Annotated in this window: 48 protein-coding genes; 15 read left to right on the top strand and 33 right to left on the bottom strand. The window is 54.0% G+C overall.

The features are described 5' to 3' along the window. Window positions 1–206: 206 nt before the first annotated feature. The 4 genes from hemG to pepQ are packed head-to-tail and all read right to left on the bottom strand — an operon-like array spanning window position 207 to window position 4,193. Entirely contained in the window at window positions 207–743 is a 537-nt protein-coding gene (hemG, locus tag NR177_RS21620; protein WP_256853609.1) for a menaquinone-dependent protoporphyrinogen IX dehydrogenase, read from the bottom strand. Between the two features lie 18 nt (window positions 744–761). Beyond that, on the bottom strand, window positions 762–2,213 hold the full coding sequence (gene trkH, locus NR177_RS21615) for a Trk system potassium transporter TrkH (RefSeq protein WP_063877935.1): 1,452 nt from the start codon (window positions 2,211–2,213) through the stop codon (window positions 762–764). Window positions 2,214–2,244: 31 nt separating this feature from the next. Further along, window positions 2,245–2,862 carry an IMPACT family protein gene (locus tag NR177_RS21610; RefSeq protein ID WP_096012952.1) on the bottom strand — a complete coding sequence of 206 codons (618 nt, stop codon included), beginning with the start codon at window positions 2,860–2,862 and terminating at the stop codon, window positions 2,245–2,247. Beyond that, the gene (pepQ, locus tag NR177_RS21605) at window positions 2,862–4,193 is read right to left on the bottom strand and encodes a Xaa-Pro dipeptidase (protein WP_256853608.1); all 1,332 of its coding nucleotides are present in this window, start codon (window positions 4,191–4,193) and stop codon (window positions 2,862–2,864) included. Before pepQ ends, NR177_RS21610 begins: the two co-directional genes overlap by 1 nt. Window positions 4,194–4,378: 185 nt before the next feature. Between pepQ and fadB the strand changes: the two genes are divergently transcribed. Continuing rightward, a complete protein-coding gene (fadB, locus tag NR177_RS21600) occupies window positions 4,379–6,562 on the top strand; it encodes a fatty acid oxidation complex subunit alpha FadB (protein WP_256853607.1) in 2,184 nt (727 codons plus the stop codon). Window positions 6,563–6,572: 10 nt separating this feature from the next. After that, window positions 6,573–7,736 carry an acetyl-CoA C-acyltransferase FadA gene (gene fadA, locus NR177_RS21595; protein WP_256853606.1) on the top strand — a complete coding sequence of 388 codons (1,164 nt, stop codon included), beginning with the start codon at window positions 6,573–6,575 and terminating at the stop codon, window positions 7,734–7,736. A gap of 67 nt (window positions 7,737–7,803) precedes the next feature. On the opposite strand, the gene fre is transcribed toward fadA, so the two are convergent. Then, on the bottom strand, window positions 7,804–8,505 hold the full coding sequence (fre, locus tag NR177_RS21590) for an NAD(P)H-flavin reductase (RefSeq protein WP_063877930.1): 702 nt from the start codon (window positions 8,503–8,505) through the stop codon (window positions 7,804–7,806). 42 nt (window positions 8,506–8,547) lie between these two features. Next, window positions 8,548–10,032: a 4-hydroxy-3-polyprenylbenzoate decarboxylase gene (gene ubiD / locus NR177_RS21585; RefSeq protein ID WP_096012949.1), complete on the bottom strand. Its 1,485-nt coding sequence runs from the start codon at window positions 10,030–10,032 to the stop codon at window positions 8,548–8,550. Window positions 10,033–10,335: 303 nt separating this feature from the next. Between ubiD and rfaH the strand changes: the two genes are divergently transcribed. After that, window positions 10,336–10,824 (top strand): transcription/translation regulatory transformer protein RfaH, encoded by a 489-nt coding sequence (gene rfaH, locus NR177_RS21580; RefSeq protein ID WP_063877928.1) that lies wholly within the window; start codon window positions 10,336–10,338, stop codon window positions 10,822–10,824. Here the strand turns inward: rfaH and tatD are convergent. The 9 genes from tatD to udp form a co-directional block, all read right to left on the bottom strand. Beyond that, a complete protein-coding gene (gene tatD, locus NR177_RS21575; RefSeq protein WP_063881075.1) occupies window positions 10,821–11,603 on the bottom strand; it encodes a 3'-5' ssDNA/RNA exonuclease TatD in 783 nt (260 codons plus the stop codon). The genes rfaH and tatD overlap by 4 nt on opposite strands. A 98-nt stretch (window positions 11,604–11,701) precedes the next feature. After that, window positions 11,702–12,460, bottom strand: a complete 759-nt coding sequence (gene tatC, locus NR177_RS21570) for a Sec-independent protein translocase subunit TatC (RefSeq protein WP_063877927.1) — start codon at window positions 12,458–12,460, stop codon at window positions 11,702–11,704. Continuing rightward, window positions 12,460–13,185 carry a Sec-independent protein translocase protein TatB gene (tatB, locus tag NR177_RS21565; protein WP_172898164.1) on the bottom strand — a complete coding sequence of 242 codons (726 nt, stop codon included), beginning with the start codon at window positions 13,183–13,185 and terminating at the stop codon, window positions 12,460–12,462. Before tatB ends, tatC begins: the two co-directional genes overlap by 1 nt. Before the next feature lie 3 nt (window positions 13,186–13,188). Beyond that, window positions 13,189–13,443, bottom strand: a complete 255-nt coding sequence (gene tatA, locus NR177_RS21560; protein ID WP_063877925.1) for a twin-arginine translocase TatA/TatE family subunit — start codon at window positions 13,441–13,443, stop codon at window positions 13,189–13,191. A gap of 110 nt (window positions 13,444–13,553) precedes the next feature. Beyond that, window positions 13,554–15,191, bottom strand: a complete 1,638-nt coding sequence (ubiB, locus tag NR177_RS21555; protein ID WP_063877924.1) for a ubiquinone biosynthesis regulatory protein kinase UbiB — start codon at window positions 15,189–15,191, stop codon at window positions 13,554–13,556. After that, window positions 15,188–15,793, bottom strand: coding sequence for an SCP2 domain-containing protein (locus NR177_RS21550; RefSeq protein ID WP_063881074.1), 606 nt, complete (start codon window positions 15,791–15,793; stop codon window positions 15,188–15,190). The genes ubiB and NR177_RS21550 overlap by 4 nt, the downstream gene beginning before the upstream one ends. 11 nt (window positions 15,794–15,804) lie before the next feature. Continuing rightward, complete coding sequence (ubiE, locus tag NR177_RS21545) at window positions 15,805–16,563, bottom strand: bifunctional demethylmenaquinone methyltransferase/2-methoxy-6-polyprenyl-1,4-benzoquinol methylase UbiE (protein ID WP_256853605.1); 759 nt, start codon at window positions 16,561–16,563, stop codon at window positions 15,805–15,807. 76 nt (window positions 16,564–16,639) lie between these two features. Further along, window positions 16,640–18,139 (bottom strand): DNA recombination protein RmuC, encoded by a 1,500-nt coding sequence (gene rmuC, locus NR177_RS21540; protein ID WP_063877922.1) that lies wholly within the window; start codon window positions 18,137–18,139, stop codon window positions 16,640–16,642. 154 nt (window positions 18,140–18,293) lie between these two features. Further along, window positions 18,294–19,055, bottom strand: a complete 762-nt coding sequence (udp, locus tag NR177_RS21535) for a uridine phosphorylase (protein ID WP_063877921.1) — start codon at window positions 19,053–19,055, stop codon at window positions 18,294–18,296. Window positions 19,056–19,358: 303 nt separating this feature from the next. On the opposite strand from udp, the gene NR177_RS21530 reads away from it, so the two are divergent. Next, a complete protein-coding gene (locus tag NR177_RS21530) occupies window positions 19,359–20,195 on the top strand; it encodes a dienelactone hydrolase family protein (protein ID WP_109717887.1) in 837 nt (278 codons plus the stop codon). Window positions 20,196–20,259: 64 nt separating this feature from the next. On the opposite strand, the gene metE is transcribed toward NR177_RS21530, so the two are convergent. After that, window positions 20,260–22,530 (bottom strand): 5-methyltetrahydropteroyltriglutamate--homocysteine S-methyltransferase, encoded by a 2,271-nt coding sequence (gene metE / locus NR177_RS21525; protein WP_256853604.1) that lies wholly within the window; start codon window positions 22,528–22,530, stop codon window positions 20,260–20,262. Between the two features lie 138 nt (window positions 22,531–22,668). Here metE and metR point away from each other — a divergent pair, with 138 nt between their 5' ends. Continuing rightward, window positions 22,669–23,598, top strand: a complete 930-nt coding sequence (metR, locus tag NR177_RS21520) for an HTH-type transcriptional regulator MetR (protein WP_063877918.1) — start codon at window positions 22,669–22,671, stop codon at window positions 23,596–23,598. 72 nt (window positions 23,599–23,670) lie between these two features. Further along, window positions 23,671–24,150, top strand: coding sequence for a DUF1456 family protein (locus NR177_RS21515; protein WP_063877917.1), 480 nt, complete (start codon window positions 23,671–23,673; stop codon window positions 24,148–24,150). A gap of 229 nt (window positions 24,151–24,379) precedes the next feature. Here the strand turns inward: NR177_RS21515 and NR177_RS21510 are convergent, their stop codons facing one another. After that, window positions 24,380–25,240: a carboxylate/amino acid/amine transporter gene (locus tag NR177_RS21510; RefSeq protein ID WP_063877915.1), complete on the bottom strand. Its 861-nt coding sequence runs from the start codon at window positions 25,238–25,240 to the stop codon at window positions 24,380–24,382. A gap of 358 nt (window positions 25,241–25,598) precedes the next feature. Here NR177_RS21510 and glpT point away from each other — a divergent pair, with 358 nt between their 5' ends. Then, window positions 25,599–26,939, top strand: a complete 1,341-nt coding sequence (gene glpT / locus NR177_RS21505) for a glycerol-3-phosphate transporter (RefSeq protein ID WP_096012945.1) — start codon at window positions 25,599–25,601, stop codon at window positions 26,937–26,939. Window positions 26,940–26,979: 40 nt separating this feature from the next. Here the strand turns inward: glpT and yigL are convergent, their stop codons facing one another. Both yigL and pldB read right to left on the bottom strand, forming a co-directional pair. Further along, window positions 26,980–27,780 carry a sugar/pyridoxal phosphate phosphatase YigL gene (yigL, locus tag NR177_RS21500; protein ID WP_063877913.1) on the bottom strand — a complete coding sequence of 267 codons (801 nt, stop codon included), beginning with the start codon at window positions 27,778–27,780 and terminating at the stop codon, window positions 26,980–26,982. Between the two features lie 54 nt (window positions 27,781–27,834). After that, window positions 27,835–28,827, bottom strand: a complete 993-nt coding sequence (gene pldB / locus NR177_RS21495; protein ID WP_063877912.1) for a lysophospholipase L2 — start codon at window positions 28,825–28,827, stop codon at window positions 27,835–27,837. Between the two features lie 114 nt (window positions 28,828–28,941). On the opposite strand from pldB, the gene rhtB reads away from it, so the two are divergent. Then, on the top strand, window positions 28,942–29,565 hold the full coding sequence (rhtB, locus tag NR177_RS21490) for a homoserine/homoserine lactone efflux protein (protein WP_063877911.1): 624 nt from the start codon (window positions 28,942–28,944) through the stop codon (window positions 29,563–29,565). 77 nt (window positions 29,566–29,642) lie between these two features. On the opposite strand, the gene rhtC is transcribed toward rhtB, so the two are convergent. The 3 genes from rhtC to pldA are packed head-to-tail and all read right to left on the bottom strand — an operon-like array spanning window position 29,643 to window position 33,004. Then, on the bottom strand, window positions 29,643–30,266 hold the full coding sequence (rhtC, locus tag NR177_RS21485) for a threonine export protein RhtC (RefSeq protein WP_096012943.1): 624 nt from the start codon (window positions 30,264–30,266) through the stop codon (window positions 29,643–29,645). Window positions 30,267–30,278: 12 nt separating this feature from the next. Then, entirely contained in the window at window positions 30,279–32,105 is a 1,827-nt protein-coding gene (gene recQ, locus NR177_RS21480) for an ATP-dependent DNA helicase RecQ (RefSeq protein WP_063877909.1), read from the bottom strand. A gap of 23 nt (window positions 32,106–32,128) precedes the next feature. Next, window positions 32,129–33,004 (bottom strand): phospholipase A, encoded by an 876-nt coding sequence (gene pldA / locus NR177_RS21475; RefSeq protein WP_109717892.1) that lies wholly within the window; start codon window positions 33,002–33,004, stop codon window positions 32,129–32,131. Window positions 33,005–33,194: 190 nt separating this feature from the next. Between pldA and NR177_RS21470 the strand changes: the two genes are divergently transcribed. Further along, window positions 33,195–33,665, top strand: a complete 471-nt coding sequence (locus NR177_RS21470; RefSeq protein ID WP_256853603.1) for a thioesterase family protein — start codon at window positions 33,195–33,197, stop codon at window positions 33,663–33,665. 58 nt (window positions 33,666–33,723) lie between these two features. Here the strand turns inward: NR177_RS21470 and NR177_RS21465 are convergent, their stop codons facing one another. Further along, on the bottom strand, window positions 33,724–34,197 hold the full coding sequence (locus NR177_RS21465) for a nuclear transport factor 2 family protein (protein ID WP_256853602.1): 474 nt from the start codon (window positions 34,195–34,197) through the stop codon (window positions 33,724–33,726). 233 nt (window positions 34,198–34,430) lie between these two features. Here NR177_RS21465 and NR177_RS21460 point away from each other — a divergent pair, with 233 nt between their 5' ends. Next, a complete protein-coding gene (locus NR177_RS21460) occupies window positions 34,431–34,808 on the top strand; it encodes a helix-turn-helix domain-containing protein (protein WP_096012942.1) in 378 nt (125 codons plus the stop codon). Between the two features lie 120 nt (window positions 34,809–34,928). Beyond that, on the top strand, window positions 34,929–35,828 hold the full coding sequence (gene rarD, locus NR177_RS21455) for an EamA family transporter RarD (protein WP_256853601.1): 900 nt from the start codon (window positions 34,929–34,931) through the stop codon (window positions 35,826–35,828). On the opposite strand, the gene NR177_RS21450 is transcribed toward rarD, so the two are convergent. The 10 genes from NR177_RS21450 to NR177_RS21410 form a co-directional block, all read right to left on the bottom strand. Beyond that, window positions 35,799–36,851, bottom strand: a complete 1,053-nt coding sequence (locus NR177_RS21450; protein WP_063877903.1) for an AbrB family transcriptional regulator — start codon at window positions 36,849–36,851, stop codon at window positions 35,799–35,801. The genes rarD and NR177_RS21450 overlap by 30 nt on opposite strands. A gap of 96 nt (window positions 36,852–36,947) precedes the next feature. Next, window positions 36,948–37,901: a magnesium/cobalt transporter CorA gene (gene corA / locus NR177_RS21445; RefSeq protein ID WP_014606985.1), complete on the bottom strand. Its 954-nt coding sequence runs from the start codon at window positions 37,899–37,901 to the stop codon at window positions 36,948–36,950. A gap of 167 nt (window positions 37,902–38,068) precedes the next feature. Then, window positions 38,069–38,125 (bottom strand): YsgD/CorL family protein, encoded by a 57-nt coding sequence (gene ysgD / locus NR177_RS24060; protein WP_349887138.1) that lies wholly within the window; start codon window positions 38,123–38,125, stop codon window positions 38,069–38,071. A gap of 67 nt (window positions 38,126–38,192) precedes the next feature. Continuing rightward, the gene (gene uvrD / locus NR177_RS21440) at window positions 38,193–40,355 is read right to left on the bottom strand and encodes a DNA helicase II (RefSeq protein ID WP_096012939.1); all 2,163 of its coding nucleotides are present in this window, start codon (window positions 40,353–40,355) and stop codon (window positions 38,193–38,195) included. Window positions 40,356–40,409: 54 nt separating this feature from the next. Next, complete coding sequence (gene yigB / locus NR177_RS21435; RefSeq protein ID WP_256853600.1) at window positions 40,410–41,126, bottom strand: 5-amino-6-(5-phospho-D-ribitylamino)uracil phosphatase YigB; 717 nt, start codon at window positions 41,124–41,126, stop codon at window positions 40,410–40,412. After that, window positions 41,123–42,028, bottom strand: coding sequence for a tyrosine recombinase XerC (gene xerC, locus NR177_RS21430; RefSeq protein WP_256853599.1), 906 nt, complete (start codon window positions 42,026–42,028; stop codon window positions 41,123–41,125). The genes yigB and xerC overlap by 4 nt, the downstream gene beginning before the upstream one ends. Next, window positions 42,025–42,729 (bottom strand): DUF484 domain-containing protein, encoded by a 705-nt coding sequence (locus NR177_RS21425; RefSeq protein ID WP_063877899.1) that lies wholly within the window; start codon window positions 42,727–42,729, stop codon window positions 42,025–42,027. Before NR177_RS21425 ends, xerC begins: the two co-directional genes overlap by 4 nt. Next, the gene (gene dapF, locus NR177_RS21420; RefSeq protein ID WP_063881073.1) at window positions 42,726–43,550 is read right to left on the bottom strand and encodes a diaminopimelate epimerase; all 825 of its coding nucleotides are present in this window, start codon (window positions 43,548–43,550) and stop codon (window positions 42,726–42,728) included. Before dapF ends, NR177_RS21425 begins: the two co-directional genes overlap by 4 nt. Window positions 43,551–43,579: 29 nt before the next feature. After that, window positions 43,580–43,789: a lipoprotein gene (locus tag NR177_RS21415; protein WP_063877898.1), complete on the bottom strand. Its 210-nt coding sequence runs from the start codon at window positions 43,787–43,789 to the stop codon at window positions 43,580–43,582. Window positions 43,790–43,925: 136 nt separating this feature from the next. Next, window positions 43,926–46,484 carry a class I adenylate cyclase gene (locus NR177_RS21410; RefSeq protein ID WP_096012937.1) on the bottom strand — a complete coding sequence of 853 codons (2,559 nt, stop codon included), beginning with the start codon at window positions 46,482–46,484 and terminating at the stop codon, window positions 43,926–43,928. Window positions 46,485–46,795: 311 nt separating this feature from the next. Here NR177_RS21410 and hemC point away from each other — a divergent pair, with 311 nt between their 5' ends. From hemC to hemY, 4 genes are read left to right on the top strand one after another with little or no spacing between them, the layout of a single operon-like run. Continuing rightward, window positions 46,796–47,737, top strand: coding sequence for a hydroxymethylbilane synthase (hemC, locus tag NR177_RS21405; protein ID WP_109717960.1), 942 nt, complete (start codon window positions 46,796–46,798; stop codon window positions 47,735–47,737). Beyond that, window positions 47,734–48,462, top strand: a complete 729-nt coding sequence (hemD, locus tag NR177_RS21400) for a uroporphyrinogen-III synthase (RefSeq protein ID WP_109717896.1) — start codon at window positions 47,734–47,736, stop codon at window positions 48,460–48,462. Before hemC ends, hemD begins: the two co-directional genes overlap by 4 nt. A gap of 24 nt (window positions 48,463–48,486) precedes the next feature. After that, window positions 48,487–49,620, top strand: coding sequence for a uroporphyrinogen-III C-methyltransferase (gene hemX, locus NR177_RS21395; protein ID WP_096012935.1), 1,134 nt, complete (start codon window positions 48,487–48,489; stop codon window positions 49,618–49,620). 2 nt (window positions 49,621–49,622) lie between these two features. Then, window positions 49,623–50,819, top strand: coding sequence for a protoheme IX biogenesis protein HemY (hemY, locus tag NR177_RS21390; protein ID WP_063877894.1), 1,197 nt, complete (start codon window positions 49,623–49,625; stop codon window positions 50,817–50,819). Window positions 50,820–50,938 lie beyond the last annotated feature (119 nt).

Genomic DNA, 50,938 nt, shown 5'->3' with positions numbered 1-50,938 from the left:
GTATATTACGCTTTCCTCCTTCAGAGTCAACTTCTTTTTCAGAAGTTTTTCTCCGGCGGCTCAGTTTCCTGAACCTCCCGACACCGCATTCCGTAAGCCGTTGTGCCGTGTCGATGGAGGCGCATTATAGGGCGTTCGCGCGGCCTGACAAGGGTTAATTGCAAAAATATTACTGTTCGTCTCAAATTTCGCCAGATCGCGTTATTTCAGTACGATTTGCCTGGTAACTGTGCAAAATCCCTGGCAAAACGCTGTACCTGCTGCCAGTCAGTATATTCCACTTCTTTCGTCGCATCAGTTTCCCCCCCGGTCATGCGCATTATTAACTGAATCATGATCCGGTCAAACCAGCGATAGCGGGGATAATAGAGCGCACCAGCGAAAACAGCACAGCAATCAGGCTGCCAGGGCGACTGCGTTAAGAACTTGACGGTATAACCATTCGTTTCGGGCGTACGCTTCTCTGGCTTGCGCGCCGTCAGGTTAACGGAGAAGAAACCGCTTACGCGCTGCTGCAACGCAGCCAGATTATGCTTCACAAATTCACTTACCACTGGCTGGAAATGGCCATAGCGGATTGAAGCACCAATCAACACCCGATCGTACTGTTGCCAGTCAATGGCCTTTGTATCCTGCATATTGATGACATCGCAAGATTGCTGCCCCTTGATCTCATCTGCGATAGCAGAAGCTATTTTTTGCGTTTGACCATCACGGGTCGAAAAGAGAATTAACGCTTTCATCATCTGCATCCTTATTAGTTATTCTCGCCAGAAGGTCGGCGTAAATAACACCAGCAATGTGAATACCTCAAGGCGACCAAACAGCATAGTAGAAATCAAAATCCACTTTGCTACATCGTTCATAGAGGTGAAGTTATCAGCGACCACGCCCAGACCCGGGCCAAGATTGTTTAATGTCGCGGCGACCGCAGCAAACGCAGAGAAATCATCAACGCCGGTGGCAATAATCGCCAGCATGCTAATCAGGAACACCAACGCGTATGCCGAAAAGAATCCCCATACGGCTTCAAGGATACGTTCCGGCAGTGCGCGATTGCCCAGTTTAATGGTGTAGACCGCATTGGGATGGACAAGGCGCTTAAGTTCGCGATTACCCTGTTTGCACAGCAGCAGAATACGAATCACTTTTAAACCGCCGCCCGTAGAACCCGCACAGCCACCAATAAATGCAGAACACAACAGCAACACCGGTAGAAACAGCGGCCAGCGCGCAATGCTGTCTGTGGTGAATCCCGCAGTGGTTGCCATGGATACGACCTGGAAAAAGGCCTGGTTCAGCGTTTGCCAGCCACTGTCATACACATTGTGGAGCCACAAGACGATGGTGCAAATCAGCACCAGCGTCAGTTGCACCCCGATAAACATACGGAACTCAGGATCGCGCCAGTAAGCCCGCAGGCTGCGGTTACTGAGTAATGAGAAGTGTAGGCCGTAGTTACAACCAGAGATCAGCAGGAACACCGCCACAATGGTGTTGATCGTTCCACTCTGGAAATAGCCGATACTGGCATCGTGCGTTGAAAAACCGCCAATGGCGATAGTAGAAAAACTGTGGCCGATTGCATCAAAGGCAGGCATTCCGGCAAACCACAGGGCCAGCGCACAGGCGACTGTCAGTAACACGTAGATGAGCCAGAGCGTCTTGGCCGTTTCCGCAATGCGCGGGCGCATTTTGTTGTCTTTCAACGGGCCAGGCATTTCAGCACGATACAACTGCATGCCACCGACGCCCAGAATCGGCAGGATAGCCACGGCCAGCACAATGATCCCCATGCCGCCAAGCCACTGCAACATCTGGCGATAAAACAAGATGGCCTTGGGCAAGGAGTCCAGCCCCACCAGCGTGGTCGCGCCCGTGGTGGTCAGGCCGGAAAAGGATTCAAAAAAGGCGTCCGTAACGGAAAGATGCGGCTGCTCGGCGAAGATAAACGGCATGGCACCGACGCTGCCCAGCACGGTCCAGAACAGCACAACAATCAGGAAGCCTTCCCGGGGTTTCAACTCCGTTTTCTTCTTACGATTCGGCCACCACAGTAACGAACCGATCACCAACGCCATCATAAAAGTCTGGCTGAAGGCTCGTCCGGCACCGTCACGATAAATCAGCGCAACAAGGCCGGGTAAAATCATCGTTACCGAGAAGAGGATCACCAACAGACCGACAATGCGGGTAATGGCGCGAAAGTGCATTAAGCCGTTCCTTTAATCAAAGAGAAGAACATCATGGTGTAAGCGGAAGAAGCGTTAACGCACCCCGGCTGAAGTCTGACAGATTTTGCTTGAATCCATCAATTTGTCCATAAGGCAGCGCCAGTGTCAGAAAGATACGCTCAAGATACTCACTTTCTGTGATGCTGCCTTCAAAGCGTTGCACCAAACGCTCAATATCACTCAACTGGCCGTAATCACATTGCAGGGTAAACTGCTTTACCGGCACTTTCCGCTGACGCGCCAGTTGTTTTAATCCTTGCTGAACCCCGCCGCCATACGCTTTCACCAGGCCGCCCGTGCCTAACATGATGCCGCCGTAGTAACGCACAACCACTGCGGTAATTTCTCCGATATCGGCACCCATTAACTGCGCCAGCATGGGTTTACCTGCCGTACCGGAAGGCTCACCATCATCGGAAAAGCCCAACTGCTGTGAGTCGTTGGGCGCACCCGCTACCCAGGCCCAGCAATGATGGCGGGCAGTGGGATGATCCTGCTTTACCTGCTGGACAAAAGCACGCGCCGCTTCCACGCCACAGGTGTGAGCCAGCAGCGTAATAAACCGGCTCTTCTTGATCGTCTCTTCACTGACGCTCAGCGCCTGAGCAGGAATATCAAAAGCCTCCATCAGGCAAGGTGCAGGTCGCGCGTCATGTTTTCGACGCGGTTCGCATGGATAATCACGTTGTCCTCAATGCGGATACCGCCATAAGGCTTAAGCGCATCCAGTGCCTGCCAGTTAAAATGCGAACTGAATTTACCTGCACGCAACGGGCCCAGCAGCGAATCAATAATATAGAAGCCGGGTTCAATGGTTAATACCATTCCCGGCTGGATCACCCGGGTACAGCGTAGGTAAGGATATTGCGCAGGTGCAGCAAGGTGCGTACCGCTTTCATCCTGCATAAAGCCGGCGACGTCATGCACCTGCAAACCCAGCGGATGACCTAAACCGTGCGGCATAAAAGGGCCCGTCAGATCGTCGGCGACCAATGCCTCTTCACTTATACCGTGGACCAAATCAAACGTCGTCAGCAATTTCGCAATACGCTGATGCATTTGCAGATGATAATCGGTGTAGCGCACGCCCGCTTTCAGCGTGGCAATCAAAGCCAGCTCTTCCGCGTTCATCGCCTCAACCATTTTGGCATACAGCGTTCCGCTTTGTGCGGCATAACTGCGCGTCAGGTCGGCGGCATAGCCTTGATATTCCGCGCCGGCATCAATCAGGAAACTATAGCGTTTAGCTGGCGGTTGATGATCCAGTTTGGTGTAGTGGAGCACGGCGGCATGTTCATTCAGAGCGATGATATTGCCATAGGGCACATCGGTATCACGATGCCCGGTTGCCGTCAGATAAGCCTGATTGATATCGAACTCACTCAGGCCAGCTGAAAAGGCCTCTTTCGCTGCACGATGCCCGGCCACGGCAATTTTTTGCGCCTGACGCATACAGCTGAGTTCGTAGTCGGTTTTAATACTGCGGTGATAATGCAGGAAATCGATCACCCCTTTTGGATTGATATTCCCCGCGTTGATACTCAGCTGTGCCGCGCGTTCGGGCACCGGGCCAATATAGGCCACGTTTTCACGCTGGGCAGGAAGGAGATCGCCAATGGCATTCGCGTTTGCCAGGCCGACAATCTCAATGTCATCGGTCCAGAAACTGTGCGGGAGAGGTTCAACGTTGTGCCAGTAGTCCACGGGCGAATAAAACCACAATCTCGGTTTGTTCACGCCATCAATCCACAACCAACAGTTTGGTACCTGTGTCACGGGCACCCAGGACTTAAATTGCGGGTTAACCTTAAACGGATAGGTATGATCATCCAGAAACACGGTGAGCAACTCGCCAGAATGGATCAGCATTGCATCCAGTTTATGACGTGCTAATACCTGCTGAGCACGTTGTTGCAAAGTAGTGATATGCGCGTGATACAAGCTTTTCAATGAATCCATTGCCGCCTCTCCAGTATCCAGAAAAGCCGCAGTTTATCACAGCCGAAATGCGGATGCCGGGTTCAGCGCAGCTGTGATCTTGTTAGCAAATAAACAAAGACTTGTTTGCAAAATATTAACATCACTCCCAAACTCACGATCATCTGGTATGACCAGATCACCTTTCGCGGTTTCAGGAGACGTACATGCTCTACCAAGGCGCTAACCTCACTCTTAACCAGTTGGATGATGGCATCGTCGAGCTGGTGTTTGATGCCCCCGGCTCCGTTAATAAGCTGGATACACAAACCGTCGCCAGCCTCGGCGAAGCGATTGCCGTGCTGGAGCAACATGCCGATCTGCGCGGCGTGCTGCTAAGTTCAGCCAAACCCGCCTTTATCGTGGGTGCTGACATTACCGAATTTCTGGCGCTTTTTGATGCGCCAACGGAAAAGCTGAGCCAGTGGCTGACCTTCGCCAACAGCATTTTTAATCGCCTGGAAGATTTGCCGGTTCCCACCATCGCCGCGATCGATGGCTACGCGCTGGGCGGTGGCTGTGAATGCGTTTTAGCAGCCGATTTGCGGGTTGCCACATCAACCGCCCGCTTAGGCTTACCCGAAACCAGGTTGGGCATTATGCCAGGCTTTGGCGGCAGTGTTCGCTTACCTCGCCTGTTAGGCGCTGACAGCGCGCTGGAAATCATTGCGGCAGGTAAAGACATTGACGGTCTAGCCGCACTGAAGCTTGGCCTGGTCGATGCGGTTGTCAGCCCTGATAAACTGCGCGATGCCGCGCTGACAATGCTTAAAGCGGCAGCCAGTGATGGCAGCTGGCGGGCACGTCGCGCCCCTAAATTAGCCCCGTTAAAGCTGAGTCCTGTTGAGGCCGCAATGAGCTTTACGATCGCTAAAGGCATGGTCATGCAAACGGCCGGAAAACATTATCCCGCGCCGATCACTGCCGTTAAGACGATTGAAGCCGCAGCCGCATTAGGCCGTGACGATGCGTTAAAACTCGAAACGGCAGCGTTTGTTCCTCTGGCACAGTCTGATGTGGCCCGCGCGCTCGTGGGCATTTTCCTCAACGATCAGTACATCAAAGGCCTGGCCAAAAAACGCAGCAGTGAAAGCGGCGCGCCCAAACAGGCAGCCGTGCTGGGCGCCGGTATTATGGGTGGCGGCATCAGCTATCAGTCGGCGTGGAAAGGCGTGCCGGTCAAGATGAAGGATATTAATCCGCAGGCGCTTACCCTGGGCATGAATGAAGCCAGTAAGCTTCTGAACAAACAACTGGAACGAGGCAAGATAGACGGGAATAAGCTGGCCGCCGTCATTGCGACCATTCAGCCCACGCTGGATTATTCCGGGTTCGATCAGGCCGATGTTGTGGTTGAAGCCGTGGTGGAAAACCCGCAGATCAAAGCCAGTGTGTTAGCGGAGACTGAGAAACACATGCGTGCCGATGCTATCCTGGCGTCGAATACCTCTACGATTCCCATCAGCCAGCTGGCCCAGGCGCTGCAACGTCCTGAAAACTTTTGTGGGATGCACTTCTTCAATCCGGTCCCTCGTATGCCGCTGGTAGAAGTGGTTCGCGGTGAGAAAACCAGCGAAGCCACCCTGGGGAAAGTTGTGGCATGGGCCAGTAAAATGGGCAAAACCCCCATCGTGGTCAATGACTGTCCGGGCTTCTTCGTTAACCGTGTCCTGTTCCCTTATTTTGCTGCCTTCGGCATGTTGCTACGAGACGGCGCGGATTTCCGTCAGATCGATAAAGTGATGGAAAAGCAGTTTGGCTGGCCGATGGGGCCTTCCTGGCTGCTGGACGTGGTGGGGATTGATACAGCACATCATGCGCAAAGCGTGATGGCGGATGGTTTCCCACAGCGAATGAAAAAGGATTATCGCGATGCTATCGATATTCTGTTTGAAGCAAAACGCTTTGGTCAGAAAAACGGTAAAGGCTTCTGGCGTTGGGAAGAAGACAAAAAAGGGAAGCCCAAAAAAGTGCCTGATGCTGAGGTAGATGCCTTGCTTGAACCTGCCTGTCAGCCAAAGCGGATATTTAGTGACGAAGAGATTATGAACCGCATGATGCTGCCGATGCTGAATGAAGTTGTCCGCTGCCTTGAAGAGAAAATCATTGCCTCCCCTGCCGAGGCGGACATGGCGCTGGTATATGGTCTGGGATTCCCACCATTCCGTGGAGGGGCTTTCCGTTATCTCGATACGCTGGGTAACAGTAACGTCGTGGACCAGGCGAAACGCTATACGGCACTGGGCGGTCTGTATGCGCTACCGGCCCTTTTGTCCGAAAAAGCGCGCCAACATGAAAGCTGGTATCCCGCCGTCAAACCGATTGATGAAGCCGCGTTCAGAAGCGCCTGAGGGAATAAAAATGGAAAATGTAGTCATTATTGACGCGGTGCGTACACCAATGGGTCGTTCCAAAGGCGGCGCTTTCCGCAACGTGCGTGCTGAAGACCTGTCTGCGCATGTTATGCGGGCGCTGCTAAGCCGCCAGCCGGCGGTCAATGCAGCAACGCTGGATGACGTTGTCTGGGGCTGCGTACAGCAAACGCTGGAGCAAGGTTTCAATATTGCCCGCAATGCCGCGCTGTTGGCAGAAATCCCGCATGTCGTCCCGGCTACGACAGTCAATCGCCTGTGTGGATCGTCAATGCAGGCGTTACACGATGCCGCCCGCGCCATTATGGTCGGTGATGCTCATGCCTGTCTGATCGGCGGTGTCGAACACATGGGACATGTCCCCATGAGCCACGGCGTTGATTTTCATCCCGGCTTAGGGCGCACTGTTGCGAAAGCGGCAGGGATGATGGGATTAACCGCAGAGATGCTGGCGCGCATGCACCACATTAGCCGCGAGCAGCAGGATGCATTCGCTTTGCGCTCCCATCAACGTGCCTGGCAGGCGACACAGCGCGGCGATTTCGCAAATGAAATTGTTGCGATACACGGCCACGACGCCGACGGCGTGCTGAAACGCTACGACTTCGACGAAGTGATCCGTGAAGATACCAGCCTGGAAGGGCTTGCGGCACTGCGACCTGCATTTGATCCCGTGACCGGGACGGTCACTGCAGGCACATCCTCAGCCCTGTCGGATGGGGCTGCCGCCATGCTGATTATGAGTGAAAGCCGCGCACGGGAACTGGGCCTGAAACCACGCGCCCGTATTAAAAGTATGGCGGTGGTGGGCTGCGATCCCTCGATCATGGGTTACGGTCCGGTACCTGCCAGCAAGCTGGCTTTGAAGCGCGCGGGGCTGAGCGTGAACGACATTGACATCTTCGAGCTTAACGAAGCCTTTGCCGCGCAGGTTCTGCCCTGCATTAAGGATTTGGGCCTGTCAGACAAACTGGATGAGAAGGTCAACTTAAATGGCGGTGCTATCGCGTTGGGCCACCCGCTGGGCTGCTCAGGCGCACGTATCAGTACGACGTTGCTGAACATTATGGAACGCCGCGATGCGCAGTTTGGCCTGGCATCAATGTGCATTGGCCTGGGTCAGGGCATCGCCACCGTGATTGAACGCGTTTGATACGTTGGGGACGTTATTATGGGATTGACCCGCCTGTCAGGGGCGGGTTTTTTCTTTCTGCATGCGATCAGATAAAGGCAAAGGCATCGCCATACATCTGTGATTCGACTGCGCCACGCTCTGAACAGAAGCGATCGCGGGCAATTTTAGCCATTTCAAAGCGCCCGGCGATATAGATCTCATGCTCACTCAGGGTGGTAAAGTCCTGCATCACTGCCGTTAATACGGTGCCTGAACGCCCCTGCCAGCCAGCTTCAGGCTGTTCCACAACCGGAATCACCTTGAGATTAGGATGCTTGATAGCCAGCGCGTCTAGCTCATCCATATCATACAGGTGTTTCAGTTCACGGCCGCCCCAGTAGATCGCAATATCACGGTCGGGCTTCTGTGAGAGCGCCGTCAACAAAATGGAGCGCGCATAGGAAAAGCCCGTACCACCCGCAATTAAAATCAAGGGTTTGTCACTCTCTTCACGTAACCATGCATCGCCGTGAGGAATATCAACAACGATTTGCCCGTCTTGCTGGATGCGGTCCATCACGGCCATCGCATAGAGGTTGAGCTCCGACGCCCCGATGTGCAGCTCAATGATTTCGGTTTCCATTGGCGTAGAGGCTACAGAAAACGGGCGCTTATCACGCTCATCCATCACTACCATAAGATACTGTCCTGCACGAAAGCTAAAATCCGCCTCCGGAATCAGACGAACGCGATACACCGTGTCGGTAATCGCTTCAACTGAAGTTACTTTACAGCTTAACGTTGTCATGCGTTCCCTCTGTCGGGTCGTCTTTATGGTTATTGCGCGCCATCAACGCTGTGATGGCTGTTCAAAAATACCGAGGTCATCCCAGATAGCGTCGATACGCGCAGTGACTGCCGGATCTTTAACAATCGGCGTGCCCCACTCTCGTTCTGTCTCGCCCGGCCATTTATTTGTCGCATCCAGGCCCATCTTGGAACCCAGTCCTGAAACCGGTGACGCAAAATCAAGATAATCGATTGGCGTGTTTTCCACCAATACGGTATCGCGCGCCGGGTCCATTCGCGTAGTAATTGCCCAGATAACGTCGTTCCAGTCCCGGGCATTAACATCGTCGTCACACACAATAACAAATTTGGTGTACATGAACTGCCTAAGAAATGACCAAACGCCAAACATCACGCGCTTGGCATGACCGGCATACTGTTTTTTAATCGTGACGACCGCCAGACGGTAGGAGCATCCTTCCGGTGGCAAATAGAAGTCGACGATTTCCGGAAACTGTTTAACCAGAATAGGCACCAGCACTTCATTTAACGCCACGCCCAGAACGGCAGGTTCATCTGGCGGACGTCCTGTGTAGGTTGAATGATAAATAGGCTGATGCCGCTGCGTAATATGCGTAACGGTAAAAACCGGGAAGCTGTCGACTTCATTATAGTAACCGGTGTGGTCGCCATAAGGACCTTCTGGGGCCATATCGCCGGGTTCAATATAACCCTCCAGCACGATTTCCGCGCTGGCAGGCACTTCCAGATCGTTGGAAATGCATTTAACCACTTCGGTTTTGTTACCCCGCAGCAGACCCGCAAAGGCATATTCTGACAAGGTGTCCGGGACGGGCGTCACCGCGCCAAGGATGGTCGCCGGATCGGCGCCCAGCGCAACGGAGACCGGAAAACGCTCGCCTGGGTGGGCTTTGGTCCACTCCAGATAATCAAGGGCGCCGCCGCGATGAGAAAGCCAGCGCATGATAAGGCGGTTTTTACCAATAACCTGCTGGCGATAGATGCCCAGGTTCTGCCGCTCTTTGTGCGGCCCGCGGGTTACGGTGAGCCCCCAGGTAATCAGCGGAGCCGCATCGCCGGGCCAGCATTTCATGACGGGAATCCGCGTCAGATCGACGTCATCGCCGCTGAAAACCTCTTCCTGACAGGGTGCATTGCGCAACCTTTTGGTGGGCATATTCAGCACCTGCTTAAACTGCGGAATTTTGCTGAACAGGTCACGGAAGCCTTTCGGCGGCTCAGGCTCTTTTAAGAAGGCCAGCAGTTCACCCACCTCACGCAGTGCACTGACCTCTTCCTGTCCCATTCCCATGGCAACGCGCTTTGGCGTACCGAACAGGTTGCACAGGACGGGCATGTCGTAGCCCTTTGGGTTTTCAAACAACAGTGCCGGGCCGCCTGCTCGTAAGGTGCGGTCCGCAATTTCCGTCATTTCCAGTTCGGGGTCGATCTCGTGCGATATACGCTTCAGTTCACCACGCTGTTCAAGCAGCGCAATAAAGTCTCTTAAATCCTGATATTTCATGCGGCTTCAACTTTCCGGCCAGAGTGAATGGGTCATTATAGGGCTGATTGTGGGGGATGTGTTGAGCTTTATGCACCGCATCCTCTCCCTTACCTGTCACTGACGGCAATCAGGCGGCTTGCGGCAATAATTTTTGCCCCGTTGGTTGCGAATAATTCACAGTTATTCACTTTATGCGGTGGCACTCACCATTCAGAACAATCTTAGTTTATTTTCCATGCAACGCCGCTTTCCAACCCCCCAATGCGCTATAACTCTGGCTGGAGGTTTGCTATTCTTAGCGTCCATTCATTGGGAGCAGTTATGGAATCCTGGTATTTACTCTATTGCAAACGTGGGCAGCTATTGCGTGCGAAAGAGCATCTTGAGCGGCAAGACGTAAATTGCCTGAGTCCGATGATCGCGCTGGAGAAAATCGTGCGTGGTAAGCGAACTACCGTCAGTGAACCGCTGTTTCCAAACTATCTGTTTATTGAGTTTGATCCGGAAGCCATTCATACCACAACCATAAGCAGCACGCGTGGCGTCAGCCATTTTGTCCGCTTTGGTACGACGCCGGCTACCGTGCCTGCCGTGGTTATTGATGCGTTACAAACCGACGTGCCTCAAACGCTGCTCGATCCCGAAACACCGCAAAACGGTGATGAGGTGATCATCACCGAGGGAACGTTTGAAGGCTTGCGGGCGATTTTTTCAGAGCCGGATGGCGAAGCGCGCTCAATCCTGTTGTTGAATCTGCTGAACAAACAGGTCGTACGCAGCGTGGACAACCGGCAGTTCCGCAAAGCTTAGATCAGCCTAAACAGCTTACGCGCATTGTGATCCACCTGTTTTGCCAGCGTCCCGGCATCTTCGCCGCGCCAGATTGCGACCTGCTGCAGGATATGCGGCAAAAAGCAGGGTTCATTCCGTCTTGATGTAGGACGGGGGCGCATATCACGTGGCAGCAGATAGGGCGCATCCGTTTCCAGTAATAATCGATCGGCGGGAATCAGCGGCAACATCTCACGCAGCGCGATACCACGGCGCTCATCGCATACCCAGCCCGTAATGCCCACTGACAGCCCCATTTCCAGGCAGGCCGCTAACTCTTCACGCGTGCCGGTAAAGCAGTGAATGACGGCGGCAGGCAGTTTAGGCAACCAGGGTTCAAGCACGGCGGCAAAACGCGCATGCGCTTCCCGACAGTGAAGAAACACGGGCATATTCAGCTCAGCGGCCAGCGCCAGCTGCGCATCAAACGCATACTCCTGCTGCTGGTGAGCGGCCAGGTTACGATTGAAATCCAGTCCGCATTCACCTATTGCCACCACCTCTTTTTTCTCAGCCAGGCGGCGCAACGTGCTCGCAATTTCTGCTGACCATTCACTGGCATGATGTGGATGCACGCCAGCAGTTGACCAGCAATAATCCTGATGGGCCTCTGCCAGTTTTTGCGCCTGCTGACTTTCAAGCGCGTTGGTGCCGGTAATCAACATGCCGGTGACGCCCGCTTCGCGCGCGCGTGAGATCACCTTTTTCCGATCGGAGGCGAACTGCGTGCTGGTCAGGTTTACACCGATATCAAACATATTTTTTTCACTCTTTATCATTAACACCATAAACAAAAACCGCCTGGCGGCGGTTTTTGACTTGACTCTCCCGCCTGTGCGGGATGCTGGATCTGACATCAGGAGTCGGCGTTATCTTCCTCATCCTCTGCCTGACGGCCTTTTCCCACATAGTAACGTGAGAAGAATACGCCGACTTCAAACAGGCAGTACATCGGAATAGCGAGCAAAGTTTGGGAAAAAACATCTGGCGGTGTGAGCAACATCCCAACAACAAACGCACCAACCAAAATATAGGGGCGTTTCTTTTTTAAATCGTCGGGGTTAGTGATGCCCGTCCAGCAGAGCAGCACAATCGCAACCGGCACTTCAAACGCCACACCAAATGCCATAAACAATGTCATCACGAAATCGAGATAGTTGGTGATGTCTGTTGCGATGGTCACGCCCTGCGGAGCCGTTTTAGCGAAGAAGCCAAAAGCCAGCGGAAAGACGATGAAGTAGGCAAACGCCACGCCAACGTAAAACAGCAGGGTGCTGGAGAACAGTAACGGCATGACCAACTTGCGTTCATGACGATAAAGGGCTGGCGCGACAAAGGCCCAGACCTGATACAGGATAACCGGCACGGCAAGAAACACCGACACGATCATCGTCAGCTTAATCGGGGTAAAAAAGGGTGACGCGACATCAGTCGCGATCATGCTGGCACCCGCAGGCATCTGATTAATCAACGGCGATGCCACCGCGTGGTAGATGTCGTTAGCAAAGTAGATCAGGGCCAGAAAGATGACCAGCACAGCACCAATACAGTTCAACAGACGCTTACGCAGCTCAATCAGATGGCTGATAAGTGGTTGGGTATCTTCAACGGCCATTATCGTTCATCACTTGCAGAAGGAGTAGAAACTGAACTTGCCGACGGCACAGCACTTTCGGGCTTAACCGCAGGTTGTGCATCGACACGCGCTGGCGACTGTGCCGGTGCACTGGCGTGCCCAGATGCAGGATACGACTGAACCGGCGCGGGCTCAGCATGGCTGTCCGTCGGTTGAGAGGCAACAGGTTCAGGTGTCGCCGGTGGTGCCTGTACAGGTGCAGGGTACGACTGGACCGGCGCGGGCTCAGCATGGCTGTCAGTCGGTTGAGAGGCAACAGGTTCAGGTGTCGCCGGTGGTGCCTGTACAGGTGCCTGCGCCTGATGCTCACTGGTCGCGGGGGTAACCGGGTGCAGCGTATCAGCTGTCGATGTATGTTGTGGAGAATGAATGGTATTGGCTTCGTCTTCGTCTCTTTCAATATCAATGCTCTGCTTTACCGAGCGCTTCATTGAGTCAGCCGTTTTACGCAGCTCTTCCATGGATTCTTTAAGCTCGGGCGACAGCGTGCCCCGACCGGCTTCCTCCACCTTTTTCAGGCTGTCCTGCAACTCCTGCAGCTTCAGCTCTTGCGCCAGCTCACTTTGAACGTTGGCGGCCAGCGAGCGAATCGCTCTGATCCAGCCCATGACCGTTTTAACCGCAAGCGGGAGCCGTTGCGGGCCAAGAACGATCAGCCCGATCACGAAAACCAATACCAATTCACCAAAACCAATATCGAACACGGTTTACACCTGCTTGTCGTTCTTGACTTCGTCTTTTTGAGCCGACGTTGGCTGTTTATCCGCCAGCGTTTTGGCATGGAAATCAGCGTCCTGCTCTTTCGGTTGATCCTTTTTATCGTCTTCATCGCCCATGGCTTTCTTAAAACCACGGATAGAAGAACCTAAATCCGAACCCAGATTACGTAATTTGTTGGTACCGAACAGAAGAACCACAATCACGGCAATAATTAACAGCTGCCAAATACTAATACCGCCCATGAGATAGCCTCGATTTTTTTGTTAAACGCTGTGGCGTAATGCCCTACAGAAACCCGTATTTATTCGGGCCCGAATCAGCGACATTACCGTGTTTCTGGCGCAAGTGACAATCAGTTTGTCTTACGCCAGCCAATTAACCAGCTGACAAAGCCCGCCGCCATTAATGCCGCCGGGAACAGGTCCCATTCAGGCCTGCTGAGGAGCACCGCCGTTCCGCTAATCAGCAGTGTCGCACCTACGCCAAACAGGTAACGAGCCTGATGCTGACGTGTACGTTGGACACTTATATCGTTCGCGAGTTTATCCACACTGAGACGTAGCTGCTTATGCTGACGCAAACTGTCGTAAAACAGCTCTGGCAGCTCTGGCAATTTTTCTGCCCAGTAAGGGGCCTTTTCTTTCACGGCACGGATAATCGCCGGAATACCGATCTGATCCTTAATCCAGTCCTCAAGGAACGGTTTTGCCGTTTTCCATAAGTCCAGTTGCGGATAGAGCTGGCGACCAATCCCTTCGACATACAGTAAGGTTTTTTGCAGCAGCACCAACTGGGGCTGCACTTCCATATTAAAGCGACGCGCTGTGTTAAACAGGTTCAGCAGCACGTGACCAAACGAGATTTCCGCTAGCGGTTTCTCAAAAATAGGCTCGCACACGGTACGGATGGCAAACTCGAAATCTTCAACATTGGTGTCGGCTGGCACCCAGCCCGAGTCGACATGCAGCTCCGCGACTTTGCGGTAATCACGGTTGAAGAAGGCAATAAAATTCTCTGCCAGATAGCGCTTATCTTCTTTATTGAGCGATCCGACAATGCCGCAGTCGATACCAATATACTGCGGGTCTTCAGGATGATCGTAGCTGACAAAGATATTGCCGGGGTGCATGTCGGCATGGAAGAAACTGTCGCGGAAAACCTGCGTAAAGAACACCTGAACGCCGCGCTCCGCTAACAGCTTCATGTTAACGCCGTGCTGCTCCAGCGTTGCCACATCAGAGATAGGAATGCCATAAATGCGTTCCATCACCATCATGGTTTCACTGCAATAGTCTGAGTAAACCTCCGGCACATACAGCATGCGGCTGTTTTCAAAGTTCCGTCGCAGTTGAATCGCATTGGCCGCTTCGCGTAACAGGTTTAACTCATCAATCAGGGTTTTCTCGTAATCCCGAACCACCTCAACCGGGCGCAGACGGCGGCCATCGGGCAGCAGACGGGGCACCCAGCGGGCAATGCGGTAAATGAGCTTCATGTCCGCTTTAATGACCGGCAGGATATCCGGACGGATGACCTTGATGACGACTTTTTTACCTGTGGATTTTAGCGTTGCCGTATGAACCTGAGCGATAGAGGCCGAAGCCAGTGGGATAATCTCGAAATCATCAAACCAGGATTCAATCGGTGCGCCCATTGAGGCTTCGATCTGCGCTTTAGCCTTGACCCCATCAAAGGGGGCAACGCGGTCCTGCAGGACCGCAAGTTCATCGGCAATCAGCGGCGGAAACAGGTCACGACGCGTTGACAGCATCTGCCCAAACTTGATCCAGACCGGGCCTAACTGCTCCATGGCCATACGTAAACGTACGCCAAGGAGTTCTTGCTTGTGCTGGTTGGGGATCCAGAAAATACAGCGGCGCCACAGTCGCAGTGGAAGCGTCAGACGCATCTGTGGAATCAGTTCATCAAGGCCGTACGTCAAAAACACCTTAATAATAAAATATAACCGGCGGATCTCTCCAAAACTCATTTCGCCTCCAGCTGTGCCAGACGCGCATCAAGCGCCTCAAGCGAACGTTCCATCGCGCTAACCTCCTCAGAGAACCAGGCAAACTCCAGCGCACCAGGCGCCACCCGCCACTCTTCTGTTAATGCCTGACCAAGGTAGTCCTGACGCCGTTGTGTTTCTGCTTTGAAAAAACGCAATGCACGCTGTGCACCCTGACTCATCCCCTGAGCGGCGATGTCACCGACCCAGGGGGCAAGGTATTCAGCGGGGTCCAGCTCGGCCAGATCCATTAGCGCAGAAAAGTGCTGAACCACCTGCAAGTCACCTTCAACCTGTAACTCACCGCTGCGAATCAGCGTCGTAAGCTGCTGGCGATCGCGTAATTTTGGCAAGGATTTGAGCTGTGTAATGACCGTGCAGTCACTCTTGTCCTGCCAGTCACTGAGCACGTCCAGTTGCTGTTCGCTAAATACCAGCACCAGCGGCCAGGATAGCTCAGTTAAACGTAACGTCAGTACCTTACCGACAAGGCGCTGGCGTGCGCTTTTCAGGCCACGGTCACGATACAGTATGCGGTTTAACGCCGTCTCAATACCGGCGGTGATTACGGGTGTTAAGGTCATCGCCATAATGGTTAAAATTTGAACCCACGATGAAGCGCCACGATGCCACCTGTCATATTGAAATAGGTGGTGTTTTCAAATCCTACGTCATTCATCATCGCTTTCAGGGTTTCCTGATCGGGATGCATACGAATGGATTCAGCAAGGTAACGATAGCTTTTCGCGTCCTGAGCGACCAGTTGCCCGATACGTGGCAGAACGTGGAAAGAATAGGCATCGTAGGCTTTGCTCAGCGGTTCGATAACCGGTTTGGAGAACTCCAGCACCAGCAAACGTCCACCCGGCTTCAGCACGCGGAACATCGACGCCAGCGCCTTCTCTTTTTCAGTCACGTTACGCAGGCCGAAAGAGATAGTGATGCAGTCAAAATAGTTATCAGGGAACGGCAGTGCCTCGGCGTTAGCCTGCACATAGCTGACGTTACCTACCACGCCCAGATTGCGCAGCTTTTCCCGGCCCATCTTCAGCATTGAGCTGTTAATGTCAGCCAAAACGACCTGACCGGTTTCGCCCACCAGGCGCGAGAATTTTGCGGTTAAATCGCCTGTCCCGCCCGCCAGGTCCAGCACACGCTGGCCACGGCGCACGCCGCTGCTGTCAATGGTAAAACGCTTCCAGACTCGATGGACGCCAAACGACATCAAATCGTTCATCAGGTCATATTTTGCCGCTACGGAGTGAAACACGTCCGCGACTTTGTCGGCTTTCTCGCTTTTGGCGACCGTCTGAAAGCCAAAATGGGTGGTTTCCTGCTGTGATTCATCTGCCATCGGTTTTACCTGCTCCACAAACAATACTTACCGAAGTGTATCAGAGTCATGGAGGTCAGGCACGTTGGCGACCTGCTTATTCGCGGAGGTGCCGGACCTGCTCATGATGTTCGTCTGGATGGTTCTCGTCATCTGGCGCGCTGTCGTGCTCATTTTCAGGCATAGCTTGCTCGACCAGGTGCGGGTTAATGGCGCGTTTGACTTCTACGCCCAGATCGCGAAAGCCTTCCGCCTGTGCGATAAGGTTGCCCCGCCCTTCTGCCAGCTTTTTCATTGCCTCGCGATAGCTGTTCTGCGCCTTATCAAGGCTATGACCAATCCCGCTCATATCATCAACAAACAGCCGCATTTTGTCATACAGCCGGGAGGCCCGTTCTGCAATGCGCTGTGCATTACGACTCTGATGCTCATAGCGCCAGAGATTGTTAATCGTCCGCAGGGCCACCAGCAGCGTAGTCGGGCTGACCAGCATGATGTTCTGCTGAAGGGCTTCACTGATTAATTCTGGCTGACGATCGATAGCCAGCAGGAAGGCCGGTTCAACCGGAATAAACATCAACACATAATCCAGCGAGCGTAAACCGGGTAATTGTTGATAATCTTTGCGGCCCAGTAGACGAATGTGCCCACGCAGGGCGCTGACATGTTCCTGAATGGCCTGTTCGCGCTCAACGTCATCATCGGCATTAAAATAACGCTCGTAGGCCACCAGCGTCATTTTGGCGTCGATAACCACATCTTTTCCCTGCGGCAGGCGGACAATCACATCAGGCTGCATACGACTTTGCTGTTCGTTCTGCATGCTGACCTGAATATCATACTCATAGCCTTCACGCAGCCCTGAGGCTTCCAGTACCCGACTCAATACCACTTCGCCCCAGTTGCCCTGGATTTTATTGTCGCCTTTCAGCGCCTTTGTGAGGTTAAGCGCCTCCTGAGCCATCTGGGCATTTAACTGCTGTAACTGACGAATTTCATGGGTCAGCGTGTGCCGCTCACGGGCTTCCGCGCCAAAGCTTTCATTCACCTGGCGACGAAAACCATCAAGCTGTTCCCGGAGCGGCCCTATCAGGCTGTTCAGGCTTTGTCGATTCTGTTCATCGACCCGACGTCCACTGTTTTCAAAAATTCGGTTGGCAAGGTTTTCAAACTGCGCGCTGAGCCGCTGCTCGCTGTTTGTCAGCAGGCGCTGTTTTTCTTCCGCTGCGAAACGGGTTTCTTCCAGGCGAATCGTGACCTCACGCAGTTCCGCTTCCTGGGCGCTGTTCACTTCCAGCTGGTTCCGCAGTTCACGAGTGAGCTGTTCACTCTCGTTGCGCCAGTAATCAAGCTGTTGCAGGCGCTCACTGGCCCCACTTAATGAACCATGAAGCTGCCTCAACTCCTGCTCGCGCTGCTGCACCTGCTGCTGAAGCTGTTCGATTTGCTGTTGCTGACGCTGCTGTGCCTCGTTGAGCAAGCGGCGTTCCGTGGAAAAGCTGGCTAACTGATGGCCGACGCGCATTTGCGCCAGTATCCAGCCCACACCAAGGCCGACAAGCGCCAGGCAGATGCTGATAATGATGTGCTGATCCATATTTTCCCCGCTGGTCAGACTAATGAGGGAAAAGGTAAATTCGCACTGTATGAATGTCCAGATATATTTACTGGCGTTGGAAGCAGTGACGCAACAATCTGTCAGGGATGAGACAGGCAGGCCTGATCACTCGCCTGCCTGTTAAAACAGGGGATTACAGTAAACGGCGCGCGGCTTCCACCACGATTTTCACCGCATCGCTTTCCGTCTGCTTCATCGTCACGGCATCCGGAATTTCTTTCTGCGTACGGTTGACGATCACGCCCGCCACCATTCCCGCTCTCAGCCCCTGGCTGGCACACATGGTTAACAGGGTCGCCGACTCCATCTCGTAATTCAGCACGCCCATCTGCTGCCACTCCTGCATCGATCCCTGGAAACGGTTAACGACGCGACCGGAAAAGGTATCGTAACGTTCCTGACCGGGATAGAAGGTGTCAGAGGAGGCCGTGATACCGATATGCGTTTTGGCACCACAGGCTTCTGCGGCCGCCACCAATGCTGTAGTACAGGTGAAATCCGCCACCGCCGGGAATTCCATGGGGGCGAAATGCAGGCTTGCCCCGTCCAGGCGTACTGACGCCGTCGTGACAAGAACATCCCCCACGTTGATATGCGGCTGAATCGCCCCCGTTGTGCCCACGCGCAGGAAGGTACGCACGCCAAGCTGCGCCAGCTCCTCGACGGCAATTGATGTCGAAGGCCCGCCAATCCCTGTGGAACACACGACAACCGGCTTGCCATCCAGCTTAGCCAGCCAGGTGGTGAACTCACGATGAGAGGCCAGGTGCTGTGCATCTTCCATCAGCCCGGCAATCTTTTTCACGCGCTCAGGATCGCCGGGAACAATGGCCAGCGTCGCCCCCTGCAGGTCAGCTTTGGTCAGGCCAAGATGGAAAACGTCAGACTGTGTCATATCAGACTCCGGGTTAAGGAAAATTTTCACGCCACTTTACGTCACCGGGCGAGGTAAATATGTGACTAAATTCACTTAAGAAAATGAAAGTTACATTTTCTAAGAAAAATAGGGTGATCAATATCACACATCCATCCATCGCCTTGTGTATTGCTACATATGGTGATGTGGAAGCTATCGCGGGAATGTTAAAGAGAAGTGTAATTTTATTGGTTAACCACTCTGTTACTCCCTGTCTGGAACCTGTCACAGGTGGCCAGGCTATAGTTACGTGATTGCGCCTATGCTTGCACGGAGAGAATGATGAAGACCGACGATAATATGACACAAAAATCAGCTGCAGGCGCGTTTGCTCCGGCAGTTCAGCCCACAGCATCAACCACGATTATTACCGACAGCCCCACCATCCATTCGGGGGAAACCTCTATTCCGAGTCAGGGCGAAAACCTGCCGGCTTTTTATGCGAAACCACAGTCAGCAGACGGTCCTTTGCCGGTGGTGCTGGTGGTACAGGAAATTTTTGGCGTTCACGAACACATCCGCGATATCTGTCGTCGGCTGGCGCTGGAAGGCTATCTGGCGGTCGCGCCAGAACTGTACTTCCGTGAAGGCGATCCCAATGACTACCATGACATTCCGACGCTGTTTAAAGAGCTGGTCAGCAAAGTGCCTGACAGTCAGGTGCTGGCGGATCTCGATCACGCAGCGAACTGGGCTGCCCGTAACGGTGGGGATATTCGCCGCATGGGGATTACCGGTTTCTGCTGGGGCGGACGCATCAGCTGGCTTTATGCCGCGCACAACCCGCAGCTGCGCGCCGCCGTGGCCTGGTATGGTCGGCTGGTTGGCGAAAAAACCATGAAGCAGCAAAAGCACCCTATCGATATCGCCGTCGATCTGAACGCACCGGTTCTGGGATTATACGGTGGTCAGGATGACGGCATTCCGCTGGAAAGCGTCGAGCAGATGCGTCAGGCACTGCATGCGGCCAATGCCAACGCTGAGATTATTGTTTATCCCGATGCCGGACATGCTTTCAACGCTGACTATCGTCCGAGCTACCACGCAGAATCGGCAACCGATGGCTGGGCGCGCATGTTAGCCTGGTTTACGCAATACGGCGTTGCACCCACGACGTGATCAAAAAAAGGGGGCGCGCAAGCGCCCCAACATACTGACAACGTATTGACACAACACCAGGAAATCAGGCGGTTTCACCCCGCAGGTTTTTTGCCGCTTTAACCATGTTAGCCAGTGCCTGTCGGGTTTCGCGCCAGCCACGGGTTTTCAGGCCGCAGTCCGGATTCACCCACAGACGTTCTTCTGGAATACTTTGTGCCGCCTTACGTAACAAATTTTCTATCCACTCGACATCGGGTACGTTGGGCGAGTGAATATCGTAAACACCGGGCCCGATTTCGTTTGGATATTCGAACGCGTTAAATGCATCCAGCAAATCCATATCAGAACGCGACGTTTCGATGGTAATCACGTCCGCATCCAGTGCCGCAATGGATGCCATGATGTCGTTAAACTCGCAATAACACATGTGCGTGTGAATCTGTGTGTCGTCTTTGGCGACGGCGGCGTTTAACCGAAACGCCTCTACCGCCCAGCGCAGATAGTCGGCCCAGTCTGACTGATGCAGCGGTAAGCCTTCACGCAGCGCAGGCTCATCAATCTGAATGATGCCAATACCGGCGGTTTCCAGATCGGCAACTTCATCACGCAGCGCCAGCGCAATCTGTTTGGCGATCGTTTCACGTGATACATCCTCACGCGGGAATGACCAACAAAGAATCGTTACCGGACCCGTCAACATGCCTTTTACCGGCTTATCGGTGAGTGACTGAGCATACCTCGCCCACTCGACGGTAATGGCTTCCGGACGGCTGACATCACCAATGATCACCGGCGGTTTAACACAACGTGAACCGTAGCTTTGTACCCAACCATTTTGCGTAAACACGAAGCCATCCAGATTCTCGCCGAAGTATTCCACCATATCGTTGCGTTCGGCCTCGCCATGAACCAGCACGTCCAGCCCCAGACGCTCCTGTTCAACAATCGCCTGCTTGATGTGCCCGGCAATACCGGTACGGTAATGCGCGCTATCTATTGCGCCTTTTTTGAAGTCGAGACGCAGGCCACGAATTTCGGGGGTTTGTGGAAAGGAGCCGATGGTAGTGGTCGGCCACGCGGGCAGATTGAAACGCTGGCGCTGTGCTCTGGCCCGCTCGGGGTAAGCACTGGCGCGCGCGGTATCTTTGGCCTGAACGTTTGCCAGACGCTGCGCAACAGCCGCATTGTGAACGCGGCTTGAGTGAGCGCGCGCCTGAACCGGCGCGCTCCACTCCACCAGGGAGCCGGGATCGTTGTGATTAAGCGCCGTGCTCAGTAGCGACAGCTCACGACATTTTTGCAACGCAAAGGCAAACCAGCTTTTCACTTCATCGTCCAGACGGGTTTCTACGCTGAGATCGATGGGGCTGTGCAGCAGTGAGCATGAGGTACCAATCCACAGGTGCTTGCGTGAGCCCACCAGCGGCTGCAGGCGTTCAAACCAGTGGCTGAGATCGGCACGCCAGACGTTACGACCATTGATGACACCGACAGACAGCAGCCACTCTGCGGGCAGTTGTTGGTTCAACCGCTGAATGTCATCTTTGCCCTGCACCAGATCCACATGCAGGCCTTGCACGGGCAGTGACCTGATGACATCCAGGTTCTGACCGATGCTGTCAAAATAGGTGGTGAGCAGCAGTTTGCTATGCCCCTGTAATGCAGCGTAAGTCGGTTTAAACGCATCACGCCATGCCTGCGGCAGTTCCAGCGCCAGGGCGGGCTCATCAATCTGTACCCACTCTATGTTGCGCTTTTTCAGTTCGGCCAGGATCTGCTGATAAACGGGCAGAATGTCGTTCAGCAGTGACAGACGATCAAACGGCACGCCTTTTACTTTCCCCAGCCAGAGGTAGGTTACCGGGCCTAACAATACGGGCTTGATGTGATGACCCAGCACCAGCGCCTCGTCCACGTCATCCAGCAGTTGAGTCCAGGTTAACGAAAACGACTGCCCTTGAGTAAATTCTGGCACGATGTAGTGATAGTTGGTGTTAAACCATTTGGTCATTTCCGCCGCTGCCGCCGGCTCACCCGTCGGTGCACGACCACGGCCCAGGCGGAACAGCGTATCCAGATCAACGGAGCCATCGTTGTTTTGATGGCGAGCAGGCACATTGCCCAGCATCAGGCTGGTCGTCAGCACGTGATCGTACCAGGCAAAATCACCGACCGGCAACACATCGACGCCGGCCTCTTTCTGTTGTTGCCAGTGGCGGGCGCGCAGTTCGCGACCCACCGCCAGAAGTTCTTCCTGCGTGATGTTGCCAGCCCAATAACTTTCTTGTGCTTTTTTTAGCTCACGACGCAGGCCAATACGTGGAAAACCGAGAGTATGATTCAGGATAGTCATTCACTATTCTCCAGAAATTCTTCGGCTTTAGCGGGTCGCTAAAGATGTTTAGCCGTCCAGATGTTTACACCGCTATATTCTGCGGGTACTGTATGTTCCTCAAGCGCAAATTATTCAGTTTCGATGTGAAGGACTCTCATGATCGAATTCAAACACCTCCGGACGCTTCAGGCTCTGCAGAATACGGGCTCGCTGGCAGCGGCAGCGGCTCAGCTTCATCAGACACAGTCGGCGTTATCACATCAGTTCAGCGATCTGGAACAGCGGCTGGGATTCCGTCTGTTTGTCCGTAAAAGTCAGCCATTACGTTTTACGCCGCAGGGCGAAATTTTATTGCAGTTGGCAGAACAGATACTGCCGCAGATTCAGCAGGCACTTCAGGCCTGCCACGAGCCGCATCAGACAACCCTGCGCGTGGCGATTGAGTGTCACAGCTGTATCCAGTGGCTTACGCCGGCATTAGATAAGTTTCGCCAGAGCTGGCCCCAGGTGGTGATGGATTTTAAATCCGGCGTGACCTTTGATCCGCAGCCTGCCCTGCAGCAGGGGGAACTGGATATTGTATTAACCTCGGATATCCTGCCGCGCTCAGGCTTGTTCTATTCCCCGATGTTCGATTTCGAAGTCCGACTGGTGCTGGCACCGGATCATCCTCTGGCACAGGTTGAACATATTTCCCCTGACGATCTGGCGGATGAAGTCCTGATGATTTATCCGGTACAACGCCAGCGGCTGGATATCTGGCGTCACTTTCTGCAACCTGCTGGCATCAGCCCTGCACTTAAGAACGTCGATAACACCCTGTTAATGATTCAGATGGTATCGGCGCGCATGGGAATTGCGGCACTGCCGCACTGGGTGGTAGAAAGCTTTGAAAAACAGGGACTGGTGATCACCAAAACGCTGGGCGACGGCTTATGGAGCCGCCTTTATGCCGCCGTGCGCGACGGGGAACAGCGTCAGCCGGTACTGGAAGCCTTTATGCGTTTTGCCCGTCAGCATGCCTGCGAGCATCTGCCGTTCGTCAGGGACGCCGCGCATCCTGCTAAGGTTTTATCGCGTGAGTGACAAAGCTGCACGGTAGCAGGCAAAATCCCCTATAATGCGCAGCCTGTCGATTTACCATGAGAAGATCTCACCATGACTAACAACGATATTCTGCGCAGCGTGCGCTATATGCTCGATCTGAACGATGCCAAAATGGTGGCGATTTTTGCGCTGGCTGAATGTGAGGTTGCTCAGGCTGATATCACCAGCTGGCTGAAGAAAGATGAGGATGCGGCATTCCGTCCCTGCCCCGATGTTGTGATGGGATACTTCCTTAACGGTTTAATTTTTCATCGCCGTGGCAAAAGTGAAGACGCGCCCGCGCCGTCCATTGAGCGCAAGATGAACAATAACATTTTCATGAAAAAGCTGCGCATCGCGTTTGATTTAAAAACGACGGATATTCCTGAGGTGCTAAAAAAGGCCAATTTTACGGTTTCTCAGGCAGAGATTGGCGCGATCTTCCGCAAACCGGATCATAAAAATTACCGTGAATGCGGTGACCAGATTTTGCGTAATTTCCTTAAAGGGCTGACGATGATTCATCGGCCCGCCACAGGCAAACCCGCTTAAAACGCAGCTCGATGGTATTGCACCCGGTCGGGAAAGCAGACATCCGTGCCCGTTTGCTTTCCTGCCTGAGGCGCAGAGGCTGTGTCCTGTCGCTCGCTCGCGAAATATGTCATCACGAGTAAGCATAAGCCGTTCAGCCTTTAGCGCATCAGGCATCACTCGCCTGACGAGGCGCCCGGCGCGCCTTCTCATCCCCCACTGATCTTTTTTCCCGCTAAGGTCAGCCCGGCTATTTCGCGCTGTTACCGACTACCCAGCGCTTATGTACCCACAGCGACGCCATAATCACGAGGGCACCTGCGATAAAGCTTGGCCAGTGCGGTTTTTGCTGCCATATCGCAAGGTTAACCAGCAATCCGGCCGGAACGTGCATGTTATTCATAATGCCCAACGTGCCGGCATCGACCTGCGTTGCCCCATAGTTCCACATAAAATAACCCAGTCCCGACGCCGCAACGCCCAACCACACAAGGATTCCCCATTGCAGCGTCGTCGTGGGTAATTTGTTGGGATTGCCCCAGGCTGCCCAGGCAATAATAGCTATCAGCACCGCGCCCAGATAAAACCACGAAAACGCCGTGTGCTGCGGCATCGGCCGGGTTTCCTGCAAACGCTTATAGCCCACCATCCCGGCCGCGAAGCAGATATTGGCTAACTGCACTAACAGCAGACCAAACCAGAAGTTTTCGCTGACTTTGTCGTAGCGAATAATCGCCGCGCCCGCAACGGCCAGCAAGGCACTGAAAATGTATCCGACGCGCAGAGGCCTTCGACTTATCAGGTCGTAGATCAAGGTGACATAGAGCGGCGTCATCACGGTAAACAGCAGGAATTCTGACACGCTCAAATACAAATAGGCTTCAAAACTCAGTAAATACATAATGCCCAGTTGCAGCATCCCGACCAGCATATAGAGCAAGAGCGTTGAAGGCCGGTAGCCACGCCAGCGCAGGAACGGCAGAAAGACAATGGCAGCCAGCGCCAGGCGCATCAATACGGAAAACCAGCTGTCGACCTGCCCGGCAAGGTACTCACCGATCAGGCTAAAAGAAAATGCCCACAGAATGGTAGTAACGATCAATAAAAGCACGGTAACAACCCCGAAATAAACAGAGCGTCAGTGTAAACAAAGTCCTGAATCAGAGCTGATTTATCTGGTTTACATCTGGTTATTTACCAGGCATTCAGGCGTTATCTTTTCTCTCTGCCTGTTTTATCCTTCCCACACCACGCCTGTTGCCGCCAAAAATGTGCGAAAAAGCGCATCTGCCTGGCATTTTCGCGCTTTACTGTAATAAAACTGTAACAAATTTGTCATTCATCACAGTAAACGGCACTGTCTCTGTCTATTCTCTGCGCGAAATGGTGCATCGCGAGCACCATTTTTTTATGTTTCGACCCAACCTGCTGGGGAATCAAAACCATAATGCGCCCGGAGGGCCACCATAATGTTAAGTATTTTTAAACCTGCACCACACCAGCCCCAGGTGGCAGAGGATCGTGTCGATCCCCTCTATCGCCGCCTGCGTTGGCAGATCTTCATCGGTATTTTCTTTGGCTATGCGGCTTACTATCTGGTCAGGAAAAATTTTGCCCTGGCCATGCCTTATCTGGTTGAACAGGGCTTCTCGCGCGGCGATCTGGGGTTTGCGCTTTCGGGCATCTCTATCGCTTACGGCTTTTCCAAGTTCATTATGGGTTCGGTATCGGATCGCTCTAATCCCCGCGTTTTTTTACCTGCCGGATTGATTCTGGCCGCTGTCGTGATGCTGTTCATGGGGTTTGTTCCCTGGGCGACCTCCAGCATTATGGTGATGTTTGTCTTGCTGTTTATCTGTGGCTGGTTCCAGGGAATGGGCTGGCCGCCCTGCGGACGCACCATGGTGCACTGGTGGTCGCAAAAAGAGCGTGGCGGTATTGTGTCGGTGTGGAACTGTGCGCATAACGTCGGCGGGGGAATTCCGCCCCTGCTGTTTTTGCTGGGAATGGCGTGGTTTAACGACTGGAAAGCGGCCCTTTATATGCCCGCCTTCGGCGCGATTGCCATTGCAATCCTGGCCTTTGCGCTGATGCGAGATACACCACAGTCCTGTGGCCTGCCGCCTGTTGAGGCTTATAAAGACGATTATCCGGCGGATTACAACGCGAGCCATGAAGAAGAATTCACCGCAAAACAAATCTTCATGAAGTATGTCCTGCCAAACAAATTACTGTGGTATATCGCCCTGGCAAACGTGTTTGTTTATCTGCTGCGTTACGGCATTCTGGACTGGTCGCCGACGTACCTCAAAGAGGTAAAACACTTCACCCTGGATAAGTCATCGTGGGCTTACTTCTTCTATGAATATGCAGGAATTCCCGGCACGCTGTTGTGCGGCTGGATGTCAGATAAAGTCTTTCGCGGAAACCGTGGAGCGACGGGCGTGTTCTTTATGACGCTGGTCACCATCGCGACGGTGGTTTACTGGCTTAATCCGCCAGGAAATCCCGGTGTAGATATGGCCTGCATGATAATCATTGGCTTTTTGATCTATGGTCCGGTGATGCTGATAGGGCTACATGCGCTGGAACTCGCACCGAAAAAAGCCGCCGGGACGGCAGCCGGTTTTACCGGATTGTTCGGTTATCTGGGCGGTTCGGTCGCAGCCAGCGCCATTGTGGGTTACACGGTGGACTATTTTGGCTGGGATGGCGGCTTCCTGGTGATGATTGTGGGCTGTGTGCTGGCGGTGATTTTGTTACTGCTCACCATGGTCAGCGAGCATAAACACAAACAAAAACTGGCGTAACCGTCAGAAGGCCGGTTCGCCGGCCTTCTGCGCAGGCGCGCTACGATAAATACAACTTTCTTAGCGTTGCCGGCACCGCATCCTCGGCGTTGCTGCCAATCACTTCCAGCTCCGGCAGGGTATCTTTCAGACGCTGGTGCGCGTTAGCCATAATGCAGCCCTTGCCTGCCATACTCAGCATTTCTACGTCGTTCATACCATCACCAAAGGCAATACAGTCTTTCAGCGTAAAGCCTAACTGTTTCGCTACGGATTCAAGTGCATGACCTTTAGAAACACCGCCCGCCATCACCTCCAGACAGGTCGGCAGTGAAAAGCTGACGTTAACGCGATCGCCCCAGCGCGCTTCAATCGCCAGCTCCATAGGAATCAGATGCTCAGGCTCTTCACAGGTGAAAAAGACTTTGCTGATGCCGTCAGTCGGCAATATACCCGGTTCATAAACCTGATAATGGAAATCGGATTCGCGAAAATAGTCTTTCTCTGCCGGGCTGCAACGGCTGACAAACCACTCATCATCGCGATAAACGTGCGTCAGCACTTCCGGATGATGGTACTGCAGCCCAAACAGATCCTGGGCAATATCCATATCCAGATTGTGGCTAAAAATCAGCTCTCCTGCAGGATTGTGCACGCGCGCGCCGTTTGACGTAATCATATACGCCGGAATACCCAGCTTGTCGCGCATTTGCCCAACATCAATATGATGGCGGCCCGTGGCGAAAATAAAGTGAATGCCTTGTGCAACCAGCTGTTGCAAGGTTTCGCGGGCATCAGGCGTGAGGCGATGTTCGGGGGAAAGCAGTGTGCCGTCCAGGTCGGACACAACAATGTGGTACATGAAAACCTCGGGTATCTGTGTCGGTTGGCCGTAGCCGGTAATGTAAACGGAGTACTAATGATGCGACAAAAAGAAATCGACGATCGCATTGAGTGCTTCAGCACGCATGCTGTCTTTTTCAAACAGGATCTCGTGGCGCGCACCTTTAATGATCTGGGGTTTGCGTCCCTCACAGGGATGCCCCGCCGCCGCCATGGCGGTACAAAAAAGATCTTGTGAGCGGTTATCTACCACGCTGTCTTCGCTGGCCTGCAGCAGCAGCAGCGGGGTCGTCATTTTATCCACCTGACTGAAGATGTTACGTCCGGCATGAATGCCTTCCCGAACCCAGTGATAAGTGGGTCCGCCAACACGAATGGCCGGATCGTCCGCATAAAAACGCAGGCTGCGCCGATAACGCTCATGGCTGTGTGTCAGGCGATTAATGCCAAAAGGATGCGCCCGCCAGCGCCCTGTGCCTAACGCATAGCCATCGCGCACGGCAGGCCTTTTTTCCGCCCAGTCGAGTATTTTATGCGCCAGAAAAGAGGGTAACGGCAAAGCAATGCCAAACATCGGCGCGACCAGTGCCGCAGCATGAAACGCACCAGGCTGACGCGCCAGAAACAGGGCCAGAATCGCCCCGCCCATCGAATGGGCTAACGCATAACGCTGCTGATAATGACGGCTTACAATCTCTTTGAGATAAAGCGTTTCGAGATCATCAACATAGTGGGAAAACTCCACGACATGTCCACGATGAGAGTCGTCCAGCAGGCGATCCGATCGTCCCTGTCCCCGATGATCGAGCACGATCACGTCAAATCCGCAGTGGAACAGATCGTAAGCCAGCTCAGGGTATTTAACGTAGCTCTCAATGCGCCCGGGTACGATCAAAATAACGCGCTTATGTTTCGGTGAAATGAACCGGACATAACGTAACGTCAGATTTTCAACGCCGGTAAATTCACACTCTTCACGGCTGTGCCAGAAATCAAGCAATGGGCCGGTAGCAAAGGCGGCAAACGCCTGTTCACGTTGCAGCCAGCTTGCTCTGTGTTGCTTCATCCGCCCTCCTGGTTGCCGAAAAAAAAGAGTCTGAACGGCCGCATGATGCCCGTAGCCCTGCGCATCATTCTGGCGTATTGTGTCACACTTCAGACGCGACAGGGAGTACAACCCATGACCATCGAATGGTGGCTGACCTATCTTCTTACCACCACAATTCTTAGCCTTTCGCCCGGCTCTGGTGCCATTAACACCATGAGCACCGGCATCAGTCACGGTTATCGTGGCGCGGTCGCGTCTATTTCTGGCTTGCAGGTCGGTCTTGCACTGCATATCGCCCTGGTGGGGATCGGTCTTGGGGCGCTCTTTTCCCAGTCGCTGCTGGCGTTTGAGATTTTAAAGTGGGCTGGTGCAGGTTATCTGGTCTGGCTGGGCATCCAACAGTGGCGCACTGCGGGCGCTATTGACCTTAACGCCATGTCGAAAGCCATGCCGCGTCGTCGTCTGTTCAAACGGGCGGTGATGGTGAACCTGACCAATCCGAAAAGCATTGTGTTTCTGGCGGCGCTGTTTCCCCAGTTTATCCTGCCTCACCAGCCACTCATGCTGCAGTATCTGGTACTGGGCGTAACAACCGTCCTGGTGGATATCGTGGTTATGATTGGCTATGCCACGTTAGCCACGCGCATTGCAGGATGGATTAAAGGACCTAAGCAGATGAAGCTGATGAACCGCATTTTCGGCGGCTTATTCATTGCGATTGGGGGACTGCTCGCCAGCGCCAGACGTATCGCCTGACCGGGCCGAGGCTGCCGCTGACAGTGACCCTGTCGGCGGCTTACCGCAGTGGCGCTGAAGTGACCGATAATCGGTTATCAGCGCGACAGGATCAGGTGAATGCCAAAACCAGCGAACAGCACGCCCGCCACGCCATCCACCCACTTGGCAGCACGTTGATATTTATCCCGCATCCACGGCAGGGAAAAAATAGCAGCGACCAGAGAAAACCACGCAAAAGTCTCGACACTTATCAGCACGAACAGCCCCCAGCGTTCCAGCTCGCCCATATCGTTACCGATAAACAATGAGAAGACGCTACCAAAGTAGATCACCGCTTTCGGGTTAGACAAGTTGGTCAGCAGGCCTTTAATAAAGCTTCTGCCTTTCTTTGGCAGCTCGGCGACAGGTTCCTGCTGGACGGGCTGCTTATGACGCTGGCGCGCTGAGCTGATTAACTGCCATCCCATCCATAACAGATAGAGTCCGCCACCGACCATGATGATTTGGTGTAACCAGGCCATCTTTTGCAGAATCAGATGCAGGCCCATTAATGCCACCCCAGCCCAGACCATAACGGCCAGCGTAATGCCCAAAACACCCAACATGGCTTCTTTGCGCGAACGACTGGCGGCGGTTTGCGAGACAAAAAAGAAATCGGGGCCGGGGCTCATCAGCGCAACAAGATGGACCAGGGCAATGGTACTGAACAAGATCAACATGATAACGCCTCTTTACTCTTCATCGAGATGTTCTTTAATCATCAGCAAAAAGGGCTTACCAAAACGTTCCAGTTTGCGATGACCTACCCCATTCACGCTCAACATTTCAGACGCACTGACCGGCATCTGCTCAGCCATCTCCAGCAACGTAGCATCGTTGAATACTACATAGGGAGGAATATTCTCTTCATCCGCAATCGCTTTACGCAGCTTGCGCAGTTTAGCAAACAGCTTGCGGTCATAGTTGCCACCATAGACTTTTGCCGACCCGCTGCTTTTAGGTCTGGCGGTTATCAGTCTTGGCACCGCCAGCATCAGCGGGACTTCACCGCGTAATACCGGTCGGGCGGCTTCCGTCAGCTGCAGCGCGGAGTGCATAGCAATGTTTTGCGTAACCAGTCCCAGATGAATTAACTGACGCAAAACACTGACCCAATGCTCATGGCTGTTTTCTTTACCCAGCCCATACACGGGCAGCTTGTCGTGTCCCTGCTCACGGATGCGGTGATTATTGGCACCACGCAATACTTCAACAATGTAGCCCATACCAAAACGCTGGCCGACACGATAAATACTGGAAAGCGCCTTCTGGGCCTCCACCAGGCCGTCATAGCGTTTAGGTGGATCGAGGCAAATATCACAGTTTCCGCAGGGTTGCTGTCGTCCTTCACCAAAGTAGTTCAGCAGCACCAAACGACGACAGGTCTGCGCTTCGGCAAACGCATTCATCGCATTCAGTTTGTGACGTTCAATATCCTGTAACGGGCCGGGCTGCTTCTCTTCAAGGCATTTACGTAGCCAGGCCATATCAGCAGGATCGTAGAGCATCATGGCTTCCGCAGGCAGGCCATCACGTCCGGCGCGTCCTGTTTCCTGATAATAAGATTCTATATTGCGCGGAATATCGAAGTGCACCACAAAACGCACATTCGGCTTGTTGATGCCCATCCCAAATGCCACGGTCGCCACCACGATTTGCAGATCGTCGCGCTGGAATGCTTCCTGTACGCTGGCGCGCTGCGCGCTATCAATACCGGCATGATATGCCCCGACGCTCAGGCCACGGCTTTGCAGACGCGCTGCCGTATCTTCGACTTTTGCCCGGCTGTTACAGTAGATAATGCCGCACTTACCCCGCTGATCCTGCACGTAGCGCAGCAACTGATCGGTCGGCTTAAACTTTTCCACCAGGGTGTAACGAATGTTCGGACGGTCAAAGCTACTGATTTGAATCAGTGGGTCCTGCATATGAAGCAGGTTAACGATATCAAGTCGGGTCGTTTCGTCAGCGGTCGCCGTCAGGGCCATCACAGGCAGATCGGGGAAACGCTGGCGCATCTTACCCAGCGCGCCATATTCCGGACGGAAATCGTGCCCCCACTGCGAAATACAGTGCGCCTCATCCACGGCAAGCATACAGGGCTGCCAGTGCGCCAGGCTTTCAAGGAAGTTGTCCATCATCAGACGTTCTGGCGCAATATAAAGCAGCTTAACGCGCCCATTACGGCAATCCGCCATCACGGCCTGCTGCTGCTCGCGCGTCATGGTCGAATTCAGACAGGCTGCAGCCACGCCGTTCGCCAGCAGTTGATCTACCTGATCTTTCATCAGAGAGATTAATGGTGACACCACCAGCGTCAGCCCCTCGAGCACCAGCGCCGGGATCTGATAGCAGAGTGATTTACCGCCGCCGGTTGGCATCACCACCAGACAATCCCGCCCACTCAGCGCTTCATTGATAATGGCCTGCTGACCGGGACGAAACTGCTGGTAGCCAAAAGTATCCTGCAATACCTGCTTAGCCAACGCTTCCTGATTAAGAACTGCCGAGGTTGCCACTGTATTCCTGACTTAATGGTTAATTAGAACAAATCGTTAAGCGTTACACCTACGCCCAAGCGTGTCTGACGGTGGTTATAGTCAATAAGGGATTCGCCATAGCCGCTGAACAGCTGGGTGTAGAAACGCACGTGCGTAGTAATCGGGTAGCTCCAGCCCAGCGTAGCGCCGCCATAGCCGCTATTCCAGTTATAGTTGCCTTCCACGCTAAAAATGCTGTCACCCATCGCGTAACCCACTTTGGCACGGTAGTAGCCCATGTATTTCGTAATATCGGGGTTATCATCCGTACTGGCGCTTTCAGAAATACGGAACCAGGGTTTGACCTCCACCAGGAAATTACCGTTTTGCGCCATCAGGCGGGTATAAACGCGGTTCCAGCTGCGGGAAGTCGGATCGCTGCGACCATTGGACTGATGATTAACGCCCACTTCAACATCACGCAGCGTCCAGCCAGCGAGAGAGTAATCCGTCGCCCAGCCCAGGAAAATCTGTGGCTCGTAGTTCGTCTCCCGGAAAGGTGACGACTCTTTTTTATTCGATACCTGCCACCATGAGCGCTGCGTGTAAGACGCCGCTAACACGGAGTTATCACCCACGATGCCGCGCCATAGCGGAAATGCCAGGCTGAGCTGGAATTTCACTTCGTCTTTGCGTGCGTTTTTTGCCCAGTTATAAGAGGAAATCGCCTCTTTATTGATGTCGCTGGTGTACGTGTACAGCAGATAGTTATTTTCGTAAGGATAAAGCACAAACGGATTGTCGTGCTGCTCCAGCAGATTGGCAATAATGCTGCCCCTCACCTGCGGTGCGTCGTGAACGTGTTTGATCGTGGCTTCGTCCGCCTGCGCCAAAGCAGGAAGTAACATTGCCGCCAGCAAGGCGCGATGCTTACGCATAGGATTCTCCGGTGAAAACTGCGTATTCATAAAAGCGAAAGGGTGTCTTAAAAAGCAGGACATTCTACACACAAATGTGAGCGAACATCAGCGCTGATTTCCTAAACTGGAAAGCCTGTCGAGCGAAGCATAGAATAAACAACTTGTTAACATCTACAGTTTATTTGCCAGCTATTCAGGACTAAACACCATGTCATCCGTGCTATTGACTCAGCAGGAAGCTCGCCGCCTGGTCGGTGAAATTTTTATTTATCACATGCCGTTTAATCAGGCTCTCGGCCTGGAGCTGGATCGCCTTGACGCCGACTACGCTGAAATTAGTTTTGCGAACAAAACCATGCTGGTCGGCAATGCCGCTCAGCAGATCCTGCACGGTGGTGTGACCGCCGCCGTACTGGATGTGGCAGCGGGTATGGTGTGCGTCAGTCATGCGTTGACGCGTGATGAAAGTATTCGCGAGGAGGTGCTGCGCCAGCGGCTGTCTCGTATGGGAACGATTGATATGCGGGTTGACTATCTGCGTCCCGGTCGGGGCGAGCGTTTTATTGCCACCAGCCGTTTGCTGCGCGCCGGGAATAAAGTCTCTGTCGCACGGGTTGAATTACACAATCAGCAGGGTGACTACCTGGCGACCGCCACGGCAACTTATCTGACAGGCTGACAGGGAAAAGGAACGTGGGGCTGCCGCGCTGGCATCCCACGTCTACGTCAGATGGGCATCAGAACAGGGTATTCGCATTAGCCGATTTTTCAGGCACCTCCTGAACCACATCCCAGTGCTCAACAATTTTTCCTTTTTTAACCCGGAAAATATCCGTCACGGCCCGGCCACGATCGTTTTTACCGTTGGTTGATTGCACATGTAGCCACACCAGATCGCCATCCGTTGCACTGCGTACGATGCGCGCTTTTGACTGCGGGTTTTTCCTGAAAAAATCGGAAAAAAAGTTAACAAGCGGTGCCTTACCATTGGGCAATCCGGGATTGTGCTGGCGGTAATCGTCCGCCACAACCCGGGCCGCTTCTGCGACATTATGGTGATTAAAAAATTGATCATAGAAGTTGAGCACCAATGCACGATTAGCCTCTTCCGTCTTGAGATCGCGGCCGTCGCCGGGTTGCGCGGCGTAAACCGCGCCCGCTGTCAGGATACCTACCGCCAGCAACAGGTTTTTCAGAAAGGTGGTCATCATTATTCTCCTTGCGCATTTGTTATGGCGCTAACCGCTACGCGCCCGAAAGTCAGTCCTGACAGGCCGCCAAAGATGAGCCAGACTCGCCATCAGGTTTTGATATCACACCAGGTCACAAAAATAGACTGGTCACGTTGTGGATGTTACATTCGCCAAAAATGGTTAACAAGAAGTCACGTTGTGATGACCCAGTCACGTGAACGTGACTATTGACGCTGCGCAGGAACTCACCGATGCCAAAATCTTTACCCGCAACCTTTACTTACGAGCAACCTTGTCCCATCCGTGACGTACTTGACCGGATAGGTGATAAATGGAGTTTATTGATTCTGGAGGCGCTGGCCGAACAGACGCTGCGGTTCAATGAGCTTCACCGTCATATCGGGGATGTCGCCCGCCAGGTCCTGTCGCGCAGTCTGAAGCGGCTGGAAATGGACGGTTATATCCTGCGGACGCTCTATCCGGAAGTGCCGCCACGGGTTGAGTACAGCCTGACGGATTTAGGCCGTTCATTTCTCAAACCCATGCAGCAACTGATTGAGTGGGCAGACAGCAATCATCAGACCATTTGTCTTGCTCGCCAGCGCGCCCTTGAGCCGGATAAAGACTGACCCTGTTTTATCACCCTATCTGGCTACAGAGATAACGAAGACTGCGGTAATATTGCGGCCCTCTGTCACGCCACTTCACCTTAGTGCCCTCCGGTACAGGACGAATTTTCAGGATATGTTATGGATACCCAGCAAACCCGTCAGGGAATAGGTTTTGCGCTTGGCGCGTATTTCATTTGGGGCATTGCGCCCGCCTACTTCAAAGTAGTCAAGGCCGTTCCTGCTACCGAAATCATGACCCACAGGGTGATCTGGTCAGCCCTGTTCATGCTGTTATTGATCACACTGAGTCGCAGTTGGGGCCAGGTCAGAAGCGTGCTGCGTCAGCCCAAAAAAGTGTGGCTACTGGCACTCACGGCGGTCACGGTGGGGGGGAACTGGCTGCTGTTTATCTGGGCGGTGAACAACCAGCACATGCTGGAGGCAAGCCTGGGCTATTTTATCAACCCATTGATTAACGTCGTGTTTGGCATGATTTTTCTGCGTGAACGCTTTCGTCGTCTGCAGTGGCTGGCGGTGGCCCTGGCGGCCTTCGGCGTGCTTTTGCAACTGTGGCAATTTGGCTCTGTGCCGGTGATTGCTTTAGGCCTGGCGTTCAGCTTTGCGTTCTACGGCTTAATGAGAAAGAAAATTCAGGTCGATGCCCAGAGCGGCATGCTGATAGAAACGCTGTGGCTGTTTCCGCTGGCCGCACTCTACCTGTTTGGCGTTGCCGACAGCAGTACCAGCCACCTTAGCGCCAATCCCATGAGCCTGAACCTGCTGCTGATCGCCGCAGGCATCGTCACCACCATTCCGCTGATGTTCTTCGCGGCAGCCTGTACCCGACTGCGCCTGTCCACGGTGGGCTTCTTTCAGTATCTTGGCCCGACGCTGATGTTCCTGCTGGCGGTGCTGTTTTATGGCGAAACGGTTACGCCAGATAAAATGGTGACCTTTGGGTTTATCTGGCTGGCGCTGCTGGTCTTTATTCTGGATGCCGTGGCATTTTCAGCGCGGAGCCGTATGCGCAAAGCGTGATATAAAGCGCGCCATTGCCGGACCGGTCAGTAAAATAGTGAACAAGCGCAGAGTCTGCATCGCCATCACAAACGCCATATCTACCCGGCTTCCGGCAGCAATAATCGCCACCGTGTCCAGTCCACCCGGACTGGTGGCGAGATAGGCGGTCATCAGATCGATATGCAAAACGCGGGTTAACATCCAGGCCAGTCCACCACACAGCAACATCAGGCCAAAAATTGACAGCAGCATCTGCGGCAACGTACTTAACGCCAGTTTGAAAATCGGTCGGGTAAAGCGTAACCCCACGCTCCAGCCAATCAAGGCGTACGCCAGCGCAAGCAGCCATTCAGGCATCTGCAGCACTGCCGTGCCGGTTGAATGCAGCGTGGCGCCAATCAGTGCCGGTATCAGTAATGCCCCGGACGGAATACGCAGCCATGGCCCCAGCCAGGCGCTGCAGATGACCAGGCACATCGTTACCAGAAAACCGCCGTTAAGCGCGGGAAACCATATCAGTGAACCCGCATGACCGCCGTCGCCCAGGCCGATACGCGCCACCATGGCCGCCGCGCCCGCAACAAACAGCACACGCAGATACTGCATGAAAGCAACCAAACGCACGTCGGCACCGAATTCGCCCGCCATCGCCACCATCGCTGAGGCACCGCCCGGTGAAGACCCCCACGCGCCCGTGGGACCAGGAAGCGGGCTGAAACGCACCAGCAAAAAGCCCGACAGGCCACTGGCCGCCAGCGTCAGCAGCAGTACCGCTAACACAACAGGCCAGTCCTGTAACAGCGGCGTCAGGATAGAAGGTGACAGGCTCTGCGCAATCATGCAGCCCAGTACCGCCTGCGACAGCAGGAATAACCGCTTATTAATACGCAGTGTGGCACCGGACAGGCCCATGACCACGCCAACGATCATCGGCCCCAGCAGCAGGGCGGCAGGCACGTGAAAATACTGGAAGATCGCACCGAGTAATACAGATGACACTAACAGCAGCAGCCACTGCCAGCGCAACGAAAGAGAGTCCATAAAAAATCAATCAATTATGAAAATTGAGCGGGTAGATTAGCAGAATTAAGGCGACAGGCCAGCTAAATGGGCCGAATTAACAGCCCGTGCTGATGATTAAAGCCAGTTTTTACGCTTGAAATAGAGATAAGGTGCAAGGCCTGCAAGCATCATCAGGCAAATGGCGCCAGGATAGCCAAAGCTCCACTTCAGTTCAGGCATAAATTCAAAGTTCATGCCGTAGCTGGATGCCACCAGCGTTGGCGGCAGGAAAACCACGGATACCACCGAGAAGATCTTGATGATGCGGTTCTGCTCAATGTTGATAAAGCCCATCGCTGCCTGCATCAGGAAGTTTACCTTCTGGAACAGCGACTCATTGTGTGGCAACAGCGACTCGATATCCCGCAGAATTTCACGCGCCTGCTCCAGTTGGTTGCCTGGCAAACGTGCCTTACGGACCAAAAAGTTAAGTGCACGCTGGGTATCCATCAGACACAAACGCACCTTCCAGCCGATATCTTCCAGCTCGGCTAATCGTGATAACGCCTGGTCGTATTCCTCACCCTGCTGGCCTTCCATGATGACGCGGCTGAGCTTTTCCAGAGCGCTGTAGATGTTTTCAATCTCGTCTGCCAGCTGTTCGATTTTCGTCTCGAACAGATCAAGCAGCAGCTCATAAGCGTTGCCATCAATCAGCGTCTGGTTACGGGCGCGCATACGGTAAAGGCGAAAGGCGGGGAGTTCACGTTCGCGCAGCGTATATAAACGCCCTTCGCGGATGGTAAACGCAACGGTTGAGTTGCCAGCGTGATCTTCGGCATCCTCAAAGAAGAAGAAGGAGTGAATGTGCAGGCCGTCTTCATCTTCGAAGAAACGCGCCGAGGCTTCAATGTCTTCCAGTTCAGGGCGCGTTGCCAGGCTCTGGCCCAGTTCGGATTGCACGCGATCGCGCTCGCCTTCTTCAGGCTCGACCAGGTCAACCCAAACTGACGTGGTCAGTTTATCGCTTTCATCTTCCAGTTCCAGACGCGTCAGGCGGCTGTTATCAAGTTTAAATGCGCTCAGCATAGCAAGACTCCCCATTGCAGACTTTATGGGACAACGCTGTCGGCCGGTCTGAATTCAGACCCGCGAACCTGAACACGGATAAAGGATAAATCAGTGCTGACTCGTGCGACGGATTAAAAAGGGAGGTCGCTGATAACCGCTAAGGCTACCAGCGTAATGAGATAGCCTTAGATGTTATTCCTGAAAACCAGGTTAATGAGCCAGCATCGACTGGGCGTGTCCAAGGCATTGTCCTCTCATGATAATAGTGCGCGCATGTTACGCTGAGACGAAAAAGTCGTCAACACGCGACTAGACGGTTTCCAGTTTGGCGTAGGCTGCCACCAGCCACTTGATCCCTTGGCCCTGAAACGCCACCTGCAGACGGCTGTGTTCACCGCTGCCCTCCAGATTAACGATAGTGCCTTCACCAAACTTGGCGTGACGAACCCGTTGCCCCAGCGAGAATCCCGTGTCGCTTTTGGTCATCGGCGTGCCCATGCGTTGATGACTGACCGGGCGCGTTACACTGGCGCGTAAGCGCACTTCTTCGACACAGGCTTCGGGCAGCTCGCCAATAAAACGCGAGGGCCGATGGTAGACTTCTTTACCGTAGAGACGGCGGGTTTCGGCGTAGGTCAGCGTGAGCTTCATCATCGCGCGCGTGACGCCGACGTAAGCCAGGCGACGCTCTTCTTCCAGTCGCCCCCCTTCATCCAGCGCCATCTGGCTCGGGAACATGCCCTCTTCCATGCCGACGATAAACACCTGGCTGAACTCCAGCCCTTTCGCAGAGTGCAGCGTCATCAGTTGGACCGCGTCCTGCCATTTGTCCGCCTGCCCTTCCCCGGCTTCGAGGGCCGCATGGGACAGGAATGCCTGGAGCGGCATCAGATCTTCATCTTCATCCTGGTAGCTGAACTGGCGCGTGGCCGTCACCAGTTCCTCAAGGTTTTCGATACGGGCCTGGCCCTTTTCACCCTTTTCCTGCTCGTACATGATCCACAGGCCAGAGTCCTTGATAACTCTGTCGGTCTGCACGTGCAGCGGCATCTCCGCGGTTTCGCTCGCCAGTGAATCCACCAGCTCACAAAAGCGCTGCAGCGCTGAGGCCGCGCGGCCGGCAAGGGCGCGCGACTGGAGCAGCTCACGCGTTGCCTGCCATAAGGTCATCTGTTTTTCGCGTGCCGTCTGACGTACCACATCCAGCGTGCGGTCGCCCACACCACGCGTTGGCGTATTCACGACTCGCTCAAAGGCCGCGTCGTCGTTGCGGTTAGCCATCAGTCGCAGATAGGCCAACGCATCTTTGATTTCCTGACGCTCGAAAAAGCGCATACCACCATAAATACGGTACGGCATACTGGCCTGCAGCAGGGCCTCTTCCAGCACGCGCGACTGGGCATTGCTACGATACAGGATGGCGCAATCCGCCAGCGCATTGCCGTTTTCCATCCAGGCTTTGATGCGGTTGACGACAAAGCGTGATTCATCCAGCTCATTAAAGGCACAGTAGACAGAAATGGGTTCACCATCGCTGCCGTCGGTCCACAGCTCTTTACCCAGTCGACCGCTGTTGTTGGCGATCAGGGCATTCGCAGACTTCAGGATGTTGTTGGTCGAGCGGTAGTTTTGTTCCAGACGAATGGTATCCGCGCCGGGGAAATCCTTCAAAAAGCGCTGGATATTTTCCACCTGCGCACCGCGCCAGCCGTAAATGGACTGATCGTCATCACCGACGATGATCACTTTGCTGCTGTCGCCCGCCAGCATGCGAATCCAGGCATACTGAATATTGTTGGTATCCTGAAACTCATCCACCAGAATGTTAGTGAAACGCTCGCGGTAGTGATTCAGGATGTGGGGTTTGTTTAGCCACAGCTCATGCGCCCGCAGCAGCAGTTCTGCAAAGTCGACCAGCCCGGCGCGATCGCAGGCTTCCTGATAGGCCTGATAAATCCGTAGCCAGGTTTGTTCTACCGGATTGCCGTAGCTCTCAATATGCTTTGGCCGCAAACCTTCATCTTTCTTGCCGTTGATGTACCACATGCCCTGGCGCGCAGGCCACTGCTTCTCATCCAGGTTCATCGCTTTGATCAGGCGCTTCAGCAACCGCAGTTGGTCTTCACTGTCGAGGATCTGGAAATCCTGCGGCAGACCCGCGTCAAGATGGTGAGCACGCAGCAGACGGTGTGCCAGGCCATGAAACGTCCCTATCCACATTCCGCCCTGACTGGTGCCAATGAGCTGCTCGATACGGTGGCGCATCTCTGCCGCCGCCTTGTTGGTAAAGGTCACCGCCATAATGGAGTACGGCGAACAGTTTTCTACCGACAATAGCCAGGCGATACGGTGCACCAGAACGCGTGTTTTTCCGCTGCCCGCGCCCGCCAGCACCAGCAGGTTACTGCGCGGGGCCGCAACGGCATCGCGCTGTTTGTCATTCAAACCGTCGAGCAGTTCAGAAACGTCCATAAGCACCAATAAGTCAGAAAATGCGAAGCATAAGACTGGATAAATTTACAGCCATTATAACAGCGAGGTCAGTGATGCCAACTGTGAAATTTCAACGTGTGGCAGCAGGCGGGCATCATCAATGTGCATCAGGTTGCCCTTACGCAGATTAATCCAGCAAGCTTGCATGCCAAAACGAATCGCGCCAGCCACATCGGTAGTGAGATCGTCGCCGACGTGCAAAATATATTCTGGGGCGATATCAAGGCGTTGCGCAGCCAAATGATACATATCCTGCCACGGCTTGGCGCGTCCATCCGGTCCTGCCCGCAGTGAAAACTGGAAGTAGTTTGCCAGGCCGAGTTTTTCAGGCTGGGCATTGCCGTTGGTGATGGCCACCAGCGGCACTTTTTTCGCCAGGGCTTTCAGCGTGTGATGCGTTTCAGCCGGCATATCCACCTGGCTGCGCCACTGATGAAACACATCCATTACCTGCGCCGCGCCCCTGGCGGCTTCGGTTGCCGTTAAACCGGCATGACACATAACATGTTCTACCGAACGGCGACGCCATTCAGACACATCATGGTAGATATCGGGTTCACGTAAACATAGCTGTTTACGTGATTCGGCCACGTCGTCAGGCGTAACGTGACGCAGTGCCGGATGGAAAGCCTGCAGGGCGGCATGGGATGCTTCTGTGGTTTTGCGAATCACAGGATAGTTGTCATAAAGCGTGTCATCTAAATCGAAAGTGATTGCTTTAATGTCACGCAGAGGGCGATAAAACTTCATTCACTCTTTCCTCGTTTGGCGCGGGGATGGGCGGCATCATACACCGAGGCCAGGTGCTGAAAATCAAGATGGGTGTAGATTTGTGTGGTCGAGAGATTCGCATGGCCCAGTAATTCCTGCACGCCACGCAGATCGCCGCTCGACTCCAGCAAGTGGGTGGCAAAAGAGTGACGCAGCTTATGGGGATGAATGTGGCTGGTCAGACCCTGCTTAATCCCCCACTCAGCAAAACGCTTTTGCACATTACGCGCCGAGATACGAGAGCCGCGACTGGAGAGAAACAGCGCATCATCTGCGGAATTAAACGCGATACGCAGCGGCAACCACTGCTGAATCCAGCTAACGGCGGTGCGGCCAATCGGCACGCGTCGCTCCTTGCTGCCTTTTCCTGTCACCCACACTTCGCCCGCCTCAAGATCGACATGACGACAATCCATATTGACCAGCTCGGAAAGACGTAATCCCCCGCCATACATGACTTCCAGCATGGTGCGATCGCGTATTGCCAGCGGATCATCAAGGTCAATATCCAGCAACTGGCTGACATCATCAACGTCGATATTTTTTGGCAGGTGGCGGCCATTGCGCGGTGTGGCGATCCCTTTCGCCGGATTGGCAGGCAGCATGTCCTGGCTCACCTGCCAGTCAAGAAAACTGCGCAATGCGGACAGGCGCAGCGCCAGACTACTGGCGGCCAGACCTGCGCGCCGGCTGCGGGCCGCCATACTGCGGACCATAGCCGGATCGAGCTGTGACCATGCGCTGATTTTCATCTCGTCGGCAATCGTCACCAGTGCGGCAAGCTGACGCGCGTAGCTGCTCAGGGTCAGAGGGCTGAGCTGGCGTTCAACCTTCAGGTGGCGCAGAAAGCCGTCAACGGTTTCCTGCAACACGCTGCTCATGCGCGCTCCACCCAGCGTTCCAGCAACGCAGGCATCATCTGTGAAAGGTGTTGCAGCAGTAGAGTTCCCATACCCGACTGATAGTGCAGGCTGTCACGGCTACTGAAGATAATGATGCCAAGCTCACCGTCGTCACCCATCAACGACATGGCAACTGAACCAATGGCTTTTGCCTGCGGCAGCAACAGCAACAGCTCCGGGCCATTAATACTGCCCAGATAGTGCTGTTCATTACCGAAGCGCTGAATGCGAAGAGGTTCGAAAGCCTGACGCGCCAGGCCAAGTTGCACAAAGTCAGACGGCGCGCCCAGCCGCCACCGGTCATTAAACAGGCGGATATTAGCGCCCGCAAGGCCAAGATCGCGCGCCCAGCGGTGCAGGCGATTAAGCATATCCTGCAATGAGCTGGCGGCGGCCAGGTGACTTTGCAGCGAGAGCAGTCGCGCGAATAACTGCTGGTTCGCGGTGGCCTGCTCCATCAGCAGCGTGATCTCTTCTTCCAGCCGCTGAATGTGGTTGCGCTGGCGCGCCATGTGCCATTCCACCAGCGATACGCTTCCGCGAACCGGATGCGGCACCGCCATCTGTTCGACCTGACGCGCGTTGCGCATAAAGAAGTCAGGATGCTGTCGCAGATAGTCACTGACGGCCTGATCGTCCAGCAGGACAGCATTTTCCGCCTGCTCTTCGATATTTTTCATAAGTGAATAAACCCATCGTAAACATGTGTGGCCGGGCCGGTCATATAGAGCGGCTGTCCGACGCCTTTCCAGGCGATATGTAACGAGCCGCCTGGCAAATCAACGCGTACTTTCTGGCTTAAAATACCCTGCTGGATACCACAGGCCACCGCTGCGCAGGCACCACTGCCGCATGCCTGCGTTTCGCCTGCACCGCGCTCATAGACGCGCAGCCGGATGTGCTCCGGATTAATGATTTCCATAAAGCCAACGTTGACGCGCTCCGGGAACCGTTCATGGCTTTCCAGAACCGGGCCTAAAAGCTCAACCTGGGCAGTGGTCGTGCTTTCCACTTGGATCACGCAGTGTGGATTGCCCATAGAGACGGCACCGAACATCACCGTTTGCTCCGCGACGCGCAGCAGATATAGATTCTCGGCTTTATTGGCGCGAAAAGGCACCTGCTGGGGTTCGAAATTGGGCTCGCCCATATTCACGCGCACCAGATCGTCTGGCGTAACGCTTAACACCATGCGCCCCGCCTGGGTGCTCACGCGAATATCGCTTTTATTGGTTAGCCCTTTTAACTGAACAAAACGGGCAAAGCAGCGTGCGCCATTACCACACTGCGCGACTTCGCTGCCATCAGCGTTAAAAATGCGATAGTGAAAGTCGAGATCGGGATCGTAAGGCGGTTCGACAATCAGTAACTGATCGAAGCCAATCCCCAAATGGCGATCGGACAGCCGGCGGATCAATTCCGGCGAAAAAAAGACGTTTTGCGTCACGGCGTCCACAACCATAAAATCATTGCCGAGACCGTGCATTTTGGAGAACTGCATTTTTTGCTCCGCCGGATGCGCCATAAGTGTTATTTCATTTGTGAGCTTGAATCACCCGTCACCAGACCACCCACATCCGCTTTAGACGCGTCGGTTTTCTGTTTTTGCGTTGATGCTGGCGTCGGCGCAGTTTGTTTTGGCGTGTCCTGCGGTGGGAAGTAGAGCGGTCCTTTCAATCCACAGCCTGCAAGGCTTGTCAGTGCCATTGTCATCGCTAACAGGCTTATCACTTTCTTCATTCTTTATGCTCTTCATATCCTGTGACCTGGATGCTTATCATCGCAGTTGAAGGTGGAAAAGCAACAGGAAATGCCAGCAAATCACGTGAGCGTTGTGGCAAGCCCTAAAGATAGCGTCACAGCGGGCCTGTAGAACTCAATGCACCTGATAGCGCGGCTGATAATCGTTGTTGTCGTTATCAGGCTGCGAGGCACAGAGTTCGGTGAGTGCCTGATTTCTGAATGGAATGACCTGATAACGTTCGCCGGTGTTCACGATCTGATAGAACTGCGGCAGGTTAAAATTGATAAAACTTGAGCCGTAAGTGAAGCGATCGTGTGACGAGGAGTAAAAACGGCTAACGTCACGCACCAGCTCTTCTTTACTGCCTTCGCAGTGGTGATACACCTCAACACGGTTGCTTTCATCCAGAATATAAATGTTGAAACCCCGATCGTCGGTGGTGTCCTCAAAAAAGAACTGGATGATGCCTTCGCTGGCGTAGCCATTGACCACAGGCGGCAATGGCGTCTGATTCGACTCGACCTTAATCGACAGGCCGTGGAGCTTGTTGTTGGAGATGGCACCATAAAACTCAACGGCATTTTCCAGCTTCTGAACCGACACACCCATGCGTTCAAAGAACAGTCCCCAGGTCTGGCCGGCCATGCGCAGTGCTTTGAAACGCCCAGGCTCCTGACGCGTACTGGAAAGACGCAGTTCAATACATTCTGACACCAGCTGCTGCACGCGGGTACGGATTAATCCACGGAGATGCTGGCTGTAACAGAACACCTCCACGGTGTCAGGCGGTGAAGCATCCTGATGCATTTTGCCAAGAATCGTTTTCAGCCCTTCAATCATCGCCTGTTCGCCGCTGAAGTGCAGTGTACGAACTTCATTCCATGAGTTGCGATACAGCAGATCGATACTGCCAATCAAACACTGCTGCTGCTGGCCAAAGCTGAACACATCAAGCTTGCGGAAATCGAAGTGCACCACCTGGTTACGAAACGCCGAGGTCGGATCGTGCTCAAGGTTAACGATGATGGCCAGATGGCGAATTTCACACGGGCTGTAAAGCGCCTTAGGCGTTGGCGCAGGCAGACGCAGCGGGAAATGGCTGGAAACATCGTCCACCAGTTCCTGCAGACGCGCCAAATCGCATAGCTCATTGCCCTTGATGTGCAGGCGCGTTTTGCTGGTCAGTAACCCATTGAACCAGGCCCAGGCCACCAGCTTGTTAAGATAGCGGTTATATTCCAGCGGCTGGTGACTGATGATCGAACTCATATCCGGCGACTGGTTGTACAGATACCAACCCGGGCGATTAGCACGGCCAGGTGGCACATGAATAAAGGTCAGGTTGGGTTCCGAAAGATCGGGGGAAATTTGCGGATTGACCAGCGTCACCTTGCCGGGCAGCGCTTCAAAAGCGGCGTACAATTTACGGGTCAGCACGCCGATATCCTGCGGGCTGGCGCTGACGCTTAAATTGTTGCGACGGGCAAAACGAATAAGGTTGCGATAGCTTTGCATCATCGCATCCAGCAATTCATTGTGTGCTTCACGCACGCGCTCGATTTTCCATTCTGCGCGGTTGTCCAGAATGGCGAGTTTTTCCTCATCCCATCCCCAGGCTTTAACCAGTTGCGACAGAATCTCACGGCGCCAGCCACTGCGCTGCTGGTGCTCCTCGGTCGTCAGTTTTTCGCAAACTTTCAGGTAGAAGCAACGGCGGACCAAATCGAGGCGGGGCTGATCGTCAATGCTGGTGAGGTAGTGCGTTACGCGCTCCAGCATCATACAGTAGGGATCAAGACCGAAGCAGACGATCTCCCCGTCGTGCAAACGCTGTTTGATATCCATTGCCAGCAGTTTGGTGTCCGGGTATTCCCAGCTATAGGCTTCCAGCAACAGCGTTTTCAGCACTGCTTTATAGGGCGAATCGATACTTTTATACAGCTGCCACAGGCTGGCACCGAAATACTCTTCGGCTGACAGCGTGCTGAGCCCGCCCAAATCCAGCCACTCGTTCGGGGTGAGTACGCCTTTCGCATAGAGCGACATCACATAGTCATCGTAATGATGCTCTTCTTCGCCAGGCACCATATTCCACAGAATACGTTTACCGGCCATTCTCACCGCTGTGCGATAGAACTCATCCAGCAGCAAAATATGCTGGGTAGAACCGCAATCTTCGCCACCAAGATTGCCGCTTTCATTGTGGCGGAAGCGGTTTTCATCAATCAGGAAAAAGCTGACTTCGATGGCCTGTGAGGCACACCATTTTTGCAGCAGCGCACATTTACGCTGCAGATTCAGGCGTTCTTCGTTATCCAGCCAGGATTGATGGCAAACCCAGATATCCAGATCGGACACGCTGTTTTGCCCGACGGAGGAGGTGCTCCCCATCGAATAGATACCGGTGATGGGCAACTCGCCTTTCGGCGCTTCGACCAGGGAAAGTTCCTGTTCGCCCGTTAACTCTGCGAGCAGTTGCAGCTGGTTTTCATCAGGCGTGAAGACGTTGATGCCGTGGGGAACGCTACCTTCAAGGTAACCCGGCATCAGCGGATGTTGATAATGTAGTAAGATCGGAAGCAGGCTGTAGACGCGCTGAAAAGCGGGTCCCATGGCAGCCAGAGCGCGGTCAACGCGTAGCTGGTTAATTGCATCCAGTCTCTGTTTTAGTGTCTCAATGTAGAGGTACAAGACGTTTCGCCTGGTTGTCCTGGAGTTAAAAACCCTGTTCCCGCTATCTGCTACTTATTAATTGAGTGTCGTGCAGATAATTGCTGGAAACGTGATCAATCTATCACTCGTCGGATTGACCGTAAAGAAAGTTACGCTACCGACATTTTAGCACGGTTTCGTCTACTTTTCGCTCACTCTGCTCATAGCCTGAGATTACTGCCTGATATGTCAGGTTTAATCTACGGGCGGTTCTTTTCAATCCGTTGAAACTGACAGCATTCCCTCAACGATGATAGGATATTCGATGAACGATCTAAATGGTTAACGGCATGTTAAACAAAATTTTCAGAATTGCTACACGACAAAGTCCCCTTGCCATGTGGCAAGCACAATATGTACAGCAGCGTTTGCTCAGTGCCCATCCCGGCCTGCGCGTGGAGTTGGTGCCTATGGTGACAAAGGGCGACATCATTCTTGATACACCGCTGGCAAAAGTGGGCGGTAAAGGGCTCTTCGTTAAAGAGCTTGAGCAGGCGATGTTAGAAAACCGGGCCGATCTGGCCGTGCATTCGATGAAAGATGTGCCCGTGGCGTTCCCGGAAGGGCTGGGCCTGGTCACCATTTGCCAGCGTGATGACCCGCGCGATGCGTTTGTCTCCAATCACTACGCGTCGATAGATGCGCTGCCACAGGGTGCCGTTATTGGTACGTCCAGCTTACGGCGTCAGTGCCAGATTAGCGCTCGTCGTCCAGACCTGGTGATACGCTCTCTGCGCGGTAATGTGGGAACACGTTTGAGCAAGCTTGATGCCGGCGAATATGACGCCATTATTCTTGCCGCCGCCGGACTGAATCGCCTGGGCCTTGCCGATCGCATTCGCCAGCCGCTACCTGCGGACGTTTCTCTGCCGGCCGTGGGTCAGGGTGCAGTAGGGATTGAATGTCGGCTAGACGACAGCACCTTAATTGGATTGTTACAGGCATTGAATCACGACGATACGGCGGTCTGTGTGAAAGCCGAACGCGCCATGAATACCCGACTTGAAGGCGGCTGTCAGGTTCCCATCGGCAGCTTTGCCGTGCTTGAAGGTAACGAACTCTGGCTTCGCGGCCTGGTGGGCGCTCCTGATGGTAGCGTCGTGGTGAGCGGTGAGCGCCGTGGACCACGCGATCAGGCAGAACAGATGGGTATTTCGCTGGCAGACGAGTTGCTCAACAGCGGCGCGCGTGAAATTCTGCGCGACGTTTACCAGGGACAACCTCCCGTATGACCATTCTGGTGACACGCCCGGAACCCGCAGCGGCTGAGCTGGTCTCACGCCTGCACGCTCAGGGTAAACAGGCGTGGAGCCTGCCGCTGATTGAATTCGCCCCGGGTAACGATCTGCAGCAGTTACCGGCAGCCCTTACCACACTGAAACGCGGCGACCTGGTCTTCCTGCTTTCGCAGCAGGTTATTCACTTTGCACAGCACGCCATCAACGCATGGCCCGCCGACGTAGACTATTATGCAATTGGTCGCAGTACCGCTTTGGCTTTTCATACGATCAGTGGTTTGCAGGTGACCTACCCTCATGCGCACGAAACCAGTGAAGAGTTAATAAAACTGGCGACACTGCAGCAAATGGCGGGTAAGCACGCGCTTATCCTGCGAGGAAACCAGGGGCGCGAGCTGCTGGCTGAAACACTGATAGCACGCGGCGCACAGGTCACCTATGCGGAGTGCTATCAACGTTGCCAAAAACACTATGACGGTGCCATTGAAGGCCGTCGCTGGCGCGATCGTAATATTGACACGCTGGTTGTGACCAGCGGTGAGATGTTGCATCAGCTCTATTCGCTGTTCCCCGAGGTCGATCGTGAGGAATGGCTGCTCCGCTGCCGACTGCTTGTCGTCAGCGAACGTTTGGCTTCCCTGGCCGCCAATCTTGGTTGGCAGACGATTCAGGTAGCCGATGGTGCCGATAACGATGCGCTGCTGCGCGCGTTATGTTGAACTTAACAATGGGATGTGCCAGATATGACGGAACAAAAAGACACCTCCGCCGTGGTTGAAGAAACCACTCCAGCGGTTGATCGCCCCTCTTCTACCCAGGAAAAATCACCGCGTAAGCGTCATAACGGCGGCATGGTGCTGGGTGCAGTCGCGATCGTCATTGCACTGGCGATTGGCGCAGGGTTATACCTGAACGATAAGCACCAGGCCGAACGGCAGGCGCAAACCAACCAGGATCTGAGCGACCAGTTGGCAAAGCTGCAGCAACAGGCGAACAGCGACAAACAGCAACTCACTCAGCAGTTGAATGCCGCAGAGAAAACGCTGGAGACCGCCCAGTCGCAGCAGGCTGCTTCGGCGAAAGAGCTGGAAACGTTGCGTGAAAAGATGGCGTCCATTTCAGGTAACGACGTACGCAGTTGGTTAGTGGCCCAGGCGGATTACCTGGTGAAGCTGGCCGGTCGTAAATTGTGGAGCGACCAGGATGTGACTACCGCTGCGGCGCTGCTGAAAAGTGCCGATGCCAGCCTGGCAGACATGAACGATCCCAGCGTCATGAACGTTCGTCGTGCATTGACCCAGGATATCAGTACGCTTTCCTCCCTCTCTCAGGTGGATTATGACGGCATCATTCTGAAACTTAACCAGTTATCAAACGGTGTGGATAACCTGCGTCTGGCGGATAACGATAGCGATGAAGCGCCCATGGACAGCGACAGCGGTGAACTATCCAGTTCCATCCGTGAATGGCGTCAGAACCTGGTGAAAAGCTGGCATAATTTTATGGATGACTTTATTACCATCCGCCGCCGCGATAATACGGCGCAGCCGCTGTTGGCACCGAATCAGGATGTTTACCTGCGCGAGAACATCCGCTCTCGCCTGCTGATCGCGGCTCAGGCCGTGCCGCGCCATCAGGAAGAGATTTACAAGCAATCGCTCGAAACCGTCTCTGCATGGGTACGTGCATGGTATGACACCAATGATGCCTCGACGAAAGCGTTTCTGGCTCAGTTGGATGAATTAAGCCAGCAGAACATTAATATGGACCTGCCGGACAGCCTGGAAAGCCAGCCGTTGCTTGATAAGCTGATGCAAACCCGCGTTCGTAACCTGATGGCACAACCCTCTGCCGCCGCTAACCAGCAGGGAGGCTAATCATGCTTAAGGTATTTATCCTCTTTGTCCTGCTGATTGCCGGCATTGTACTGGGGCCGATGATCGCGGGCCATCAGGGCTACGTGCTGATTCAGACCGACAACTGGAACGTTGAAACCAGCGTAACAGGCCTGGCCATTATCCTGATTATCAGCCTGTTAGTGATTCTGGCGGTTGAATGGATACTGCGCCGTCTTTTCCGTACCGGGGCGCGTACCCGCGGCTGGTTCACCGGTCGTAAGCGCCGTCGTGCCCAGCGCCATACGCAAAATGCCCTGCTTAAGCTGGCAGAAGGCGATTTCAGGCAGGTTGAAAAACTCCTGTCTAAAGACGCCGAGCATGCTGATGTTCCCGTGGCTAACTATCTGTTAGCGGCGGAAGCCGCACAGCAGCGTGGCGATGAGATGCGGGCCAACCAACATCTTGAACGCGCGGCTGAACTGGCAGGCAATGACGTGATTCCGGTTGAGATTACCCGAACCCGCATTCAGTTGGCTCGTCATGAAGATCATGCCGCGCGCCATAGTATCGACCGCCTGCTTGAGGTGGCGCCACGTCACCCGGAAGTGCTTCGTCTGGCTGAGCAGGCTTATGTTCGCACCAACGCCTGGAGCGCACTGCTGGACATTCTTCCCGCCATGGAAAAATCACAGGTCGGAACCGAAGAGCAGCGCACCCTGCTACAGCAGCAAGCCTGGCTGGGCCTGATGAACCAGGCGATGGCCGATCAGGGCAGCGAAGGATTGAAACGCTGGTGGGGCAATCTGAGCCGTAAAACACGTCATGAGACAGCATTGCAGGTGGCGATGATTGACCATTTAATTGAGTGTGACGATCACGACACCGCGCAGGAGATTTTGCTGGATGGGCTGAAGCGTCATTACGACGACCGCCTTGTACTGCTGATGCCTCGTATCAAGAGCGGCAATCCAGAAGCACTGGAAAAAGCCTTACGCCAGCAAATCAAACAACATGGTGCCACGCCTTTACTGCACAGCACCCTGGGGCAGTTGCTGATGCGTCACGGCGAGTGGGAGCAGGCAGCAGAATCACTTCAGCAGGCGCTGGCTCAGCGCCCTGACGCATTTGACTACGCCTGGCTGGCGGATGTTTACGATCGCCTGCGTCGCCCGGAAGACGCGGCAAAGATGCGCCGTGAAGGCCTGTTGCTGACGTTGAAAAACAATCCCGATGCCTGATTGATAGCACCTTAGCGCATCACATAAAAAAACCGGGTTAGCCCTAATGCCGATCATTTAAGGATCGGTTGACCGATCCAGTGGCAGGTGTAAAAAGGGTTCATGTTCATCATGGACCC

This window comes from Pantoea sp. Fr+CA_20 (assembly GCF_024520835.1).
GTDB lineage: Bacteria > Pseudomonadota > Gammaproteobacteria > Enterobacterales > Enterobacteriaceae > Pantoea > Pantoea allii.
The sequence above is the reverse complement of the archived record's forward strand: the minus strand, read 5'-3'. Positions and strand labels throughout refer to the sequence as shown.

What these genes read in the sequence shown, in the direction of transcription:
- pldA (WP_109717892.1), bottom strand. Translation starts at nt 33,004, where the DNA reads ATGCGTAAGCATCGCGCCTTGCTGGCGGCAATGTTACTTCCTGCTTTG.
- trkH (WP_063877935.1), bottom strand. Translation starts at nt 2,213, where the DNA reads ATGCACTTTCGCGCCATTACCCGCATTGTCGGTCTGTTGGTGATCCTC.
- xerC (WP_256853599.1), bottom strand. Translation starts at nt 42,028, where the DNA reads ATGAGCAGCGTGTTGCAGGAAACCGTTGACGGCTTTCTGCGCCACCTG.
- NR177_RS21450 (WP_063877903.1), bottom strand. Translation starts at nt 36,851, where the DNA reads ATGGACTCTCTTTCGTTGCGCTGGCAGTGGCTGCTGCTGTTAGTGTCA.
- hemG (WP_256853609.1), bottom strand. Translation starts at nt 743, where the DNA reads ATGAAAGCGTTAATTCTCTTTTCGACCCGTGATGGTCAAACGCAAAAA.
- fadA (WP_256853606.1), top strand. Translation starts at nt 6,573, where the DNA reads ATGGAAAATGTAGTCATTATTGACGCGGTGCGTACACCAATGGGTCGT.
- fre (WP_063877930.1), bottom strand. Translation starts at nt 8,505, where the DNA reads ATGACAACGTTAAGCTGTAAAGTAACTTCAGTTGAAGCGATTACCGAC.
- pldB (WP_063877912.1), bottom strand. Translation starts at nt 28,827, where the DNA reads ATGAAGCAACACAGAGCAAGCTGGCTGCAACGTGAACAGGCGTTTGCC.
- metR (WP_063877918.1), top strand. Translation starts at nt 22,669, where the DNA reads ATGATCGAATTCAAACACCTCCGGACGCTTCAGGCTCTGCAGAATACG.
- NR177_RS21415 (WP_063877898.1), bottom strand. Translation starts at nt 43,789, where the DNA reads ATGAAGAAAGTGATAAGCCTGTTAGCGATGACAATGGCACTGACAAGC.
- rhtB (WP_063877911.1), top strand. Translation starts at nt 28,942, where the DNA reads ATGACCATCGAATGGTGGCTGACCTATCTTCTTACCACCACAATTCTT.
- NR177_RS21550 (WP_063881074.1), bottom strand. Translation starts at nt 15,793, where the DNA reads ATGACCTTAACACCCGTAATCACCGCCGGTATTGAGACGGCGTTAAAC.
- hemY (WP_063877894.1), top strand. Translation starts at nt 49,623, where the DNA reads ATGCTTAAGGTATTTATCCTCTTTGTCCTGCTGATTGCCGGCATTGTA.
- NR177_RS21530 (WP_109717887.1), top strand. Translation starts at nt 19,359, where the DNA reads ATGAAGACCGACGATAATATGACACAAAAATCAGCTGCAGGCGCGTTT.
- glpT (WP_096012945.1), top strand. Translation starts at nt 25,599, where the DNA reads ATGTTAAGTATTTTTAAACCTGCACCACACCAGCCCCAGGTGGCAGAG.
- ubiE (WP_256853605.1), bottom strand. Translation starts at nt 16,563, where the DNA reads ATGGCAGATGAATCACAGCAGGAAACCACCCATTTTGGCTTTCAGACG.
- hemC (WP_109717960.1), top strand. Translation starts at nt 46,796, where the DNA reads ATGTTAAACAAAATTTTCAGAATTGCTACACGACAAAGTCCCCTTGCC.
- tatD (WP_063881075.1), bottom strand. Translation starts at nt 11,603, where the DNA reads ATGTTTGATATCGGTGTAAACCTGACCAGCACGCAGTTCGCCTCCGAT.
- ubiB (WP_063877924.1), bottom strand. Translation starts at nt 15,191, where the DNA reads ATGAGTTTTGGAGAGATCCGCCGGTTATATTTTATTATTAAGGTGTTT.
- yigB (WP_256853600.1), bottom strand. Translation starts at nt 41,126, where the DNA reads ATGAAGTTTTATCGCCCTCTGCGTGACATTAAAGCAATCACTTTCGAT.
- tatA (WP_063877925.1), bottom strand. Translation starts at nt 13,443, where the DNA reads ATGGGCGGTATTAGTATTTGGCAGCTGTTAATTATTGCCGTGATTGTG.
- NR177_RS21425 (WP_063877899.1), bottom strand. Translation starts at nt 42,729, where the DNA reads ATGAAAAATATCGAAGAGCAGGCGGAAAATGCTGTCCTGCTGGACGAT.
- fadB (WP_256853607.1), top strand. Translation starts at nt 4,379, where the DNA reads ATGCTCTACCAAGGCGCTAACCTCACTCTTAACCAGTTGGATGATGGC.
- udp (WP_063877921.1), bottom strand. Translation starts at nt 19,055, where the DNA reads ATGACACAGTCTGACGTTTTCCATCTTGGCCTGACCAAAGCTGACCTG.
- corA (WP_014606985.1), bottom strand. Translation starts at nt 37,901, where the DNA reads ATGCTGAGCGCATTTAAACTTGATAACAGCCGCCTGACGCGTCTGGAA.
- dapF (WP_063881073.1), bottom strand. Translation starts at nt 43,550, where the DNA reads ATGCAGTTCTCCAAAATGCACGGTCTCGGCAATGATTTTATGGTTGTG.
- uvrD (WP_096012939.1), bottom strand. Translation starts at nt 40,355, where the DNA reads ATGGACGTTTCTGAACTGCTCGACGGTTTGAATGACAAACAGCGCGAT.
- NR177_RS21610 (WP_096012952.1), bottom strand. Translation starts at nt 2,862, where the DNA reads ATGGAGGCTTTTGATATTCCTGCTCAGGCGCTGAGCGTCAGTGAAGAG.
- rmuC (WP_063877922.1), bottom strand. Translation starts at nt 18,139, where the DNA reads ATGGATCAGCACATCATTATCAGCATCTGCCTGGCGCTTGTCGGCCTT.
- ubiD (WP_096012949.1), bottom strand. Translation starts at nt 10,032, where the DNA reads ATGAAATATCAGGATTTAAGAGACTTTATTGCGCTGCTTGAACAGCGT.
- rarD (WP_256853601.1), top strand. Translation starts at nt 34,929, where the DNA reads ATGGATACCCAGCAAACCCGTCAGGGAATAGGTTTTGCGCTTGGCGCG.
- yigL (WP_063877913.1), bottom strand. Translation starts at nt 27,780, where the DNA reads ATGTACCACATTGTTGTGTCCGACCTGGACGGCACACTGCTTTCCCCC.
- metE (WP_256853604.1), bottom strand. Translation starts at nt 22,530, where the DNA reads ATGACTATCCTGAATCATACTCTCGGTTTTCCACGTATTGGCCTGCGT.
- NR177_RS21460 (WP_096012942.1), top strand. Translation starts at nt 34,431, where the DNA reads ATGCCAAAATCTTTACCCGCAACCTTTACTTACGAGCAACCTTGTCCC.
- NR177_RS21470 (WP_256853603.1), top strand. Translation starts at nt 33,195, where the DNA reads ATGTCATCCGTGCTATTGACTCAGCAGGAAGCTCGCCGCCTGGTCGGT.
- NR177_RS21465 (WP_256853602.1), bottom strand. Translation starts at nt 34,197, where the DNA reads ATGATGACCACCTTTCTGAAAAACCTGTTGCTGGCGGTAGGTATCCTG.
- pepQ (WP_256853608.1), bottom strand. Translation starts at nt 4,193, where the DNA reads ATGGATTCATTGAAAAGCTTGTATCACGCGCATATCACTACTTTGCAA.
- NR177_RS21515 (WP_063877917.1), top strand. Translation starts at nt 23,671, where the DNA reads ATGACTAACAACGATATTCTGCGCAGCGTGCGCTATATGCTCGATCTG.
- hemD (WP_109717896.1), top strand. Translation starts at nt 47,734, where the DNA reads ATGACCATTCTGGTGACACGCCCGGAACCCGCAGCGGCTGAGCTGGTC.
- hemX (WP_096012935.1), top strand. Translation starts at nt 48,487, where the DNA reads ATGACGGAACAAAAAGACACCTCCGCCGTGGTTGAAGAAACCACTCCA.
- rhtC (WP_096012943.1), bottom strand. Translation starts at nt 30,266, where the DNA reads ATGTTGATCTTGTTCAGTACCATTGCCCTGGTCCATCTTGTTGCGCTG.
- rfaH (WP_063877928.1), top strand. Translation starts at nt 10,336, where the DNA reads ATGGAATCCTGGTATTTACTCTATTGCAAACGTGGGCAGCTATTGCGT.
- tatC (WP_063877927.1), bottom strand. Translation starts at nt 12,460, where the DNA reads ATGGCCGTTGAAGATACCCAACCACTTATCAGCCATCTGATTGAGCTG.